This is a genomic window from Vibrio casei (assembly GCF_002218025.2).
Lineage (GTDB): Bacteria > Pseudomonadota > Gammaproteobacteria > Enterobacterales > Vibrionaceae > Vibrio > Vibrio casei.
This window is the reverse complement of the sequence record NZ_AP018680.1, coordinates 1672470-1730140: the sequence shown is the minus strand read 5'-3', so window position 1 is coordinate 1730140 and position 57671 is coordinate 1672470. Positions and strand designations below refer to the sequence as shown.

At 39.6% G+C, this 57671-nt stretch carries 51 protein-coding genes, 1 riboswitch and 1 other annotated feature (2 of these 53 cut by a window edge); of the genes, 34 read left to right on the top strand and 17 right to left on the bottom strand.

Translation table 11 applies throughout. The annotated features are described in order from the left end of the window. The 3 genes from VCASEI_RS08195 to VCASEI_RS08185 form a co-directional block, all read left to right on the top strand. Positions 1-1587, top strand: the 3' portion of a protein-coding gene (locus VCASEI_RS08195) for a PTS transporter subunit EIIC (protein WP_086960999.1). Its footprint begins 33 nt before the window's first position; the window shows 1587 of its 1620 coding nt (coding positions 34-1620); its start codon lies off the left edge, out of view; its stop codon occupies positions 1585-1587. 4 nt (positions 1588-1591) lie between these two features. Continuing rightward, on the top strand, positions 1592-2059 hold the full coding sequence (locus VCASEI_RS08190; protein ID WP_089110180.1) for an RDD family protein: 468 nt from the start codon (positions 1592-1594) through the stop codon (positions 2057-2059). A gap of 203 nt (positions 2060-2262) precedes the next feature. Further along, positions 2263-2784 carry a hypothetical protein gene (locus VCASEI_RS08185; protein WP_086961003.1) on the top strand — a complete coding sequence of 174 codons (522 nt, stop codon included), beginning with the start codon at positions 2263-2265 and terminating at the stop codon, positions 2782-2784. 126 nt (positions 2785-2910) lie between these two features. Here VCASEI_RS08185 and VCASEI_RS08180 read toward each other — a convergent pair whose 3' ends face one another. Both VCASEI_RS08180 and VCASEI_RS08175 read right to left on the bottom strand, forming a co-directional pair. Continuing rightward, the gene (locus tag VCASEI_RS08180) at positions 2911-3009 is read right to left on the bottom strand and encodes a MetS family NSS transporter small subunit (protein ID WP_086961005.1); all 99 of its coding nucleotides are present in this window, start codon (positions 3007-3009) and stop codon (positions 2911-2913) included. 4 nt (positions 3010-3013) lie between these two features. Next, the gene (locus VCASEI_RS08175; protein WP_086961007.1) at positions 3014-4486 is read right to left on the bottom strand and encodes a sodium-dependent transporter; all 1473 of its coding nucleotides are present in this window, start codon (positions 4484-4486) and stop codon (positions 3014-3016) included. A 654-nt stretch (positions 4487-5140) separates the two neighbouring features. Between VCASEI_RS08175 and VCASEI_RS08170 the strand changes: the two genes are divergently transcribed. Next, the gene (locus VCASEI_RS08170; RefSeq protein ID WP_086961009.1) at positions 5141-6322 is read left to right on the top strand and encodes a patatin-like phospholipase family protein; all 1182 of its coding nucleotides are present in this window, start codon (positions 5141-5143) and stop codon (positions 6320-6322) included. Positions 6323-6609: 287 nt separating this feature from the next. After that, on the top strand, positions 6610-7644 hold the full coding sequence (locus tag VCASEI_RS08165) for a type VI secretion system-associated FHA domain protein (protein ID WP_086961011.1): 1035 nt from the start codon (positions 6610-6612) through the stop codon (positions 7642-7644). A gap of 115 nt (positions 7645-7759) precedes the next feature. On the opposite strand, the gene pyk is transcribed toward VCASEI_RS08165, so the two are convergent. Further along, positions 7760-9205 carry a pyruvate kinase gene (gene pyk, locus VCASEI_RS08160; RefSeq protein WP_086961013.1) on the bottom strand — a complete coding sequence of 482 codons (1446 nt, stop codon included), beginning with the start codon at positions 9203-9205 and terminating at the stop codon, positions 7760-7762. 296 nt (positions 9206-9501) lie between these two features. Here pyk and mlc point away from each other — a divergent pair, with 296 nt between their 5' ends. Beyond that, entirely contained in the window at positions 9502-10716 is a 1215-nt protein-coding gene (mlc, locus tag VCASEI_RS08155) for a sugar metabolism global transcriptional regulator Mlc (protein WP_086961015.1), read from the top strand. A 113-nt stretch (positions 10717-10829) separates the two neighbouring features. Here mlc and VCASEI_RS08150 read toward each other — a convergent pair whose 3' ends face one another. Continuing rightward, complete coding sequence (locus VCASEI_RS08150) at positions 10830-11573, bottom strand: YciK family oxidoreductase (protein WP_089110179.1); 744 nt, start codon at positions 11571-11573, stop codon at positions 10830-10832. A gap of 199 nt (positions 11574-11772) precedes the next feature. Between VCASEI_RS08150 and sohB the strand changes: the two genes are divergently transcribed. Both sohB and focA read left to right on the top strand, forming a co-directional pair. Further along, positions 11773-12834, top strand: coding sequence for a protease SohB (sohB, locus tag VCASEI_RS08145; protein WP_086961018.1), 1062 nt, complete (start codon positions 11773-11775; stop codon positions 12832-12834). A gap of 287 nt (positions 12835-13121) precedes the next feature. Then, positions 13122-13964, top strand: a complete 843-nt coding sequence (focA, locus tag VCASEI_RS08140; RefSeq protein ID WP_086961019.1) for a formate transporter FocA — start codon at positions 13122-13124, stop codon at positions 13962-13964. A gap of 52 nt (positions 13965-14016) precedes the next feature. On the opposite strand, the gene VCASEI_RS08135 is transcribed toward focA, so the two are convergent. Next, positions 14017-14274, bottom strand: coding sequence for a YciN family protein (locus VCASEI_RS08135; protein ID WP_086961020.1), 258 nt, complete (start codon positions 14272-14274; stop codon positions 14017-14019). A 347-nt stretch (positions 14275-14621) separates the two neighbouring features. On the opposite strand from VCASEI_RS08135, the gene topA reads away from it, so the two are divergent. Then, positions 14622-17249, top strand: a complete 2628-nt coding sequence (gene topA, locus VCASEI_RS08130) for a type I DNA topoisomerase (protein WP_086961022.1) — start codon at positions 14622-14624, stop codon at positions 17247-17249. A gap of 103 nt (positions 17250-17352) precedes the next feature. Here topA and miaE read toward each other — a convergent pair whose 3' ends face one another. The 3 genes from miaE to VCASEI_RS08115 all read right to left on the bottom strand — a co-directional run bounded on the left by miaE (position 17353) and on the right by VCASEI_RS08115 (position 19826). Next, on the bottom strand, positions 17353-18126 hold the full coding sequence (gene miaE, locus VCASEI_RS08125) for a tRNA isopentenyl-2-thiomethyl-A-37 hydroxylase MiaE (RefSeq protein WP_226983251.1): 774 nt from the start codon (positions 18124-18126) through the stop codon (positions 17353-17355). 153 nt (positions 18127-18279) lie between these two features. Further along, entirely contained in the window at positions 18280-19503 is a 1224-nt protein-coding gene (locus VCASEI_RS08120; RefSeq protein WP_089110177.1) for an HlyD family secretion protein, read from the bottom strand. Beyond that, positions 19503-19826 carry an MFS transporter gene (locus tag VCASEI_RS08115; RefSeq protein WP_086961027.1) on the bottom strand — a complete coding sequence of 108 codons (324 nt, stop codon included), beginning with the start codon at positions 19824-19826 and terminating at the stop codon, positions 19503-19505. The genes VCASEI_RS08120 and VCASEI_RS08115 overlap by 1 nt, the downstream gene beginning before the upstream one ends. A 115-nt stretch (positions 19827-19941) precedes the next feature. On the opposite strand from VCASEI_RS08115, the gene VCASEI_RS08110 reads away from it, so the two are divergent. The 3 genes from VCASEI_RS08110 to VCASEI_RS08100 all read left to right on the top strand — a co-directional run bounded on the left by VCASEI_RS08110 (position 19942) and on the right by VCASEI_RS08100 (position 23271). Next, the gene (locus VCASEI_RS08110) at positions 19942-20949 is read left to right on the top strand and encodes an AraC family transcriptional regulator (RefSeq protein ID WP_086961028.1); all 1008 of its coding nucleotides are present in this window, start codon (positions 19942-19944) and stop codon (positions 20947-20949) included. Positions 20950-21069: 120 nt separating this feature from the next. Further along, positions 21070-22044, top strand: a complete 975-nt coding sequence (gene cysB / locus VCASEI_RS08105) for an HTH-type transcriptional regulator CysB (RefSeq protein ID WP_086961030.1) — start codon at positions 21070-21072, stop codon at positions 22042-22044. Positions 22045-22047: 3 nt separating this feature from the next. Continuing rightward, entirely contained in the window at positions 22048-23271 is a 1224-nt protein-coding gene (locus tag VCASEI_RS08100) for a methyltransferase (protein WP_089110176.1), read from the top strand. A gap of 13 nt (positions 23272-23284) precedes the next feature. Here the strand turns inward: VCASEI_RS08100 and ald are convergent, their stop codons facing one another. Then, positions 23285-24433, bottom strand: a complete 1149-nt coding sequence (gene ald, locus VCASEI_RS08095) for an alanine dehydrogenase (protein ID WP_086961033.1) — start codon at positions 24431-24433, stop codon at positions 23285-23287. 154 nt (positions 24434-24587) lie between these two features. Here ald and lrp point away from each other — a divergent pair, with 154 nt between their 5' ends. From lrp to serS, 5 genes are all read left to right on the top strand, one after another. Next, positions 24588-25082 carry a leucine-responsive transcriptional regulator Lrp gene (gene lrp, locus VCASEI_RS08090; RefSeq protein WP_086961035.1) on the top strand — a complete coding sequence of 165 codons (495 nt, stop codon included), beginning with the start codon at positions 24588-24590 and terminating at the stop codon, positions 25080-25082. 285 nt (positions 25083-25367) lie between these two features. Next, positions 25368-28535, top strand: coding sequence for a DNA translocase FtsK (locus VCASEI_RS08085; RefSeq protein ID WP_086961037.1), 3168 nt, complete (start codon positions 25368-25370; stop codon positions 28533-28535). A 77-nt stretch (positions 28536-28612) separates the two neighbouring features. Next, positions 28613-29209: an outer membrane lipoprotein chaperone LolA gene (gene lolA / locus VCASEI_RS08080; RefSeq protein ID WP_086961039.1), complete on the top strand. Its 597-nt coding sequence runs from the start codon at positions 28613-28615 to the stop codon at positions 29207-29209. A gap of 18 nt (positions 29210-29227) precedes the next feature. Next, positions 29228-30577: a replication-associated recombination protein A gene (locus VCASEI_RS08075; RefSeq protein ID WP_086961041.1), complete on the top strand. Its 1350-nt coding sequence runs from the start codon at positions 29228-29230 to the stop codon at positions 30575-30577. 92 nt (positions 30578-30669) lie between these two features. Then, on the top strand, positions 30670-31980 hold the full coding sequence (serS, locus tag VCASEI_RS08070; RefSeq protein ID WP_089110175.1) for a serine--tRNA ligase: 1311 nt from the start codon (positions 30670-30672) through the stop codon (positions 31978-31980). Positions 31981-32159: 179 nt separating this feature from the next. Here the strand turns inward: serS and VCASEI_RS08065 are convergent, their stop codons facing one another. Further along, entirely contained in the window at positions 32160-32774 is a 615-nt protein-coding gene (locus VCASEI_RS08065; protein ID WP_089110174.1) for an ATP-dependent zinc protease family protein, read from the bottom strand. Between the two features lie 138 nt (positions 32775-32912). Beyond that, positions 32913-34223 carry an adenosylmethionine--8-amino-7-oxononanoate transaminase gene (gene bioA, locus VCASEI_RS08060; protein ID WP_089110173.1) on the bottom strand — a complete coding sequence of 437 codons (1311 nt, stop codon included), beginning with the start codon at positions 34221-34223 and terminating at the stop codon, positions 32913-32915. Positions 34224-34337: 114 nt separating this feature from the next. Here bioA and bioB point away from each other — a divergent pair, with 114 nt between their 5' ends. From bioB to bioD, 4 genes are read left to right on the top strand one after another with little or no spacing between them, the layout of a single operon-like run. Then, complete coding sequence (bioB, locus tag VCASEI_RS08055) at positions 34338-35390, top strand: biotin synthase BioB (RefSeq protein WP_086961050.1); 1053 nt, start codon at positions 34338-34340, stop codon at positions 35388-35390. 34 nt (positions 35391-35424) lie between these two features. Then, a complete protein-coding gene (gene bioF, locus VCASEI_RS08050) occupies positions 35425-36594 on the top strand; it encodes an 8-amino-7-oxononanoate synthase (RefSeq protein ID WP_086961052.1) in 1170 nt (389 codons plus the stop codon). A 9-nt stretch (positions 36595-36603) separates the two neighbouring features. Continuing rightward, positions 36604-37458 carry a malonyl-ACP O-methyltransferase BioC gene (gene bioC / locus VCASEI_RS08045; protein WP_089110172.1) on the top strand — a complete coding sequence of 285 codons (855 nt, stop codon included), beginning with the start codon at positions 36604-36606 and terminating at the stop codon, positions 37456-37458. Next, positions 37455-38132 carry a dethiobiotin synthase gene (gene bioD / locus VCASEI_RS08040; RefSeq protein ID WP_089110171.1) on the top strand — a complete coding sequence of 226 codons (678 nt, stop codon included), beginning with the start codon at positions 37455-37457 and terminating at the stop codon, positions 38130-38132. The genes bioC and bioD overlap by 4 nt, the downstream gene beginning before the upstream one ends. Positions 38133-38214: 82 nt before the next feature. Here bioD and VCASEI_RS19545 read toward each other — a convergent pair whose 3' ends face one another. Further along, the gene (locus VCASEI_RS19545) at positions 38215-38367 is read right to left on the bottom strand and encodes a hypothetical protein (RefSeq protein ID WP_089110170.1); all 153 of its coding nucleotides are present in this window, start codon (positions 38365-38367) and stop codon (positions 38215-38217) included. 452 nt (positions 38368-38819) lie between these two features. Here VCASEI_RS19545 and htpX point away from each other — a divergent pair, with 452 nt between their 5' ends. Then, on the top strand, positions 38820-39683 hold the full coding sequence (htpX, locus tag VCASEI_RS08035; RefSeq protein ID WP_086961059.1) for a protease HtpX: 864 nt from the start codon (positions 38820-38822) through the stop codon (positions 39681-39683). Positions 39684-39769: 86 nt separating this feature from the next. On the opposite strand, the gene rsmS is transcribed toward htpX, so the two are convergent. The 4 genes from rsmS to dinG form a co-directional block, all read right to left on the bottom strand. Continuing rightward, positions 39770-39952, bottom strand: coding sequence for a pleiotropic regulatory protein RsmS (gene rsmS, locus VCASEI_RS08030; RefSeq protein WP_086961061.1), 183 nt, complete (start codon positions 39950-39952; stop codon positions 39770-39772). Then, entirely contained in the window at positions 39939-40505 is a 567-nt protein-coding gene (locus VCASEI_RS08025) for a primosomal replication protein (RefSeq protein WP_086961063.1), read from the bottom strand. The genes rsmS and VCASEI_RS08025 overlap by 14 nt, the downstream gene beginning before the upstream one ends. 24 nt (positions 40506-40529) lie before the next feature. Continuing rightward, the gene (locus VCASEI_RS08020; protein ID WP_086961065.1) at positions 40530-41300 is read right to left on the bottom strand and encodes a sulfite exporter TauE/SafE family protein; all 771 of its coding nucleotides are present in this window, start codon (positions 41298-41300) and stop codon (positions 40530-40532) included. 71 nt (positions 41301-41371) lie between these two features. Then, complete coding sequence (gene dinG / locus VCASEI_RS08015) at positions 41372-43459, bottom strand: ATP-dependent DNA helicase DinG (RefSeq protein WP_086961067.1); 2088 nt, start codon at positions 43457-43459, stop codon at positions 41372-41374. A 622-nt stretch (positions 43460-44081) separates the two neighbouring features. Between dinG and VCASEI_RS08010 the strand changes: the two genes are divergently transcribed. From VCASEI_RS08010 to VCASEI_RS08000, 3 genes are all read left to right on the top strand, one after another. Continuing rightward, positions 44082-45086, top strand: a complete 1005-nt coding sequence (locus VCASEI_RS08010; RefSeq protein WP_086961069.1) for a porin — start codon at positions 44082-44084, stop codon at positions 45084-45086. Between the two features lie 77 nt (positions 45087-45163). Continuing rightward, positions 45164-45802 (top strand): DUF2057 family protein, encoded by a 639-nt coding sequence (locus VCASEI_RS08005; RefSeq protein ID WP_162621037.1) that lies wholly within the window; start codon positions 45164-45166, stop codon positions 45800-45802. A gap of 176 nt (positions 45803-45978) precedes the next feature. Then, positions 45979-47283, top strand: a complete 1305-nt coding sequence (locus VCASEI_RS08000; protein WP_086961073.1) for an inosine/guanosine kinase — start codon at positions 45979-45981, stop codon at positions 47281-47283. Positions 47284-47351: 68 nt separating this feature from the next. On the opposite strand, the gene VCASEI_RS07995 is transcribed toward VCASEI_RS08000, so the two are convergent. Then, positions 47352-47768, bottom strand: coding sequence for an H-NS family histone-like protein (locus VCASEI_RS07995; protein ID WP_086961075.1), 417 nt, complete (start codon positions 47766-47768; stop codon positions 47352-47354). Positions 47769-48123: 355 nt separating this feature from the next. Next, positions 48124-48390: riboswitch (Lysine riboswitch) on the top strand. Between the two features lie 117 nt (positions 48391-48507). On the opposite strand from VCASEI_RS07995, the gene VCASEI_RS07990 reads away from it, so the two are divergent. The 9 genes from VCASEI_RS07990 to hisIE all read left to right on the top strand — a co-directional run. Then, the gene (locus tag VCASEI_RS07990; protein ID WP_086961078.1) at positions 48508-50094 is read left to right on the top strand and encodes a Na+/H+ antiporter NhaC family protein; all 1587 of its coding nucleotides are present in this window, start codon (positions 48508-48510) and stop codon (positions 50092-50094) included. 266 nt (positions 50095-50360) lie between these two features. Further along, positions 50361-50487: a sequence feature (His leader region), on the top strand. A 55-nt stretch (positions 50488-50542) separates the two neighbouring features. Further along, positions 50543-51439: an ATP phosphoribosyltransferase gene (gene hisG, locus VCASEI_RS07985; protein WP_086961080.1), complete on the top strand. Its 897-nt coding sequence runs from the start codon at positions 50543-50545 to the stop codon at positions 51437-51439. Between the two features lie 5 nt (positions 51440-51444). After that, positions 51445-52740 carry a histidinol dehydrogenase gene (gene hisD, locus VCASEI_RS07980; protein ID WP_086961082.1) on the top strand — a complete coding sequence of 432 codons (1296 nt, stop codon included), beginning with the start codon at positions 51445-51447 and terminating at the stop codon, positions 52738-52740. A 13-nt stretch (positions 52741-52753) separates the two neighbouring features. Continuing rightward, a complete protein-coding gene (gene hisC / locus VCASEI_RS07975; RefSeq protein WP_089110168.1) occupies positions 52754-53803 on the top strand; it encodes a histidinol-phosphate transaminase in 1050 nt (349 codons plus the stop codon). 65 nt (positions 53804-53868) lie between these two features. Beyond that, complete coding sequence (gene hisB / locus VCASEI_RS07970; RefSeq protein WP_086961086.1) at positions 53869-54942, top strand: bifunctional histidinol-phosphatase/imidazoleglycerol-phosphate dehydratase HisB; 1074 nt, start codon at positions 53869-53871, stop codon at positions 54940-54942. Then, positions 54942-55580 (top strand): imidazole glycerol phosphate synthase subunit HisH, encoded by a 639-nt coding sequence (gene hisH / locus VCASEI_RS07965; RefSeq protein WP_086961088.1) that lies wholly within the window; start codon positions 54942-54944, stop codon positions 55578-55580. The genes hisB and hisH overlap by 1 nt, the downstream gene beginning before the upstream one ends. A 14-nt stretch (positions 55581-55594) precedes the next feature. Continuing rightward, positions 55595-56332, top strand: a complete 738-nt coding sequence (hisA, locus tag VCASEI_RS07960) for a 1-(5-phosphoribosyl)-5-[(5-phosphoribosylamino)methylideneamino]imidazole-4-carboxamide isomerase (RefSeq protein ID WP_089110167.1) — start codon at positions 55595-55597, stop codon at positions 56330-56332. After that, entirely contained in the window at positions 56314-57087 is a 774-nt protein-coding gene (gene hisF / locus VCASEI_RS07955) for an imidazole glycerol phosphate synthase subunit HisF (RefSeq protein ID WP_089110166.1), read from the top strand. The genes hisA and hisF overlap by 19 nt, the downstream gene beginning before the upstream one ends. Further along, positions 57084-57671: the 5' portion of a bifunctional phosphoribosyl-AMP cyclohydrolase/phosphoribosyl-ATP diphosphatase HisIE gene (gene hisIE / locus VCASEI_RS07950; protein WP_089110165.1), read on the top strand. 69 nt of this gene lie beyond the right edge of the window; 588 of the gene's 657 nt are visible here — the first part of the coding sequence; the start codon lies at positions 57084-57086; its stop codon lies beyond the right edge, outside the window. Before hisF ends, hisIE begins: the two co-directional genes overlap by 4 nt.

Genomic DNA, 57671 nt, shown 5'->3' with positions numbered 1-57671 from the left:
TTGATGCTGCCGATAGCACTGCTTCCAGCTGCAGGTATTATGCTGGGTATCGGGGGGAGTTTCACAAACCAGAGTATGGTTGAAGCTTATAATATTTCAATGTTACAAGATGGCACCATGCTGAATAATTTCTTGCAAATTATGACCGCTGCTGGTGACATCGTATTTGGTAACTTACCATTAATGTTTGCAGTCGCCGTCGCTATTGGTTTTGCAAAAACAGAAAAAGGTTCAGCTGCACTCGCATCGGTTATTTCTTTCCTTATCATGAATGTGGTAATTGCAAAGTCTATGGCGGTGGCTGGCATGGTTGATGGCTCATCAATAGTGCTTATGGGAAACCATTACCAAGGTATTTTGACCGACATGTTAGGTATTCATAACACAATGAATATGGGTGTGTTCGGGGGTATGATTGCAGGTGCTTTCACTGTTATTTTGCATAATAAATACCATGATGTGAAGTTACCTGATTATTTAGGTTTCTTCGGCGGTGCACGTTTTGTTCCAATCATTAGTGCATTTGCTGCTTTATTCTACGGTATTGCTTTAGTTTTCATTTGGCCATATATAGGTGCATTCTTTGGTTCTATCGGTGCCGGCCTTGGTGAACTAAAAGATTCTGGTTATGGTTTCATCGCATCATTTGCATTTGGTATTATTGAGCGCTCTCTGATTCCTATCGGTTTACACCATGTATTTTACTTACCTTTATGGCAAACGAATATTGGCGGTACTGCCGATATCGCAGGTCAGGTTGTAGCTGGTACTCAAAATATTTTCTTTGCTTCATTAGCAAATGGTGATTACTCACAATTCTCTTCAACTAACTTTATGACGGGTAAATTCCCGTTCATGATGTTTGGTCTTCCTGCGGCTGCATACGCTATGTATACACTGGCAGATGATGAGAATAAAAAAGTAGCTGGTGGTATGTTGTTCTCTATCGCATTGACAGCATTCTTAACAGGTATTACCGAACCAATTGAATTTACTTTCTTATTCTTGGCTGCCCCACTTTATTACTTCATCCATGTGCCATTAGCTGGTATTTCATTCATGTTGATGGATTTATTAAATGTGAAAGTAGGGATGACATTCAGTGGTGGCTTCATTGATTTCAGCTTGTTTGGTATGTTACCAGGCCTAACTGGTACGCTTAATAATTGGTATTATATTCCGCTTGTTGGTGTTATCTATGCGCCAATTTATTTCTTCCTTTTCCGCTGGTATATCGTTAAATTCGATATAAAAACACCAGGTCGAAAAGGCAGTGCAGTCGTTACTGTATCGAAAAAAGATTATCAAGCTGCTAAAGCTGCGGGTAAATCTGGCGGTGATGATGCTCAAGTCGATGCTATGATCGAAGCGCTTGGTGGCGCAGAAAACTTAGTGGATGTTGATGCATGTATTACTCGTTTACGTATCACTGTTAAAGATGGTGAAAAAGTAAAAGATAATACATTCTGGACAGAAAACCTAGGTGCAAAAGGTCTTGTTAAGATTGGTAATACGGGTATTCAAGCTATTTATGGTGCTCAAGCGGCCGTCTATAAAGCTGCTATTAATGCGAAGCTTGGTCGCTAATTGAATGAATTTTAAGCATAAATATAAGCGAATTGGTTCTTTCGTAATTGATCTTGCTATCGTGCAGATGTTTGCCATGATAGTGAGGGATATCTACCTAGGGGTGCTTGCTTATGCATCCCAAGGTACAGGAGTTTCTGTTTCGTTTAATGATGCAATAGCCTTACCTGTGATTTTATTGGTTATTATCGGAGTGATGTTAATTACTATCGGTGTTTATATGGCCTATCACTGGCTTTGTTTTCGTTTGCTTGGAAATTCATTCTCTCGATATTTTTTGCGGTTATCGGTTGTGTCAGTAACGAATAAATCAATGACTGAATCACGCTATTTGAAGCGCGAATTTCAAAAAATATATTTGAGTGTTGCGACGTTAGGCTTATATGTTTTATATAGTGGTGCTCAATTTTTAGCGCATAGCAATCCACCTTGGCATGATAAAAAATTCGAAACGAATGTTGTCGAATATTAATCAGTCCAGTTGGTAGCTTTTAAAACCAGTGATAACATCACTGGTTTTTTTATATTTGAATGTTATGCATAGAATACAAACAAGGTATTTCTTATGTAAATATTTGGTTATTTTATATTGATTTTGCCGTGGGATTACACAACCCTGAAAATAAATCTTTACAGTAGGGATATTGTTATTGAAGATTGAGAACTAGAGGATTTATGAAAGTACGCCTAAGTACGATAATTGTAGCATGCTGTTTTGTAAATACAGCATTTGCAGATGAAGGAACGAAAAATAACACGACACCAGTCTCTTATACGAATCATTCCCCTTTCAAATTTGGTGTTGGTATCGATCAAGGTTTCAGTATCGTTGGTCAGTTATACGACAAAGTGAATATTGCAGTTGGTGATGATGGGATTTCAGCTGATTACATTTTCTTAACCGGTAAATTTAATCAAAACCTTCCCTTTACATGGTACGCCTCTGTTGGTGGATGGTATGAATGGGATAAGACTTGGCATGGGGGGAACTGTAATTATTACAATAATCAGGGGTTCTGTGTCGATAATAATCATGATGACCATTTTCGTGATTATGGTGTCAGAGTACCATTTGGGCTAGATTGGAATTTTGCTAGTCGCTGGGATGCTTACATACAATTGAGTCCCTCTATTAGTTTCCCTGATGATTTTGATGTGGATTTTCAGGCGGCAACCGGTGTTCGTTACGCTTTCTAATAAAACCTTAGTTTATTTATGATTCTAAATAAAAACCAGCTAGGTATTCCTAACTGGTTTTTTCATTAAAGTGTCTGTTTTAACCTATTTAATAAAGCTTATCATCATATGTTTCAGCTTCAGATTTTAGGATTTATTTGACATCGCTTTTCGGATGCAAAGAGCGGCTCCGCCCCATGTTATGCCAAGGCCGATAATCATCATAATGATTGCACCAGTCGTCATATTATTAAGCCTCTTTTGTTTTTTTTGCGTTAACGGTAATAGCGATAACGAGCATTAATGCTAGTAGTCCCCAGCCAAGTAATAAAAGATCAGACATTGCATAACCGCCATAACCTTCATTTAAAGTATCGACAATCTTATTACCTAGAATGATTGCAATCATAATCGGTGTGATAAAACGGATACAAAGCTCGAACCAAATACCTATACTAAAGTCAGAAATGTCATTAGCGTGCTGACGGATATCAGCAATTTTGAATAACCAACCGACAAGTAATAACTCAATTAAGCAGCTTGTTAATAAGGCAAGGTTGTTAATAAAGTAATCAACCAAATCCAATAGGAGTAAACCGCCGTTAGTGGCAAATGATAGGGATACTAATAGACCTACACCGCAAACAATACTTGCCGCTTTCTTACGAGACCACTTCAACTTATCCATAAAGGCTGACGTTACCGCTTCTAGGATAGATATATGTGAGCTCAAGCCTGCAACAACTAGTGCAAGAAAGAATAGTGGACCCAAAATATAAGGAGCAGGTAATAAGTTAATGGCTGCGGGAATGGTGACAAAGGCTAACCCGACACCCGCGGAGACAACATCAGTTAATGGTTTGGCTTGTTCTTGAGCCATATAACCCAGCACAGAGAAAATAAGTACCCCTGCAAGAATTGAGAAACCACAGTTAATCAATACGGTCATTAAGGCGTTATTACTAATATCCGATTTTTCAGGTAGGTAACTTGAATAAGCTAGCATGATGGCGAAACCAACTGACAGAGTGAAGAACATTTGGCCATATGCAGCTGACCAAACCGATGGGTCTGTAAGTTTACTGAAATCTGGCTGGAATAGATAATTTAAGCCATCAACAGCACCGGGTAAGAATACCATACGGCCAATAAGTGCAAGTACCATAATGAACAAGATAGGCATCATGATTTTACCCGCTCGTTCGATACCACCCTTAACACCACTGTAGATAGCACTAAAAGTGATTGCCCAAGCCGCTATCATTGGAATGGCAATATGCCACTGAATACCGCCTAGCTTACTTGGTGAATTGTCTCCACCTAGTTGTAAATACTCACCAAAGAAGTAAGCATTTGGATCGCTTCCCCATCCTTGAGTTACGGCTAAGCCAGTATAAGAAATTGCCCATCCAATGATTGCCACATAGTAGACACCTATAACCGCAGCAATCATCACTTGGAACCACCCAAGCCATTCAAATTTACTGTTAATTTTAGCGAGTGTTTTAGGTGCAGAACCACGGAACTTGTGCCCCATGGTAAATTCTAAAATCATAAAAGGGATACCAGCAGTAAGCATGGCTATAAGGTAAGGAATAAAGAATGCACCTCCACCATTTTCATACGCCATGTATGGAAAACGCCAAATATTACCTAATCCAATAGCCGATCCTACGGCTGCTAGAACAAACCCCGCACGGGAGCCCCATTGTTCTCTTTTCATGTACAAACCCTCTGTAACTGATGATGTGGATTCCTAATTCTAGAATAGAAATAGCCATGTCCTTGGCTAAATATTCTAATTACAACATTAAGATCCAGTTTATTATTCTAATTATATTAATGTGTGTTTGCATAAAGTGGTATTTCCACCTATACATGGTTTGAGATTACATAGTGAATATAAAGAACGCAATAGATGAAGGATGGGCAAGTTAATTATTAACTTAATCAATAAATCTTTCTATTGGTGGTGATTTGTAATAATTATCTGTTTATTTATTGGTGGGTGGTGATATTGCCTGCTTATTATGTGTTTTTTGTGATAATAATGTTGTTGAAATGTTTGGTCTATATGATGTTTTAATATACAAAATTATGACTTGAAGCAAAACTTTGTTCTACATTAAGGCTTCAAATTAGTCTGATAGATTAATGTCTATATCTTTTATTTGCTTCGGCTTAGGCTTGTTAAAGCTTCAAATGAAAACTCATGCTAGAATTTGATTGTTTTTACTATCTGGAGTTTTATTATGAATTACGATTTTAAAATTGCTTTATCTATTATGATTTGCGAATTAGCCTTTATTGGTGCCTATGCGTTGATAGTGGTAACTCATTAATATACTGAATGTCCCTATAAAATTAAGGAGGGTGTGTGAAAAACAGTGGTGTGATTACCGATATAGGTATTTCTGTTGATTCCACAACGCTGAGCAAATACACCAACGGTAAGCATGCTCTTGTCGCCCAAGGCGGGGGACAGAAAGGAATATTTACGGCAGGTGTTCTCGACAGTTTACTCGAAGCTGCTATGGATCCATTTGATGTGTTTTATGGTACCTCCGCAGGTGCGCTTAACCTTACATCTTTTCTTTGTCGTCAAAAAGGTTTGGGTAAGGCATTCATCAGCGAACTGACAACTCGGCCTGAATTTTTTCGTCTTTTTACTCATATTCGACGTAAACAAAGACTTGATTTAGACTGGGCGTTTGAACAACTTAGTGCACCACCTTATCTGCTTGATGTTGATGTTGGTCGTTTTGTTCTTGGCGATAGAAAAGCTTTTGCTGCGGTGACGAATGTCGAGAACCTACATGACGAGTATTTACCTATTATGGTTAATGAGTGGATCGATGTGCTTAAAGCAACTTGTGCTATTCCCGCGCTATATAGGCACGAAGTCGAGATTAACCACAAATGTTATGTTGATGGTGGCGTTTCTGCGGCCATTCCAGCGCAAGAAGCCTGGAGGCAAGGTGCAAGGTTAATTACCGTCATTCGGACCGAACCAGTTGATTTAAATGCAGAAATGGCACCTGAACCTACACCAGCTAATGAATCTTCATTTTTAAGTAGAGTAGGACTTGATCAACATTTTGAAGCTATTCAGAATAGTATTGCTAACCGTACTGCAGGCTGGAAAGTGGATTTGAACGGTTTTCTTCAAAATCGTATAGCTAAATCCCAATTGATTGAAACTGATAAGCTTAAACCACTGCTAAATGGTGGAAGATGGTTGTTTGGTAGTGGTGATGTTTATCGATTATGCCATTTGTTAGGTGACCAATTTGATGCCGGCATTATGGATATGCTCATGGTTCATCATCAAACGTTTACCTTAACGCATAATTTTATGCTTAAGCCACCGGATGACTGCTTTATTTTACAAATTGCACCAGAAGAACCATTGCGATCCTCTCCTTTGCTAAGTAAAGCGGAAGATTTAGAGTTTGATTATCAAATGGGTATTCAAGCAGGGCGTAATTTTATTGCTCAATTCTCTTCTCTGAGCTCTAAGCCAGATATTATTCATCAGAGTGCTTATACTAATATGTAATACATTGTAGCCACTTCCTTGTCATTGAGTGTGGCTACAATTATTGAGGTTAGTTAACTGTGTCGCATATTCAAAACTAGAACTTTTCCCTCCTTCGCTTTTCCCTCAACATCCAGTTTACTCAAATTATTCCTAGACTTATATTCCTTGCCATTGTGATACACCTTAAATCACGTGAGACTGATTAATTAGACACTAATCAATAATATATTGTTGACGTAATAGCCGTTGGTTGTATGGAAATATAAGTGATTTTATTGTCGTAAATTGCTGTACATGGAGTGACTATGGAAGAGCACACTTTTCTTACTTTTGTTGTGATGAACACTCGTTTGTTAAAAACGGGTGGAGCTGCGTCTCATCAATTCAAACAAGAGGGAGGCTATATAGGTAATGATGAGTCATGTCATTGGGTGTTACCTGATCCCAATAATGCCCTTATAACACCTTACTGCCAAATAAAATTTCAGAATGGTCAATACCACCTTGTTGACATTCAAGGTGGTATTGGCGTCAACGAGCAAGATCCCCAATTTGAACAGAATAAAGCCATTATCGTTCATAATGGGGATGTGTTTAGAATTGGGTCTTATCAACTTAAAGCCCACTTGAAAGTGGTGGAAGTTGAAATGGAACAATCCTACAAAAGTATGAATGAGTCTGTTGAAAAAGATTCGCCACACACCTATATACCTCAGCTCGATATAGATTTACCGCCATCAATGGATGTTTCTGTCTCGTCATCTGAGATTACAAAACCTCGCATTGAACCCGAAGCGAACAAGGAGAAAGACATGTCGCCAACGTCAGATTTATTAAGGAGTGAGCAATCTGAAGTCGAATCGTTAAAAGCTAGTATAGAAGGGTTAGTTTCTATCCATAGTCGCCAAGATAGCTATTTCCATTTATTAAATCGTAGTTTTCAACCAATACAAGATAACCCATTGCAAATGGGGCTTAGTGTTAATGAGACGGAAAAGTTGATGTTTGGTCAGAATAAAAGTTTATTTCACCTAGACCCTGCTCAAGCTATTTCAACAAGTTTGCAGTCCATTGAAAACCATAGTGAAAGAATGCATCAATCTACCACCATTGCACTGAAATATATTCTTAATGAACTGTCACCTGACGTTCTACTTAAGCGTTTTCAAACTTATAAAAAGAACGCACCAGACAACGTTGACTCTGATGCTTGGGCTTGGAAAATGTATCAATCGTACTTTTCAGAATTAACTTCGGGTCGTCAAAAAGGTTTTGAAAAACAGTTTTGGGAAGTGTTAGAGCGGTCTTACGATAGTATCCAGCGTCAGGATAAAGGTTGAACATTTTGATAGATGTTCGGATAGAGTACAAGGTGGTATTTGTCTTGATGACCTGCCAAATAAAAAGAGGAGCCAATCCAATGGGCTCCTCTTCTTTTACTTTATTCGAAGCCGTTTATTCAACTTCAATAATGCGCATACAGTTGGTTGAACCAACTAAATCCATGATGTCACCTTGGGTAATAATGACTTTGTCCCCTTTGGCTATTAAACGTTTTTCTTTTAACGTTTCAATTGCGGCAAGGGCACAAGGTAGGCCTGAACCTGCCTCATGTTCAAAGAATACCGGTGTCACACCGCGGTAGAGTGTTGCACGGTTCAACGTGCTCTCATTACGAGATAACGCAAAGATTGGTAACCCTGAACTGAGTCGAGACATCATTAGAGGTGTTCTCCCTGATTCTGTCATCGAGATCATGGCGGTAATCCCTTCCATGTGGTTTGCAGAATACATCGTTGCCATTGCGATGGTTTCTTCAGCCGAGTCAAACTTACGATCTAAACGATAGTTCGAAACATTAATAGAAGGCATTTTTTCCGCGCCTATACAGACTTCAGCCATTGATTTCACTGTTTCAATCGGGAAGTCGCCAGCCGCGGTTTCTGCTGAAAGCATAACCGCATCGGTTCCATCTAATACCGCATTAGCGACATCCATCACTTCAGCGCGTGTTGGCATAGGGCTTGTGATCATTGACTCCATCATCTGTGTTGCGGTGATGACGTTTCTATCTAAGCTACGAGCGCGGCGTATCAATTGTTTTTGTACACCAACCAATTCGGCATCTCCAATTTCGACACCTAAATCACCACGAGCGACCATCACAACATCCGAGGCTAAGATGATGTCATCCATGCTTTCTTGGCTAACTACGGTCTCTGCTCGTTCTACTTTTGCGACTAATTTTGCTTCAAGACCGGCATCACGGGCTAAGCGACGTGCATAATGCATATCTTCACCATTTCGTGGGAAAGAAATCGCAAGATAATCGGCTTTGATTTTGGCAGCAGTAAGAATGTCTTGCTTATCTTTTTCAGTTAATGCGTCAGCTGACAGACCGCCACCTTTTTTGTTAATCCCTTTATTGTTAGATAATGGCCCTGCAACAGTGACTTCGGTATGAACTTTATTTCCCTCAACTCGAGTGACTTTTAACTGCACTCGACCATCGTCTAATAAGAGTACATCACCAGCACCAACATCTTTTGGAAGTTCTTTATAATCAAGCCCAACGGCTGATTGATCACCTTGGCCTTTTTCTAAATCACTATCTAAAGTGAATTTGTCACCAATTTTTAATTGAATTTTGCCATCTTTGAAGGTAGATACACGAATCTTCGGGCCTTGTAAATCACCTAAAATGGCGACATGAATGCCTAGTTTAGCTGCGATATTACGCACTTTTTCAGCACGTAGAATATGGTCTTCTGCTGAGCCATGAGAAAAGTTCATTCTGACAACATTGGCTCCAGCTTTAATAATCTCTTCTAGGACATTCCCTTTGTCTGTTGCTGGGCCTAAGGTGGTAACAATTTTTGTACGTCTAAGTCTCTTCGACATGAAAAACTCCATCTTTGATTTGTTAAAATAATCTTATTTCAAGTTATCATCAATTGCGTTGCTATTTCATTACTTTGTTCCGCAATATTTGATTCAACGTACATTACTTTTGCTGTTTTAGGTTTTAAGTTAAATATTTATGGGCTATTTCTTTATGTCTTAAAGTTGTTAAAACAATCAGAATAGGAATAATTTACTTTTTAATCGTGACGCTTATCACGCTACTATGTTACTGAGCTTCACAATTAGTTTGCAGTGTAAAAAAATTAGCCCCTGTTTATAAAGAGGGATAAATAATGTACATGGCTCAACCTGGTCACATTGATCAAATCAAGCAAGTCAATACAGGTCGTGTATATAAACTTATCGATCAATTCGGTCCTATTTCTAGGATTGATCTATCTAAATTGAGTGGCCTTGCTCCTGCGAGTATAACGAAAATTTCTCGTGAATTAATGGAAGGGCATTTGATCCATGAAACGGTTGTCCAAGAGTCAATTACACGTGGTCGTCCAGCCGTTGGTTTACAAACAGATAATGTTGGCTGGCATTTTCTTTCTATTCGTTTAGGTAAAGGCTATTTAATCATTGCGCTTCATGAGTTGGGGGGTAATGTTATTGCTGATTATAAAGTGGATATAGAAGAAAAAGATCAAAGCGCGTTACAAGCACGAATTTTAAGTGAAATTGAATATTTCTTTGCCAATCATTCTCACTTAGTTGAAAGGATGACGAGTATTGCCGTAACACTGCCGGCTTTAGTGAATTTTGCTGAAGGCATCGTATTGCAGATGCCTTATTTTAATATTGAAAACTTAGCGCTAGGCCCCGCAATTTATGAAAAAACAGGTGTGCCAGTCTTTATCGCAAATGATACCTGTGCTTGGGCTCTAGCCGAAATGCTCTTTGGGCAATCACAAGAAGTTGAAAACTCATTATTGATCAGTAACCACCAAGGCGTTGCAGCAGGTGTTATCCTCAATGGTAGGCTAGCTTATAGTCGCAATGGCAACATTGGTGAGCTTGGGCATATACAAGTTGATCCTAATGGCGACTTATGTGAATGCGGTAAGTACGGTTGCTTAGATACAGTGGCCTCTTCTGAGGCGGTCTGCCGTAGTGTGATCAAACAATTAGAACAAGGCGTACATTCAACAATATCAATACATGATGTCTCTATGGAAAGGATCTGCTCTGCGGCCATTGGAGGTGATGTATTAGCCACACAAACGATAGAGCAGATGGGAAAAGATTTAGGCAAAGGTATTGCAATTATGACTAATATCTTCAGCCCTGAGAAAATTTTGCTTGGTGGAGCGTTAAATCATGCAAAATCGATATTGTATCCTGCTATCGAACAAGCATTACAACAGTATAGTTTGCCTATTTTCCATAAAAATGTGCCTTTAATTGAGTGTAAATTTTTCACTCAAACGACGATGCCGGGCGCGGCTTTAATCAAACAAGCGCTTTATGACGGGTCGTTACTATTAAAAGTGAGTGAAGGGTAACATTTAGGGAGAGAAAGAGAGTATTTTCTTAGTTATGCTCTAATCATAATATTTGTAAACTCAATAAAAGCCAGTATTGTACTGGCTTTTATTTCTTGAAAATTTAATTAGTATTATTTTTTTGGTTGTGCATCAATGCATTGACCATGAATTTCTTTCCCTTCTTGAGCCATTAAATACACATACAATGGCATAATATCTTCCGGTGTTTTCAATTCATCAGTGTCTTCTGCTGGGTAAGCTGATGCTCGCATTTTGGTACGGGTTGCGCCTGGATTGATAGCATTCACTCTAATCGGTGTGCCGCTTAGTTCATCTGCTAGGATTTGCATCATGCCTTCAGTGGCAAACTTAGAAATCGCATAGCTTCCCCAATATGCTCTGCCAATGTGCCCGACAGTTGATGAGGTAAATACAATGCGGCCATCGTCGGATTTTTTTACTAAAGGAAGTAATGTTTGTGTCATTAATAATTGCGCTTTGACATTAACTTGCATGACATCATCAAATGCAGTTTCTTCAATTTGCTCAAATGGTGTGATTGAGCCAAGTAGGCTGGCATTGTGTAAAATACCATCTAGTTTCCCAAATTGATCTGAAATGGTGTCTGCCATGTCTTGATAATGCTGCTTGGTTGCGCCTTTCATATCTAATGGAATAATAGCAGGTTGAGGCCCGCCATTTTTTTCTATCTCATCATAAGTTGCTTCTAGCTTGGACACCGTGCGACCTAGCAAAATAATAGTAGCACCATGTTTGGCATAGTGAATGGCGGCGCATTTACCAATGCCATCACCAGCGCCTGTTACTAAAATGGTTTTTCCAGTAAGAGCTGCAAGGGGAATAGAATAATTCACAGTATCGAATCCTTATCTAACTTTATGTCGATTATTAGTTTATATCGAAGACACTTTAAGATACTGTTTCACCAATAAATGACGCATCTTGAAGTCACTTCGGTATATGCCATAATGTACCGCTATTTTGAATAATAAGTGGTTGGCATCATTTTACGGGCTTACCATACACTAAACCGCGAGTTTTGAGGGAATGATATTGGAATTTTTGTTGGATTATGGGCTGTTTCTAGCCAAAGTCGTGACGTTCGTCGTTGCGGTAATTGCATTGTTTGTTGGCATTAAAGTATTAGGCGGAAAAGGCGGTCATGCAAAAGGTGAATTACAGATCACTGACTTGTCCGAAAAGCATACTGAAACAGTCGCACAATTAGAAGAACACTTGCATGATGAAGCGTATTTAAAAGCTCGTCATAAAGCTCAAGAAAAAGAGCAAAAAGAAAAGAACAAAAAAGAGGCAAAAGACGCGAAAAAAGCCGCAAAATCCGGTGAATTGGTTGATACCCGTAAGCCTCATTTATTTGTTTTAGATTTTAACGGTAGCATTGATGCCAAAGAAGTCTCTTCTTTACGTGAGGAAGTCACCGCGATTCTTTCTGTGGCTAAAGAAGGGGATGAAGTACTACTTCGCCTAGAGTCTGGCGGTGGGATGGTTCATGGTTACGGGCTTGCTTCTTCACAGCTTGATCGTTTAAAAAGCGCGAATATCCCTTTAACTATTTCAGTCGATAAAGTTGCGGCTAGCGGTGGTTATATGATGGCTTGTGTCGCGGATAAAATTGTGTCTGCACCTTTTGCTATTGTGGGTTCGATTGGTGTGATTGCTCAAATTCCTAATTTCAATAAATTACTGAAAAAAAATGATATTGAATTCGAGCAAATGACTGCCGGTGAATATAAGCGTACGCTGACTATGTTTGGTGAAAATACTGATAAAGCACGTGACAAATTTAAACTTGAGTTGGAAGAAACACACGTGTTGTTTAAAAACTTCATTCGTGATCATCGTCCAGATTTGGATCTTGAAAAAGTTGCGACCGGAGAACATTGGTTTGGTTCTCAAGCCCTTGAGTTAGGCTTGGTGGATGAGATTAAAACCTCAGATGATTTGATTGTCGAAGCGACAAAAGAAAAGTCTGTATTAGCGTTGCACTATGTACGTAAGAAAAAGCTGTCAGATAAAATCTCTGGCACGGCAGCAAAAACAGCCGACAGTGTACTATTGAAATTAGTTTCACGAGGTCAAAGACCCATTGTGTAATCCTACTCATTAATAGGTAGGTAATAAGAACTGATTTATATCAATCTTTGTTTAATTAAGCTCACTTCGGTGGGCTTTATTTTTATCTGAAATTTCTTGATGAATTTGAATTTTGCACCATTTTTTAGCAGTTTACAGCTTTTTCTTGTCTTTTTTTGATTATTAGCGGATTAGGTAATTATTATTGTGTGTTTTATCGGCAAGTTTGAAACTTGAATTTGATCACACTAAAGGGCAATAATCAGCCATCTTCTGTTAGTTTGTATCTAATTGTTACGAGAGTGAAAATGGACAATAATCAATTTGAATCGTTAATGCCTCCTGAAATGGCCGAAAAAGCCGCTGCCGCTGGTGTATATAAAGTAAATAAATCTTTCTTCAAAACTTTTATGCTGGCGGTGACTGCCGGTATGCAAATTGGCATTGCATTTATCTTTTATACTACGGTAACCAGTGGTACTGCTGATGTGGCGCCTGGTTTTTCACATTTTGTGGGTGGCTTAGCATTTAGCCTTGGTTTAATTCTTGTGGTTGTAACAGGAAGTGAATTATTCACAAGCTCAACATTAGTTGTTGTTGCAAAGGCAAGTGGCTTAGTGACTTGGGGGCAGTTAATTAAAAATTGGCTTCAAGTTTATTTTGGTAACTTCGTGGGTTGTATTTTGCTAGTAGGTATAATGCTCGTTGCTCAACAATATATGAGTGATGCGGGTGGTATTGGTTTGAATGCGATGCACATTGCTCAGCATAAAATGCACCACTCCTTCACATCAGCGGTTGCGTTAGGTACCATGGCTAACTTACTGGTATGTATCGCGGTTTGGATGTCTTATGCTGGTCGTACTCTAACTGATAAAATGCTAATTTTGATTTTACCTGTTGCGATGTTTGTATCATCAGGTTTTGAGCATAGCATTGCAAACATGTTCCAAATCCCATTTGCGATTGGTATTAAACACTTTGCCCCTGATGAATTTTGGGAAATGACTCACACTACAGCAAGTCAATTTGCCGATTTAAACATGGCAGACTTTGTAATAAATAATCTTATTCCAGTGACCATCGGGAATATTATTGGCGGTAGCGTGTTTGTTGGCCTTTGGTTCTGGTCTATTTATCTACGTAAATAATGGTGAGTAAAATGACATCAATGCCCTAGTCTCAACTAGGGCATTTTTATTATTAGCGAGTAGTATTTTCTAAAGTGAATTCTTTCGAAAGATGGTGTGCTAGATATTTGAACATATTAAATACCGCCGTAGTGTTTTCAGTCGGTAATCCTTGTTCATCTAAGAAATATTCACCTTTAAAAATAAGTACTTCACCTTTTTCTATCACTGATGTGGCGCGCATTCCTTCCATATAATTGTCTTGTTCTTGAATGACTTGGTTTGCAATTAGAAGGAGTTCAAATTCGGAGATGGCTTTTTTACTACTCATTGTGGCCTACTTAGAATGTCATTATTGAAAATTGTAAGGTTTGGTTGAATATCGTTAAATAAGGCGCTATTGTCCGCCTCAATTTGATGCCAAAGTTTATACCTAACTCGTTGCTTGGTATAGCGAATGGCAGTAAAAAATCCTGAATTTTGTTTTTCAAAAATCGTAGTAGGTGGTCAACCATCTTACAGGATCTTAGTTGGCTATATGTCGTTCACTCAGCATGAAAAGTGAAAAAACAGGTTGATCTTATTTAAAACTCACTCGATAGTAAAAAAAGAAGCAATTAATTAAAGCAGCGTGCGTAATCAATAAACGCGACCTGATGAGGATGTTTAGAATTAGTTATGGGCAAATCTCTTGTTATTGTAGAGTCACCAGCTAAAGCGAAGACTATCAATAAATATCTTGGAAAAGATTTTGTTGTGAAGTCGAGCGTTGGCCACGTACGTGATTTACCAACTGCTGGACAAAGCAGTGGAAAAAAAGCGACCCCTATTTCAACCAAAGGTATGAGCCCTGAAGAAAAAGCTCGTATCAAAAAAGAAAAAGACAAAGCGGCACTTATTAAAAAGATGGGTATCAACCCTTACCAAGGTTGGGAAGCGAACTATCAAATTCTTCCGGGTAAAGAAAAGGTTGTTGCTGAATTACAAAAACTCGCCAAAGACGCCGATTGCGTTTATCTCGCAACCGATTTGGACCGCGAAGGAGAAGCTATTGCGTGGCACCTTCGTGAGATTATCGGTGGTGATGATGCGCGATACAAACGAGTGGTTTTTAACGAAATTACTAAAAATGCCATTCAACAAGCATTTGAAACGCCAAGTGAATTGAATCTAGATGGCGTGAATGCTCAACAGACACGACGCTTCTTAGACCGCGTGGTGGGCTTTATGGCTTCACCTCTGCTTTGGAAAAAAGTGGCGCGTGGCTTATCTGCAGGCCGTGTTCAATCGGTTGCAGTAAAACTATTGGTTGAGCGTGAACGTGAAATCAACGCATTTATTCCAGAAGAGTTTTGGGATATCCATGCCGATACGACAACACTAAATAATACTGATTTTCGTTTATTAGTCGCTCAACAAGGTGGTTCTGCTTTCAAACCCGTCAATGAAGCGGAAACCAAAGCAGCATTATCGGTGCTTGAAAAAGCGATTTATGAAGTCTGTAAGCGCGAAGATCGCCCAACGTCAAGTAAGCCTTCTGCCCCATATATCACCTCAACATTGCAACAAGCGGCAAGTACTCGCTTAGGCTATGGGGTGAAAAAGACCATGATGCTCGCTCAGAGACTCTATGAGGCGGGTTACATCACTTATATGCGTACTGACTCAACTAACTTGAGTAAAGAGGCTGTAGAGGCTTGTCGTGAGTTTATTCAATCTGAGTTTGGTGACGCTTATTTACCTGCAAGTCCTTTAGCTTACGGTAGTAAAAAAGGCGCTCAAGAGGCGCACGAAGCGATTCGTCCATCTAGCGTCGAAGTAAAAGCCGAAGATTTGAATGGTATGGAAGCCGATGCCCACAAACTTTATGCACTGATTTGGAATCAATTTGTTGCCTGTCAAATGACACCTGCAAAATACGATTCAACAACAGTGAGTGTTAAGGCTGAGGACTTTACGCTAAAAGCCAAAGGTCGCATCTTGAAGTTTGACGGTTGGACTCGTGTTCAGCGTCCAATGGGTAAAAATGAAGATCAAATTTTACCTGAAGTGAAAGTTGGCGATACGTTGTCGCTAAAACAACTCGATCCTAAACAGCACTTTACTAAACCGCCAGCACGTTATACCGAAGCCGCGTTGGTTAAAGAGCTTGAAAAACGTGGTATTGGTCGTCCTTCTACTTATGCATCGATCATTTCAACTATTCAAGATCGTGGTTATGTAAAAGTTGACCAACGTCGTTTCTATGCAGAAAAAATGGGTGAGATTGTTACCGACCGTATGGATGGTAGCTTTAATGATCTGATGGATTATGACTTCACTGCCCGCATGGAAGAAAAACTCGATAAAATTGCCGAAGGTAGTTTAACTTGGACGCAAGTTCTTGATGAGTTTTTTGATGCGTTCACCGCTGATTTGGACAAAGCAGAATTAGACGAATCTGAAGGTGGCATGATGCCAAATAAGATCGTTGAAACGAGCATTGAATGTCCAACTTGTTCACGTCCTATGGGCATTCGTACTGCCTCGACAGGTGTGTTTCTAGGTTGTTCAGGTTATGCGCTAGCACCAAAAGAGCGTTGTAAAACCACTATTAACTTAGGTGATGAAGAAGGCGTAATTAATGTTTTAGAAGAAGATGTTGAAACCGCGGCTCTTCGTGCTAAAAAGCGTTGTCCAATTTGTGAAACTGCAATGGACGCTTACCTGATTGATGACAAGCGTAAGATGCACGTTTGTGGTAATAACCCGAACTGTGAAGGTTATGTAGTTGAATTCGGTGAGTTCAAACCAAAAGGCTACGATGGCCCATTAGTTGAGTGTGATAAGTGCGGCTCAGATATGGTTCTGAAAAATGGCCGTTTTGGTAAGTACATGGGTTGTACTAACGAGGAATGTAAAAACACTCGTAAGATCTTACGCAATGGCGAAGTTGCGCCACCGAAAGAAGATCCAGTACATTTCCCTGAACTGCCTTGTTCTAATTCTGATGCTTACTTCGTGCTACGTGATGGTGCATCCGGTTTATTTATGGCTGCGAGCAATTTCCCTAAATCTCGTGAAACACGAGCGCCATTAGTGGCAGAAATTGCTGAGTACAAAGAGCGCATTCCTGAGAAATTTCAATATTTAGCGTCTGCACCAGTGGCGGATCCGGATGGTATTCCAGCATTGGTTCGTTTTAGTCGAAAATCGAAAGAGCATTATGTTCGCTCGGAAGTTGATGGGAAACCTTCTGGCTGGACAGCGCTTTACGTCGATGGAAAGTGGGAAGTCACTGATAAACGTAAAAAACCGAAAAAGTAATTGATACGCTTTAGAGTGATAAATGATAAGAACCCCAATCACAGCAATGATTGGGGTTCTTTTTTATACGATGGTTTCAATCGTTGAGGTTTTTGGGAAGCGTTTAAATCATCTCAGTGATTAATGCCGGGGAGCCACTGTGGAAACGAAACTCAGAATCGTGCCTTTCAATTAATTGCGCTTCACGTTCCCCGATTAAACGAACCCTTTCGCTAATGTCCTCTTCTGAAATTGCCTGAGCCAACGCAAGGTAATCTTGATAATGACGAGCTTCAGAACGAAGTAAAGAAACGTAGAATTTATTCAATTCATCATCTAAAAATGGTGCTAACTTGGCAAAGCGTTCACAAGATCGCGCTTCGATATAAGCACCTATGATCAATTTATCAATTAAGGCTGCAGGCTCAAAAGTGCGAACCATCTTCATTAAACCTTTAGCGTAAGTTCCAGCCGTCATATTTTGATACGGAATGCCACGACTTTCCATGATCTCTAATACTTGTTCAAAGTGGTGAAATTCTTCTTTAATCAAACGTACCATCTTGTCAACCAGATCTTGTCCATGCACAAACCCGTCTTTTACGGTTAGGTTATTTGATTGCATGATACTCTTTTCTGGGAATTCAACATTACGTATGCATTTGTACACATAGTCTTCATAAGGCTTTGCCCATTCTATTAAGGTTTGCCCACTTTGTTGGTCAACGGCGTATTTTCGCACCATAAACATGGCGGTTTGAGCCGCTTTAAGCTCACAATTACAATGGTCGATCAATAACGTCACCAATTGCTCTGGTTGCTTGGCTTTTTCAATCCAAGCATCAGGAGTGGGGCATTTTAAGAATGAGTTGATTGGGGTTAAGAGCGTTTGATACATCGTAGTCATTTCGGTTAGTTTAAATAAATGATGAAAGTGATCTTATCATGGAAACTGCGACATTTTTGGAGCGATGCATATTAAATATTATTATTCATTATGCTGAAGTATACCTCCAATCGGTGATGGTACATCGATTGGAGGTATCCGTCATTAAATGGAGTGGAAGAAGTAAAGTTGAGATTTCATTCTAATGATAATCCCTCGTATGGCATCAAGAAATCCTAAGAATGCCATAGGTTTTTCGCCACTTATCCAAGCTAGACCTACCGCACCAACAGGCAAATTGTACTCTTCGGTTTCTATAATTTTTAAACGTACAAAGTGGTGCTTATTTTGTACGTTTTTGCCAGTTGTGGCTCTAATTGACTGATCAAGCCCCAGTAAATTACTTTGTGCCTCACCCGTTGCTTCGATAATACCTTCTACTTCGGCTGCAAACACCTTACCGGGATAAACTGAAGAGGAAAACTCTGCCGCTTGGCCAACTTTGATATTTCGGATCGCTTGGTGATTCACTCTCATCAACACATATTTTTCTTCGGTGTACATTTGTAGCCTAGAGATTCGAGATACAAGCTGACCTTCACGAAGAATAAAGTTAGTCACAAAGCCATCAGCAGGAGCTTTCACTTGTGTGCTGGCCAAATCCCACTTTGCTTTTTCAATATTTTGCTTTTTATCATTTAAATCCGCTTGTCGGCTTGCGACGGTTAATTCCGCTTGAGTTATTTGTAATTTGGCTTTATCGGCATCGACGGTTTTCTTGGCCAGTTGAAACTCTAATGTGCTGACTTTTTGTTTCGCTATTTTTACTAGGCTGATTTGTTTGTCGATTTCACTTTCCGTAATTGAGTTTTTTGCTACGCTATTTTGCTTTTGATAACGAGAAAGCATCTTTTGTTGTAATTGATAATCAGCTTTGGCGGAAGTTATCTCACTGTGTGATGTCGCAATATCATGGAGCATTGATTGATAATGAGATTGAGTGATCGAGACTTCTTGCTTTGCAGTAGAAATAGATATTTGGGCATTATCAAATGCGGCTTTAGCTTGTTCTAATGCGATTTTATAAGGCGTACTTTCAATATCATAAATAAGTTGGCCTTCTTTTATTTTTTGGTTGGGTTTTACATAAATATGTTCCACTTTACCTGTGATATTCGGCATGTTTGGGCGTAATTGAATGTGTGGTGATTGCACCACAGACCCGCCAGATAAGTCCATTGGTGCATAGTTGATTAAACCAACCCAAACAAACATTAACCACCCGGTACCACCAAGATAAGCAAAACTTTTTGTGCCTTTATTCCAAGGCATGCCCACGAGGCGTAATAAATAAATAAATAGAGCCCAAACGGCTAAACCTTCTAACATTATGCTTCCTCTTTTTCTTGAGCAGCTTGTGGAGTGCCTTTCCAAGTGTCGCGTAAGCTAATAATTGCTTTTTCCATATCAACAAAGGCAAGAATAACGGCAAGAACCCAAACCCAGTGCCAAATGAAGCCAATCCAAGTGAGAACTGTGATTAAGCCTATTTGATGATGACCTTTGCTATGTGCTTTATTGATTGGGAGTTCATGGAACTTCCAAAAGCCAAATAATGCCGCACCAATGGTGGCAACTAATACAACCGTCGCGACAACATATAAAACAGTGTCAACGTTGGTATCGACAAATGGCATACTGATTAAACTCATCTCAAAACCTTGCTATTTAAGTTGACGGTATTGTGCTTATTCATTTGAGGTTTTAATCGAAATATGACAAATTACTTTAAATTATCACCATTATTGACTTTATTTGTAGGATGATATGAAGGGAATACATTTTATTCGAGCCATCGCTTTTGTGAACTTGTATCGGCACGTTTGCCAGAAATATCACATTAAGGCTGAACAATTAAGCCTACCTGAGTCGGTATTTATTAATCCGATGGCGTTAATTCCATTGTCGGAGTTGAATATTTTCTTTAAAGAATTAGAACAATTAACCAATGATCCCGATTTTATAGTGAAAGTTATGGTCGGGACTAATGCAAATGAGTTAGGAGCGATTGGGCGGTGGATTTTTTCTGGTCATGATCTCGCAACTACCATTCGCCGAATCAACTATGGTTCAAATTGTTTGCAATCTGGTGCATTTATGACAGGTTCACAAACAGGTTCAATTATCAAATGGACCTACCATAATCCGTTTATTACCAATGATGTAAAAGTTCATGATAGCGTACGGATAGCGTCATTTATGTTGAAGGTTATTCGTCGTTATGTTGGTGAAACGTTTTCTCCCATGCGAGTAATGCTCTCAGGTTCACGGGTTAACCAGCAAATTTATAAAGATTATTTTGGTTGTGATATTGGCTGGAATTATAGTCAAACGGAGTTATGGTTTCATTCTGATACGCGTTTGGCCACCATACAAACTGAAGTCAAACCAAAGCAAAAATTGGCGATGAGCTCTCATGATTTGGACGAATTTTTGAATATGCCTCAATCGGATGATGAAATGAAGGTGATTTATGAAATCGTCAATTATAGTTGTCACTATGGCTTGCCGACATTGAATAGAGTTGCAACGTTACTGGGGTTGTCGGATCAACAGTTTCAAAGGAAGTTACATAAAATCAACCTGAATTTTACGATAATTTGTGGTTATGTTCTGAGCAATAGTGCGGTGAATTTAATAGCGAAATCAGTGCCTGTTGAAGAAATAGCCGGGCGATTAGGCTATCGTAATATTGACAGTTTTAATCGTATGTTTAAAAAGCACCGTGGTGTGACACCAGCTCAATATGTTGATTACTTTCAAGAGTATTTTTAGAGTGCTTATTTATTTCCACTATGAAAAAACTTCTATAAGCGTTATAACTGATACTTATAAGCCGCAATCACATACCTTGGGTGATTTGGGGGTTGTTGTGTCTATCGAGAGGGAACGAGCATGAAGTTACAACAATTAAGATATATCGTTGAAGTGGTTAATAATAATTTAAATGTTTCTGCAACGGCAGAAAATTTATACACATCTCAACCGGGTATCAGTAAACAAGTGCGCTTGTTAGAAGATGAACTTGGTATTCAAATTTTTGAACGCAGTGGTAAGCACTTAACCACGGTGACGCCCGCTGGGCAAGAAATTGTCAGAATTTCACAACAAATTCTTTCAAGAGTGAGCAGCATTAAAGCCGTGGCGGGAGAGCATACTAATCCTGAAGTCGGCACTTTGAATATTTCGACCACACATACTCAAGCACGATATGCTTTACCCGATGTTATTAAAGGCTTTACTGCTCGTTACCCAAAAGTCTCTCTGCATATGCACCAAGGTACTCCAAGCCAGATGTCGGAAGCGGTATCAAAAGGCACGGCTAACTTTGCTATTGCAACAGAAGCTCTCCACCTGTATCAAGATGCTATTATGTTGCCTTGTTATCATTGGAATCGTTCGATTGTAGTTCGCAAAGATCATCCTTTGGCACAATTAGGAAAAGTGACAATTGAAGAGTTATCCAAGTACTCACTTGTGACGTATGTCTTTGGCTTTACTGGGCGCTCTGAGCTTGATACCGCATTTAATGAGGCAGGTCTGAAACCTAAGATTGTATTTACCGCAACGGATGCCGATGTCATTAAAACTTACGTACGCCTTGGTATTGGTGTTGGCGTCTTTGCGAGTATGGCGATTGATCAAGAGCAGGATAAAGATTTGGTCGCGATCGATGCCAGTCATATCTTTGGTGCGAGTACCACCAGTATTGGATTTAAACGAGGTACGTTCTTGCGTACTTATATGTTCGATTTTATGGAAAGGTTTGCCCCTCACTTAACACGTCCAGTTGTTGAGAAGGCAATCGGCTTAAAAAATAATCAAGAAATTGAAGCGATGTTTAAAGATATTCAGCTTCCTGTTCGTTAAATCATGTTGTTACTTAATCAACGTTTTGACCTTCTGGATCAACTGCTAGTCGATACCCAACTTTTGTGGCGGATTGATCCTTTTCAATTAAGCATTAATCCGCATTTTCCTTGGCAAGAAAATGCTCCAGAACTATGTGTTTTTTTGGAACAATTAACTGATAATCAAGTTTTTGTATTTAAGCAAGATACACCTCGTTTGATCGCTGCTTTGCAATCTTTTATCCCTCAATTAGATGATTTATGGAAAGCTTGCGAACTTGATCGTTTGAATGACAGCTCTCTCAATAATGTCGAACAACTCAACGTAGGTATTCCTGGACGTAAGTGGCAACAAATTTGTGCGATGGGAGCAGCTGCGCTAGAAGTGAGTGAAGGGACTCAATGGCTTGAATGGTGCTCTGGTAAGGGGTACTTAGGGCAAGTATTAGCTCAACAGTCAGGCTATCCCGTGACGAGCTTCGAATGGCAACAGAGCTTATGCGATTCAGGCCAATATTTAGCCGATAAACACAAGCTTGCCATGACGTTTGTGCAAGGTGATGCATTGTCTGAAAGTGTTCAATCCATTTTTAATTCACAACAACATGCTGTCGCGTTACATGCGTGTGGTGATTTACACGCTCAGCTCATTAAACATACTTGCCGTGAATTTTTACCAGCATTGACGCTTTCCCCATGTTGTTATCATCTAATTGAAGGTGAGCAGTACCAAGCGTTATCTCTTAAAGGTCAGCAATCAGAGCTTAAGCTCAATAAAAGAGAATTGAGGATTCCCTTGCAAGAGACGGTGACAGGAGGGAGACGTGTTAGACAGCATCGTGAACTTGAAATGACTTATCGACTTGGCTTGGACTTGTTACTGCGCGAAAAAATGGAACACACTGAATATACATCGTTACCAAGTATCAAAAAATCCCAATTAGGCTCCGGTTTTTTTCATTTTTGCCAATGGGCTCAACAACAAAAAGAATTGAACTTACCTATTGATGAGTTTTGTGATTTGTCCATATGGGAAGAAAAAGGGCACCGTCGCTTTGTTCATATGGAAAGAATTAGTCTTGTCCAACAAGTGTTTCGTCGCCCATTAGAGATGTGGTTGGTATGCGATAAAGCACTGCGTTTACAGCAACAAGGCTATACGGTTTCGTTGAAAACGTTTTGTTCTAGACATGTCACGCCACGTAATTTGATTATTCAAGCTGTTTCACCTCATCAACAAATTTAATCCATGGTTTCGTTTATTCATACTTGAACGCGTTGCCTTCATACGCTGATTTTAAAGCTTCTTCTGGAGAAACGTATGGAAGGCTAAGGCTCTCTGCAACTTCTTTTAGAGTGATTTTTCCATCGATTATATTGAGACCTTTTAATAAGCCAGAATCTTCCAATAACGCTTGTTGGTAGCCCTTGTTAGCCAGTTTGATAATGTAGGGAAGAGTGGCATTATTTAAGGCAAAAGTTGATGTTCTCGCAACTGCGCCTGGCATATTTGCAACACAATAGTGAACAATGTCATCGACAATGTATGTTGGTTCAGCATGAGTGGTTGGTGCTGAGGTTTCGAAACATCCACCTTGATCGATGGCAACATCAACTATTGCTGATCCGGCTTTCATATTTTTTAAATGTTGTCTGGAAATGAGCTTGGGTGCTGCCGCTCCAGGAATAAGAACTGCACCAATAATCAGATCTGCTTGTGTGGTCAGTTGATCTAAGGCTTCCTTGGTTGAATATACGACTTGAGCTTTACCTTGAAATTCTTCATCTAGTTTGCGAAGTGTGTCGATATTTTTGTCTAAAATTGTCACGTTGGCTCGTAATCCAATCGCCATTCGTGCGGCATTCGAACCGACGACACCGCCACCTAGAATTAAGACATTGGCAGGTGCAACACCCGGAACACCAGATAAAAGCAAACCACTGCCGCCGTGAGATTTTTCTAATGTTTGCGCTCCAGCTTGGATGGACATTCTACCTGCGACCTCAGACATTGGCGCTAATAGTGGCAGACGACCCATATTATCTGTTACAGTCTCATAGGCTATACAGACGGCTTTGCTCTTGATTAGTGCTTCGGTTTGTGGAAGATCGGGTGCTAAGTGCAAATAAGTGAATAATATTTGCCCTTTTTTGAGCAGGGTTCGTTCAATGGATTGAGGTTCTTTGACCTTAACAATCATGTCCGCGACAGCATATACGTCTGCTGCGGAGGGTAGAATGGATGCGCCAGCTGCCATGTAATCATCATCATTAAAACCGATGCCGATTCCTGCGTGAGTTTCGACGTAAACATGGTGACCATGAGCGTAGAGTTCTCGGACACTAGCAGGAGTCATTCCAACACGGTATTCGTGATTTTTGATCTCTTTTGGTACGCCAATTTTCATTCCAACCTCTCTTTACTTAATGGTTGTTATGCCTATTTTTAGGCTTATCCACTGGGCTAATGTAAAGTGTAGTCGTGTTTTGGTAATATTTGATTCTAAATACAAAGAGAATGTAGAATATATTTTTGCAGGGAAGTAAATAAGGTGAAAATGAATGACAGATAATTATAAAAAACCGTCAAAGGACTTAGACAGGATTGACCGTAACATTCTTAATGAATTACAAAAAGATGGTCGTATTTCAAATGTGGAGCTTTCAAAGCGAGTTGGTTTATCTCCGACACCATGTTTAGAGCGTGTTCGCCGTCTTGAACGTCAAGGCTACATTACCGGTTATACCGCGTTATTAAATCCTCAATATTTGGATGCATCATTGTTGGTTTTTGTTGAGATCACATTGAACCGTGGTGCGCCAGATGTATTTGAACAATTTAATACCGCAGTACAGAAGCTAGATGATATTCAAGAATGCCACTTAGTTTCTGGTGACTTCGATTACCTATTAAAAACTCGTGTGTCTGACATGGGGGCTTATCGTAAATTATTAGGCGATACATTATTACGTTTGCCGGGTGTTAATGACACTCGAACTTACGTTGTTATGGAAGAAGTTAAACAATCAAATCAACTAGTGATTCAAACCCGATAAACAAAAACTGTCCAGATGATGTCAAGATGTGTTCAAATCTGCCTCTTGACGCCTTTTGGGTATAGGATTTTTTACCTGTTTCGGTTATTGTTATCGAGTGTTGTCTACCGAGCGGCTTAGGCCGCTCGTCGTATTTTAGGACTACCGAGCTAATCTTTTCTTATTTTTTATCAACTGACTATTATTAATGCAGTCAAGCGGATAAGACGACATGTCTTCAAATAAGAAATCACTCTGTTTAATAGCTCGGAATAGGGGAAAATTTTGTTTACGTCCAGCAAAAACATGTTCAAGCAAAACAAAGCGAAAACCATTACCGTGATCAAAGCGAAAGACACTAAATTGAGGCCTCGTCTTAATGGTTCTCAACGTTTGAAAGAATGCGGGCTTATTCTTGGCTTGTTGGTTGCTATCTTAATGATGGTTGCTTTATTTTCATTTAATCCAGCTGATCCGTCTTGGTCGCAAACCTCGTGGGGCGGTACCGTCCATAATGCTGGTGGATATCTAGGTTCTTGGCTTGCTGATACCCTATTTTTTACCTTTGGTGTTTTTGCTTATCCGCTGCCTTTTATTATCCTTGGGGCGAGCTGGGCATTTTTCCGTTCAAGAGATGATGAGGATAGAATTGATTTTCTCTTGTGGGCGACTCGCCTTTTAGGCTTAACCATTATGTTATTAACGAGTTGTGGTTTGGCCGATATTAACTTTGATGATATCTGGTATTTTTCATCGGGTGGTGTTTTAGGGGATGTTATTACTTCGTTTGCAACACCAGCATTAAATATTTTGGGTTCGACGTTAGTCTTTATGTTTCTTTGGGGCGCCGGTTTTACTCTGTTAACTGGGATTTCATGGCTGACCATTGTTGAGAATCTAGGACAAGCCGCATTACGTTTTATGCAGCGTTTATTTAATCGCACGAGACAATCAGAAAACGTTACGCTTTCAGCAACTCAATATAATCACACAGAATTAAATAATCTTGATATTCAAGGTATCGATCATCAAGAGCTTTCTTTGAAGTCTCATTCTGAACGTATGAATGTGGATGAAGAGCCTATTGAATCAATCGATGACCACCCTAATGACAGCCATAAGAAAAAGTCTCCACGTTTTAATATTCACTTTCCTCGAAAAGGTGAAAGAAAAACAGGTGACAATAAAACTGCACCACAAATGTCAATATCGGATGATGAAGTCATTGTTCCTTCTATTGCAACAATGGATGATGACATTGAAGATCCGCTGTTTTCTGCGCCTTCGGCATCAAGACCCAGCCTTCATCGTAATAGCCAAGTTCAATCAACCTCGTCAAATTCAACGGCCTCACATTCTGATGTCGCGGCACCTTCAGAGTTTACTGAAACTCAAGACCGATATCAGAATCCAAATGCGACGATTGCAGAGCTTGATCAAAAAGCGGAATCAATGGGTGACTTTGTTGAACAAGATGCATCGGTTAATACTCAAGCGAGTACTAAAACGGCTGGTGAGCAGACCGCCCATACAACTAATCAATATGCGTCTGGCTCTTATATAGAGGAAGAGGTTCACCCTAACTTACCTTCATCGGATAAAACGAAGGTTGATGGGGATGATGAATTGAAAGCATCGTTTACTCATCGTGAGTATCCTCCAGAAATCGCGAGCACTCAGCCTTCAAGCGCTGCGTTAGATGAAACGTCAGCGGTAGCTGATTCAGCTGTGGATCCAATGCCAAACGAGGCATTGCAAGCTGAAGAAGATAGTCTATCAATTGATGCACCGTGGGCGAAGCCAGCAAATGCTGATCATGTTCAAGTCAATATTCACACCGAAGAGGATACGGATTCGGAATTATCCGATCCTGATACAACAGCATTTCAAAATATGGTGACGGCTGCACAAACGAATGCCTTAGCATTACAAAACCCGTTTTTGATTCAAAATGATGCTAATTTACCGGTTCCTACGTCGCCAATGCCGACGTTAGAGCTGTTGTACCACCCCGAAAAACGAGAAAGCCATATTGATCGTGATGCTTTAGAGCAAATCGCTCGATTGGTTGAATCAAAATTAGCAGATTATAAAATTGAAGCTCGCGTAGTGGATATTTTCCCTGGCCCTGTTATCACTCGTTTTGAGCTTGATCTGGCACCTGGAGTAAAAGTCAGCCGTATTTCAGGGCTTTCTATGGATTTGGCTCGTTCATTGTCAGCGATGGCGGTTCGTGTTGTAGAAGTAATTCCTGGCAAACCTTATGTTGGGTTAGAGCTGCCGAATATGAGCAGAGAAACGGTGTATCTTTCTGATGTGATCAGTTCTGATCAGTTTCAAAATAATAAATCGCCAACGGCCGTTGTATTAGGTCAAGATATTGCTGGTGAAGCTGTCGTTGCTGATTTAGCCAAAATGCCTCATGTGTTAGTCGCGGGTACCACAGGTTCTGGTAAATCGGTTGGCGTTAACGTCATGATTCTAAGTATTTTGTATAAAGCCACGCCAGAAGATGTTCGCTTTATCATGATCGATCCAAAGATGTTGGAACTTTCCATCTACGAAGGTATCCCACACTTATTGTCTGAAGTTGTTACTGATATGAAAGATGCTTCTAATGCGCTTCGTTGGTGTGTTGGAGAAATGGAACGTCGTTATAAACTATTGTCAGCCGTAGGCGTCCGTAACCTTAAGGGATACAACGAAAAATTAAAAATGGCAGCAGAGGCAGGCCATCCTATTCATGATCCATTGTGGCAACCCGGTGATAGCATGGATGAAATGCCACCGCTGTTAGAAAAGCTGCCATCGATCGTTGTTATTGTGGATGAATTTGCTGACTTGATCATGGTGGTCGGCAAGAAAGTCGAGGAGTTGATAGCTCGTTTGGCTCAAAAAGCACGGGCTGCAGGTATTCACTTGGTATTAGCCACTCAGAGACCATCGGTCGATGTTATTACGGGCTTAATTAAAGCAAATATACCAACTCGCGTAGCATTTACGGTATCAACTAAAACGGATTCACGCACCATTCTTGACCAAGGTGGAGCGGAATCGTTACTTGGTATGGGGGATATGCTTTACTTACCTCCAGGCTCTAATCATACCGTTCGTGTTCATGGCGCTTTTGCTTCTGATGATGATGTACATGCGGTTGTAAATGACTGGAAAGCACGTGGTAAGCCAGTTTATATTGATGAAATTGTTCATGGTGAGCCTACCGCTGAAAGCTTGCTTCCTGGTGAGCAGTTAGAAGGGGAAGAAGATGCGGATCCTCTTTATGATCAAGTTGTCGAATTTGTGACTGAATCTCGACGAGGTTCGGTGTCTGGCGTTCAGCGCCGATTTAAAATTGGTTATAACCGAGCCGCGCGTATTGTTGAGCAGTTGGAAGCTCAAGGTGTTGTGAGTTCTCCTGGTCATAATGGTAATCGAGAAGTTATTGCACCACCGCCGATTAAGCAGTTCGATTAGTCTGTTAATGGTAAGTAATACAGTTTAAATATTCTGTATTTATCGATTCAATAAAAATAGATAAGAGTACTAAAATAATGAATAAATGGTTGCTTGTTTTACTCTTCACCAGCGTTGGTGTATTCGCTGGACCGAAAGAAGAACTGAATGCTCGTTTAAGCAATAATGATGGCTTTAGTGCAGACTTCACTCAAGTTGTGACTAGTCCAGAAGGAGAAGTACTATTGGATGGAAAAGGCTCAGCACACATATCTCGTCCAAGTTTATTCCGTTGGAAAACATCTGCACCAGACGAAACCTTGTTGGTGTCTGATGGGAAAAGTGTGTGGTATTACAGCCCATTTGTAGAACAAGTGACGATTCTTAACCAAGATCAAGCTACCGCTCAAACGCCATTCGTATTACTGACACGTAATCGTGAAAGTGATTGGGCTAACTACAATGTGACCCAGTCTAAAGATACATTTACGTTGAAGCCGACAGCTTCAGGTACAACGGTCGGTACTTTCCAAATTCAAATCAACGCTAAAGGTGTTATTCAAGCTTTTAATGTGATCGAACAAGATGGTCAACAGAGTCGTTTTGCATTTACTCATTTTAAAATGCAAAAACCAGATGCATCTCTGTTTACATTCAAAGTGCCAAAAGGTGTTGAGGTTGATGACCAACGCTAATAATCAGGTGAGATAAAGATGAGCAATTTCAGCTTAGATTTTTCTTCAGATGAAGATTTCCGACCACTGGCCGCTCGTATGCGGCCAGTGTCTATTGAGCACTATTGCGGTCAACAACATATTCTTGGCCCTAATAAACCACTACGCCGTGCTTTAGAAGCTGGTCATTTACATTCCATGATTTTGTGGGGGCCACCAGGGACCGGTAAGACAACGTTAGCTGAAGTTGCTGCTAATTATGCCAATGCAGAGGTAGAACGTATTTCAGCGGTTACATCTGGTGTAAAAGATATTCGGCTTGCCATTGATAAGGCCCGAGAACATAAACTGTCTGGCAGAAAAACCATTTTATTTGTCGATGAGGTACATCGTTTTAATAAAAGCCAGCAGGATGCTTTTTTGCCTCATATTGAAGATGGTACGGTGACCTTTATTGGCGCAACGACTGAAAATCCTTCATTTGAGCTGAATAACGCTTTGCTATCCCGTGCTCGTGTCTACAAACTAACTTCGCTTGGTCATCAAGATATTATGGATGTACTTGAGCAAGCGATTCATGATACTGAACGTGGATTAGGTAAAATACCAGCTGAGTTTGAAGAAGATGTACTGGCTAGGTTGATAGATTTAGTGAATGGCGATGCAAGAATGTCGCTTAATTATCTCGAATTACTTTATGATTTGGCGGAAGAGAGTGCTCAAGGACGTAAAGTAATGACTTTGGCATTACTTGCTGAGGTCGCTGGTGAAAAAGTGGCGCGTTTTGATAATAAAGGTGACATGTGGTACGACTTAATTTCAGCGGTTCATAAATCGATCCGAGGTTCTGATCCTGATGCGGCTTTGTATTGGTCTGCCCGAATGATAGTTGCTGGTTGTGACCCACTTTATATTGTTCGTCGATTATTGGCTATTGCCTCTGAAGATATCGGTAATGCTGATCCTAGGGCGATGCAAGTCGCTGTTTCAGCTTGGGATTGTTTTACTCGAATTGGTCCTGCAGAAGGGGAAAGAGCGATTGCACAGGCGATAGTTTATTTAGCGTGTGCACCGAAAAGTAATGCTGTGTACACTGCTTGGAAGCAAGCCTTGTCTGATGCGCATAACCAACCTGAGTATGATGTGCCATTGCATTTACGTAATGCCCCAACCGGGTTGATGAAAGATCTTGGTTATGGGGAGGAATATCGATACGCCCATGATGAGCCAGGGGCTTACGCTGCAGGAGAGAATTATTTCCCTCCTGAAATGGCACAAACTCGGTATTATCAGCCAAGCAATCGTGGTTTAGAGAGTAAAATCCATGAAAAGCTAAAATATTTGGCTGAATTAGATGTAAAAAGCACACAAAAGCGCTATCAAAAGTAGTGCTTTTTGGGTATCGTTTTAGTGATAAAAATAATTTTCTTTAAAAGCAGCAATTCACTGCTTTAATCACTCTTAGACCAACAGGATTAGCAATGCTTGATTCTAAACTATTTCGTACTGAGCTGGATGAAACAGCTACAAAATTAGCCCGCCGTGGATTTACTTTGGATGTTGAAACCATCCGTAGCCTTGAAGAACAGCGTAAGTCTTTGCAAGTAAAGACTGAAGAATTACAGGCATTGCGTAATTCCCGCTCGAAATCCATTGGTCAGGCTAAAGCGAAAGGGGATCATGAGGAAGCAGAGCGAATCATGGCAGAAGTAGGGATTTTAGGTCAGGATCTTGATGCAGCAAAAGTGGCATTAACTGATCTACAAATTCAATTAGATGGGATTACATCGTCAATTCCAAATCTACCAGATGATTCTGTACCAAATGGTAAAGATGAAGGTGACAATGTAGAAGTAGCTCGTTGGGGTGAACCAAAGAAATATAATTTTGAATTAAAAGATCATGTTGATTTGGGTGAAATGGGCGATGGCCTTGATTTTGCTAGCGCGGTTAAAGTGACGGGTTCTCGTTTTATCGTCATGAAAGGCCAATTTGCTCGTCTGCATCGTGCTATCGCACAATTTATGTTAGATCTTCATACTGAACAACATGGCTATACAGAAATGTACGTGCCTTACTTAGTGAACTCCGACAGTTTATATGGCACAGGTCAACTGCCTAAATTTAGTGAAGATTTATTCCATACTAGCCCTTTAACTGAACAAGTTAGTGATGAGCCGTTAAAGACATTGTCATTAATTCCAACAGCCGAAGTCCCGGTTACGAACTTAATGCGTGATACCATCACGGATGAGGCAGATTTACCAATTAAGATGACAGCACATACACCGTGTTTTCGTTCAGAGGCAGGTTCATACGGTCGTGATACTCGTGGTTTGATCCGTATGCATCAGTTTGACAAAGTTGAACTAGTACAAATTGTTAAGCCAGAAGATTCAATGGATGCGTTAGAAGAACTCACCGGTCATGCTGAAAAGGTACTTCAACTTCTTGAGCTTCCATATCGAAAAGTGATTCTGTGTACCGGTGATATGGGGTTCGGGGCAGCAAAAACTTATGACTTAGAAGTTTGGGTTCCTGCTCAAGAAACCTATCGCGAAATTTCTTCTTGTTCAAATTGTTGGGATTTCCAAGCACGCCGTATGCAAGCTCGCTTCCGCCGCAAAGGTGAGAAGAAACCCGAGTTACTGCATACATTGAATGGTTCTGGTTTAGCTGTGGGGCGGACAATGGTTGCGATTCTAGAGAACTATCAGCAAGCGGATGGCCGTATTGAAATCCCAGAAGTATTACGCCCTTATATGAAAGGTCTGACTCATATTGGTGGTTAATAATGATCTAAAATAGCCCAACTGAATAAGTTAGGCCATGTGGTTTTATTTTATTTTAACTAGCTTAACCAACAAAAAAACACCCTATTTTAATTAAAGAATAGGGTGTTTCTGTTTTTTAGCGGCTACATTAATTACGCCGATATGTCGCAGGAAAAGGAATGTGTTGCTATTACCTATTATTTTTCATTTTCTGCTTTTACCGGTGTTTCTGTGTCAGATGTTTTTTTAGCAATAGGATTTTGTTTTACTTTGACGCGTGGTTGAATATATTTGTGTGAAACATCAACCACAGCTACGTTATCGATAAAAGTACGGCCAAGTAAAACTGGATACTCAAGGTGAGAGCGGTCTACCAAAGTAAAGTCTGTGGTTGTTTTTAGATCGCCAATTTGAATCGAAAGCACCACAACAGGGCGAGAATCAGAAGGCTCGTCAGTGGAAGATTGTACAACTTCGACCCAACGTTTAACGGGTAAGGTAAACGTTTTTGTTTCCCATTTCTTATGAGCGAGTCTGAAATCAACAAAAGATTTTCCCTCTTTCTTATAAGTATGGATATCTTTGGCACTAATTGATGAAGTGGTTGCTCCTGTATCAACGCGAGCAAGAATATTACGATTTAAGTTATCAATATAAATCCATTCTTTTTCACCTAAGATTAGATCACCACTTTTTGTGTGGGTCGCGATATCGATCTGCTGAGGTTTTACTTTACTGACAGGTTGTGCTTCATCGGTAGCGAATACTGAAAATGAGCAAGAGAGTAAAGCGACAATTAACCATTTAAACATATTGAATAAACCTTTAAATTCATCGGGTAGAATATCGTTTTAGATTCTAACACAAACAGATTCCTATCGTGCAGCCAAAGTCATCAATTTGACTTAGCCTTTATATAATCATTGTATTTATCTTGATTTATATATCTACTACATAAAACATTCTGATGAGTTAACTGCAGATTCTATTGCCACAATCAGTTTTTCAATTTCGATAGGTTGAGATATATAAGGTGGCATTAAATAAATAAGTTTACCAAAAGGCCGAATCCACACGCCGTGGTCAACAAAATGTTGTTGAATTATTGCCATGTTGACAGGCTTAAAGGTTTCTATCACGCCTATTGCACCTAGCCAGCGAACCTCCTTCACTTGTGGATATTTTTGTAGTTTAGGCAGTTTTTCTTCAAATATAGTTTCAATAGTGCTGATCTGATGTTTCCAATTATTTTGTTTAATTAGGTTTAGGCTCGCTGTCGCAACTGCGCAAGCGAGCGGGTTTGCCATAAAGGTTGGACCATGCATGAAGCAACTTGCTTCGCTACTGCAGACGGTATCGGCGACGGTTTTACTAGTAATGGTTGCGGCGAGAGTCATATAACCACTGGTGAGCGCTTTACCTATACATAGAATGTCAGGTTGGATATTGGCATGTTCACAAGCAAACAATTTACCGGTTCGGCCAAACCCTGTGGCAATTTCATCAAGGATTAACAATATTCCAAATCGGTCACAGAGTTGACGTACTTTAACTAGAAATTCTGGATGATAGAAACGCATTCCACCTGCACCTTGAACGATAGGCTCTAAGATCACGGCGGCAATTTCATTATGCTGTTGAACTATTTTCGTTTCAAAATCTACAATATCTTGCGAATTAAATGCAGGCCATTGTCCTTTCTTTATCTGATAACAAGCGGGTGATTGAGCAAAAATATGTTCAGGTAAAAACCCTTTATACATTTTATGCATAGAATTATTTGGATCAGTGACTGACATTGCGGCAAAAGTATCGCCATGATAACCATGTTCTAATGTTAAAAATTTAGAACGCATCGGTATTGTTGGATCTTGTTCGTGTTTCGCGTACCAGTATTGAAGGGCCATTTTTAAGCTCACCTCGACTGCAACCGAGCCAGAATCTGCTAAGAAAACGTGCTCAAGGTTACGGGGGACGAGTTCTAAAATATTTTTACATAATGCAATGGCCGGTTCATGGGTTAAGCCTCCAAACATGACGTGTGACATTTCATTAATTTGAGCATGCGCTGCTTTATTTAAATCAGGGTGGTTATAACCGTGAATCGCAGACCACCACGAAGACATACCATCAATTAATTTTTCCCCCGTTTCAAGTTGTATGCAGACACCATGTGCGCTTTGGACAGGAAAACAAGGTAATGGGTTAATGGTTGATGTGTAGGGGTGCCAGATGTGTTTCTTATCAAATTGTAAATCCATAAACTAAAGTGCTCTTATAATGTTCAGTTGTAAACTTTTATTTAATATCTTAATTGACAGCTTATCGTCTGTGAGTAGACTAGCCAAGCTAAAATCATATAAAAAGGATTAACAGTGGAACTACGTCATAACTGGACTGTGCAGCAAGTACATGAATTATTAGATAAACCATTTATGGATTTGCTGTTCGATGCACAAGTTGTCCATCGCCAATTTCAGAAACAAAATTATGTTCAAGTCAGTACTTTACTTTCAATTAAAACAGGTGCTTGTCCTGAAGATTGCAAATATTGTCCTCAAAGTGCTCATTACCGTACAGATGTAGAGAAAGAACGCTTGATGGAAGTAGAACGAGTACTTGATGCTGCAAGTAAAGCTAAAAATTCAGGTTCAACTCGATTTTGCATGGGAGCAGCATGGAAAAATCCCAAACAACGAGATATGCCTTATTTGATGGAAATGATTAAAGGGGTAAAAGATCTAGGGTTAGAAACATGCATGACATTGGGTATGTTAACGCCAGATCAAGCTCTGCAATTATCGAATGCTGGTCTTGATTACTACAACCATAATCTTGATACATCACCTGAGTTTTACGGTCAAATTATTACTACACGAACCTACCAAGACCGTTTAGATACACTTTCCCATGTGCGGGATGCAGGTATGAAAATTTGTTCAGGTGGCATTATAGGAATGGGCGAAAGCGTTAGCGACCGTGCTGGATTATTAGTTGAGCTTGCGAATTTACCCACACAGCCAGAAAGTGTGCCTATTAATATGTTAGTCAAAGTGAAAGGTACGCCGATGGAAAACGTCGATGATGTTGAACCATTTGACTTCATTCGTTTGATCGCGATTGCTAGGATTATGATGCCATATTCCGCCGTGCGACTATCGGCGGGTCGAGAAAATATGAATGAACAAATGCAAGCGTTGTGTTTTATGGCAGGAGCCAATTCGATTTTTTATGGTTGCAAGTTACTTACTACACCCAATCCAGATGAAGATACTGATCTCCAACTGTTCAAAAAACTTGGTATAAATTGTCAAGAAGTGCACCAGAAACCAGATGATATTCAAGAAAATGATTTATTGGATCAAGTGATTGAAAGAGTCGCATCGAGACCAGAAAAAGATGATTTATTTTATGAAGCAAGACTCTAATTTTGTATCAAAGTATGGTCAATAGGTGTCAAGGATGTTTCAACAGAGAATTCATAGAGCGCTTGAGCAAAGACGAAATTTAGGTTTAGAGCGCAATGTGACTATTTTTGAACGTAGACATGGTGCGAATGTCGGTCAGTCAAATGCACAAAATTTCATTAATTTTTCAAGTAATGATTATTTAGGATTAGCTCAAGAACCTGAGTTGATCAAAGCATGGCAATTCGGGCTTGAAAAATATGGTTGTGGCAGTGGAGCGTCACCTTTGGTGACTGGTTATAGCTCGGCACATATCAATTTAGAAAAGCAGCTTTGTGAATGGCTTGGTTATTCGAGTGCGGTTTTATTTAATTCCGGCTTCAGTGCGAATCAAGCTTTGTTGTTTAGTCTGTTAGAAAAAGATGACTGGTTGATTCAAGATAAGCTTAACCATGCATCATTGATAGAAGCGGGTATGCTGTCTTGTGCTCAAATGACTCGTTTCTCTCATAATGATTTAGATGATTTATCTTTGAAGCTGAAAAAGGTTGGAAGGCATCAATCGACATTGGTTGTAACGGAAGGGGTGTTTAGTATGGATGGTGATCGCCCTGATCTTAAAACCATGTCGAATATATGCCAGCAGAGCAATGCTTGGTTAGCAATTGATGATGCCCATGGAATTGGTGTATTAGGCGAGTCTGGTAAAGGCAGTTGTCATTATTTTGGTATTAAACCACAGATATTGATAGTGACTTTTGGTAAAGCTGCAGGGATTTCTGGTGCCGCGATATTATGCGATCAAGAAACCAGCCATTACTTGACACAATTTGCTCGTCATTTTGTTTATTCAACCGCAATGCCTCCGGCACAAGCGGTGGCGTTAACGCACGCTATTTCGATGATGCAAACGCAGTCATGGCGTCGAGAAAAGTTAACTGAACTCTATTCAGAGTACGATACTGCTTTACAACATTGTCAAGGGTATGTGGAGACACAAACACCGATTAAGCCTTTTATTTGTGGGGATAGTCAGTGCGCAGTTAAATTGTCGAATGCTTTGAAAAATGAAGGTTTTTGGGTTGGTGCTATTCGTCCACCGACGGTTCCTAAAAACAAAGCGAGGCTGAGAATAACATTAAGTGCTTCACATTCATTATCTCAAGTTAAATCACTCACCAGCGCAATTGTCTCTCAACATGACTCTATATTCAGTGGGTATTAAGGAAAAAGTATGTCGTTGATTTATCAGTATGAAGCGGAAAGTCAGAGTGTGTACGTACCTAGTAATTCTTCTGATCTTAATTCGCCTAATGTTGTTGGAAATAAACGTGCGATTGCACAAGCGTTTGGTAAAGCTGCAAAAACGTATGATGAGCATGCCGCTTTTCAAAGGAACGTTGGGCATTGTTTATTGAAGCTTTTACCACATGATCTTTCTGGATTAAGTATTTTAGATCTTGGCTGTGGTACGGGGTATTTTAGTCAACAACTTGCGCTGCGTGGCGCACAAGTGACCGCATTTGATCTTTCTGATGCAATGCTAGAGCAGTGCCGGCTACGTTGCAGACAACTCTCGGTTGAATATATTCAAGGTGATGCAGAAACTTTATCTTTTGAATCAGAGCAATTTAATATTATTTTTTCTAGCTTAGCGATTCAATGGTGTGATGATCTTGATGCTTTGGTTAAATCACTTATCAACATTATTCAACCTTCGGGGAAAGTCATTTTTTCTACGTTACTCGAAGGATCGTTATTTGAATTGCAACAGTCGTGGAAGAATGTAGATGAAAACCAGCATGTTAATCAATTTCATCACCTTTCTTCTATTCAGAGAGCGGTAGATCTTTCTGACGCTATTTCGCATCATATCGAGTGCGTTGAAATGATTTCATGGTATGACTCCTCTTTAGGTTTAATGAGAGATTTAAAAGGTATTGGAGCGACGCATGTTACTGGCCGTTCTAACCGAGTGACTAAGAAAAGTGACTTGTCATTAGTTGAAGAGGCGTACCAAGTTTTTTGTAATCCAATGGGTCAGTTACCCGCAACTTATCAAGTTTGTTTAGGATGTATATCGAAATGATAAATTCAGTATTTATTACCGGAACCGATACTGATGTAGGTAAAACAGTGGTTTCTCAAGCGATCTTAATCGCGCTTACAAAACAAGGTGTTAAAACTTCTGGTTTAAAACCTGTAGCAGCAGGATGTGAAATCACGGAGCAGGGGATGACAAATAATGATGCGTTGTATTTGCAAAATGCATCTTCAGTGAAACTTGGTTATGCTTTAGTTAACCCATATACACTGGAATTGCCTGCTTCTCCTCATATTGCGGCTGAAAAAGAAAGAGTAAATATTGATTTTAATATTTTATCATCAGTTTTATTTCAGCACCGCCAACAGGCCGAATTTGTGGTTGTCGAAGGTGCTGGAGGGTGGCGAGTCCCCATTTCTAAAGAAGACGGTTTATCAAGTTGGGTTCAGCAAGAGCAACTACCGGTTGTGTTAGTTGTTGGAGTAAAATTGGGCTGTTTAAATCATACGATGCTTACGGTAGAGACGATCCAAAAGGATGGGCTAGTAATTGTTGGTTGGGTTGCGAATATGATTGATCCTGATGTTAAGTATTACAGTGAAATGATTCAGTTGCTTGAAGAAAAAATACCGGCGCCAAAACTAGGAGAAATTCCTTATCTATCTGAAGAAAACCTGCCGCTAGCTTACCAATGTCTCGACATATCATTATTATTTTAAATATAATTATTTCAATGTGTGGAAGTTATATTCAAAATAAAAGCTGCCATTGGGCAGCTTTTTTGTATTTGTTGCAATTGAGTTAGTGATTTGAGCGAGCTTCATGGGTTAGATTTGAAGTTTGGTCTGATTTTTTCTCTATCAGCCCTAAGCGCTCTTTTGCCTCTTCTTCTGATAAACCAAGATGACACGATAATAAATCTATCGCCATTTGATAATTCTCTTTATCCGCCATGCTTATATCCTTATTGGTTCCTTCATGAGTATTAAACTAATCGTTTGTTGATAAATGAGCAATAAGACTAAAGTATAAGTAGGATGGATTAAATGGTGGATTAATACATAAAAAACAATAAAATCATGCGATTGAAAATAAAACTAATGGCCTAATATTTAAGGAGGTAAAACACATTTTTTTATTTATGTTCAGATTGCTATAATTTTTTAAGAGATGAACTGTAGTGGATATGGTGATAAAACAGCCACGAAAGATTCGTGGGGGAGATGGTAGACATTAAATGTTTCAATTTATACCTTAACCTTAAGCTTAAAATCACAGACTATATATCTAAATGAATGTATTTGACCTAACTAGAGAGAGTAGTGGCTCAAAAACGTTGGAAAGCAAAGATACAAGCATAATTAATGAGATTATGTTGGGTTATAGCTTCTATGGAGAAAGAAATAATGAAGCGAGTGATGTTATTTTTAGCGACAAACTTAGCAGTAGTATTAGTCCTAAGTGTTGTTTTAAATATTGTATATGCCGTAACAGGTATGCAACCAGGTAGCCTTTCTGGATTACTTGTGATGGCAGCGTTGTTCGGGTTTGGTGGTTCATTTATTTCTTTGTTGTTATCGAAAAAGATGGCATTACGTTCAGTCGGTGGACAGATTATAGAAAATCCGCGTAACGAGACGGAACATTGGTTAATTCAAACGGTGAGTCGCCAAGCTCAACAAGTGGGCATTGGCATGCCAACCGTCGCGATTTATGATTCTCCTGACATTAATGCATTTGCAACGGGAGCTAAGCGTGATGATTCGCTGGTCGCTGTTTCAACGGGTTTATTGCATAATATGACACGTGATGAGGCTGAAGCGGTACTAGCGCATGAAGTTAGCCATATTTCTAATGGTGACATGGTTACAATGACATTGATGCAAGGCGTTGTGAATACATTTGTTATTTTCATATCCCGGGCTATAGCGAATGTTGTTAGCTCAAATAATAGTGATGAAGGCCGTGGTGGAAGTATGATGAGTTACTTCTTAATATCTATGGTATTAGAGTTAGTATTTGGTTTCTTAGCGAGCTTTATTACGATGTGGTACAGCCGTCATCGTGAATTTCATGCTGACTCTGGTGCAGCACAGCTTGTTGGTAAGCATAAAATGATCGCCGCTCTTGAGCGTCTTAAAATGAGTCATGAACCTCAGTTAGAAGGTTCTATGATGGCTTTTGGGATTAACGGTAAGCGTACAATGATGGAACTTCTAATGAGTCATCCGCCATTGGATAAGCGTATTGAAGCATTACGTAACCAATAATGGCACCATGGATATAAATTGATTGGTTATAGAGGAAAGGCTTGATGACTTCATCAAGCCTTTTTTTTGTTCTTTACTTTTCTAAGTTATGGTAATTCACGGTCTGTTATTTTCCGATTTAAATCTTGTTGAACAATAATTAATGCTTTTAAGGCTATTTGGGGATCAATATCGTTGTTTTCTAAAAGGTAAATAAGATCAACGGCTAGCTGTACTTCTGCTGGAGCTGAATCTAAATTAGAGTCACTGGTATTGTTAGCTGTAGTCATTACTTGGATTCTGCCTTTCTCGATAAGTAATTTGTTTTTCAATTTTTAATTTTGCAGCTTGGCAGCGTTCTAATCGTTGCTCCACTACTAAGAGTTCTTTTTGTGTTTGAGCTCGCTCAAAACTACTGCAAGAATTGACTTGATTATTCTTTTGTAAAACCAGATCACGCAATCTCATTTCCCACTCTTGATGTTGTGATAAATCCTGATAAAGCTCGCTGATAGGTTTACGGTAATAGCTGCGGTGTTTTATTTCGTTATGACGGATATTCTGCGTGGCTAATTCCCTTTGTATGGCTTCTAACTGAGCGAGTAACAGCTGTGTTAAATGCTCGGCCCTTAACTGTGTTAAACGTTTCGCCTGTTGTTCCCGCATAATACTTTGGTAGGTCGATTTTGTCTCTGTTACGCAAGGTACCAGTAAGCGTGCACGGCATTTAAATAGATGCTCATCAAATAAAGCTTGGTGGTGTTCACCTTTTATACGGTCACGCTGAGCCGCTTGTTTTGATAATCCATCAAGTTTATCTGCAATGTCGTTAAATGTGCTCATGGCTATTTCCTACTTGTAGATAAATTAAAACCAAGCTTGGTAAGCCAGTTTTATCGCCATAACACTTACGACGATAATAAACACGGGTCGAATAAAAGCTGCACCAAAACGTATCGCTGAATGGGCCCCCACATAAGCACCTGCCATTAAGCATAGCCCCATAGTGAGCCCTAATGCCCAGTTAATTTGTCCTAGAATTGCGAATGTAATTAATGAGGTAAAATTGCTCGTAAAATTCATGGCTTTGGATACACCAGAGGCCAATAAGATATTCATTCGGTAAAGTGCCATATTACTTACAGTCCAAAAAGCTCCAGTACCAGGGCCAACTGCACCATCATAAAAGCCTAAACTGAGTCCCTGTAGAACTTGCTTTTTGTGGATGTTTTTACTTGCTGGTGGCAAAGCATTGTGAGTATCTTTCGGTGTTTTATTAAATATCGTATAAATAGCGGTCGCTAAAATAATGAGTGGTAAAATTTTCTCTAACCATGCGGTACTGATGATGTTAATGATAAGCGTACCACTGATCGCACCAATTAAGGTGGCAATGAATGAGCGATACCAAAAATCAGGTGTAAATAATCGCTTTTTATAATAAGTAAAAGCCGCGGTTGATGAAGCAAATGTAGCGGATAGTTTGTTTGTTCCTAAGGCCAAGTGCGGTGGTAAACCAATGGAAAGTAGGGCGGGCACTGTTAACATACCACCACCGCCAGCAACGGCATCAATAAATCCCGCTGCAAATGCAACAATACCTAAGATGAGCAGCATTGTTGGGTCAAGCATTTCCATATTGATTCTTCTTAGTTATTACTACAAATTTTTGCATCAATACTGAGCAAAATCAGATGAGTAGAAGTGCATTAATATTCCACTTTACGAGTAAAAGGAGGCAAAGCATCAAGTAATGACTTACCGTAGCGTTTGGTCACAATTCTGCGATCAAGGATCACAACTCTACCAGAATCTTGTTCTTTGCGCAGTAACCGCCCAACTGACTGAATCAGTTTTTTACTGGCTTCTGGTACGGAAATCTGCATAAATGGATTTCCTCCACGTTCAACAATGTATTCTGAATGAGCTTGTTCAACTGGAGAGGTTGGTACTCCAAAGGGTATTTTAGTGATAATTAAGTTTTCTAATAACTTACCAGGTAGATCTAAGCCCTCAGAAAAGCTGCCAGTTCCGAAGATCACACTCGTTTGTCCAAATTGACAATAAGCTCGATGTTTATTGAGTATTTCACCTCTTGCTTGCTTTCCTTGAACTTGTAAATTCCACTTTTTTTTCAAAGCATTAGATTCTAAGGCTTGTGCTACTTGATTCATTTGCCAATAAGAAGAAAATAACACTAAATTGGCTTTTTTTTCTTGAATGTAAGTGGGTAAAATTTCGCTCAAATATTTTGTGAAATCAGGGTGTTGTGGCTCATGTTTTAATTTAGGTACCACTAACTCTGCATTATTTGAATAATCAAATGGTGATGCAAGTGCTAAAAACTGAGTTGCATCTGCTTCTTTTTGACTAATGCCGGCTTGAATCGCAAAGAACTGAAATGAATTTAAAGCTCTCATTGTCGCTGAAACTAAAACGGCACCAGCACATCGACTCCAAAGTTGTTTATCTAATTGCCAACCAACTTCCAACGGAGAGACATTGACAAAGAAGTCATCTTCACGTTCTGTGCTTACTTCGATCCAACGCGCCAAAGGTGCGCCTTTATCATGATTCGGTTCTGCCATTAAATGCCAGACTTTGGCTAAATTTTCTAGTCGTTGTAAATAAAAACCTGATTCAGCTAATGCAGGCTCGGCAAGGCGAGAAGATAATTCGCCATCTTTGACTTTTTCACTGATTAAGTCAGTTATTTTTGCCATCGACTGGTGGGCTTTCTTACTTAAAATTTTGAGTGATTTAGATTCTTCATCGAGCCATGAGGGTAATTCGCCATGTTCGAATCGGTAAACATTTTCTTTAAATTCACTTGGGTTAAATTGTTTACTTAGGTGAGTCAACGTTGGAATTAACTGCTGGATGGAATCTTGTAATTCATTACGAAATCGAGCGCTGCGTTTCACATCTGTTAAGTTGGCTATTTTTACGATGGTTTTATTTAGGTTTTCAAGCCATGTTGTTGCACCTTTTAAACTGGCAGCTGCAGAAGCATGTTCCCTTGCGACATTTGGAAGATGGTGAGCTTCATCAAAAACATAAATACTTTGCTCTGGTTCTGGCAAAATAACGCCCCCACCAAGGTCAGCATCGGCCATGACCAAACTATGGTTTGCAATAATGACATCAGCTTTATCGAGATCAGCTCGCGCTTTTTGAAAGGGACAATCACGGTGCATTGGCATCGAATTATTACAACTGTGCTTATCACTAACGATAACCTTCCAGATTTCATCAGGAATAGTTTCGGGCCAACTGTCCCTGTCACCATCCCATTTATTGTCGGAGAAAGCATTATATAAAGATTGAAGCTGAGCGATATCCTGAGTTTTGGGTTTAGAATCAAACATAGCAAGCTGTTGTTCACTTTGTTCAGTCTGCTTTCCACAGGCTAGCGATAATTTTTCTAAGCAACAATAACGCTGTCTGCCTTTTGCCAATATAAAGGTAAATGGTGTTTCAACTAGCCGTCGGTACAAAGGCATATCTTTATGTATTAACTGCTCTTGCAGCGCAACGGTTGCCGTCGAAATAATGAGTTTCTTTTGAGAGAATTGAGCAAAAGGAACACATGCCATTAGATAAGCCAGTGATTTACCTATTCCTGTTCCTGCTTCCGCTACGATGATGCGATTAGATTGATGATAAGTGCCAGAAAGCGTTTTAGCTATTTCCGCGACTAAATAATTTTGCGCTCTACGGGGAATAAATTCATCCAACTGGGATGACAGATTTTGATAACTTTGCTTGATGGCTTTTTGGATGTTGGTAGAAAGCATGTGTTTATCTCATAAAATAACAACTGGATATTATCACAGTGCTCACTATATTCCTTATCTATTTTCGCTCTCCTTATATGAATATTATGAAAATGAATAAAGGAGAAATACGGCTTTTTATTTGAATGGAAGATGGTGTTTTTTTACCTGTTTCATGAATATTTTAGACTGAAGTCATTTTCAAACCTCTTTAAATTAGATGGTAATCACATAATCGCTTTGAATTTGTAAAAAAGATAACCGTTATCCGGATATGACGGATATTTGTTTTTTTTTGCTATTTTTATATTTATTTTTAGTTTATTGGTGTTGTTTTTTTGTTTTTTTTGGGCTTATATTCTGATTTATTTTGGGTTTATGGGTTCCGATTAATGGTTTAAATGTAATCTATTTGTGTTTTAAATTTATCCTTTATATTTTAATTTGTTGTTTTTAAATGATTTTTATATTTTTTTTCTTTTGATTATTTTTTTTTATTAAATTTGACACTTTAAGGGAACTTATTGCAATCTTTGAGTGCGAATCAGATGTACAGCTCTGAAGAAATGAACTTCTGAGCAAAAAATAATAAAGAAAGGAATCCCAAAGGGAATTTCAAGTTAATTAAAGGCAGTGGATTATTATGAAAAAAACGCTTTTAGCGCTTGCTGTATCAGCAGCAGCATTTACAGGTGCAGCCAATGCAGCTGAGATCTATAAAACAGATGATGCTTCAGTAGACTTCTATGGACAACTTCGTACTGAACTGAAATTTTTAGATGGCGAAGATGCGAAATTAGGTACGGGTTCTTCACGTACTGGTGTCGATGCAAAATATCAAGTTAATGATTCTCTGGGCGTATACGGTTCAGTTGAATTAGGTATTCAAGACAATAAAGATGTATTTGTTCGTAAACATATTTTTGGCCTTGATACAAATTATGGTGCAGTTGAATTTGGTAAAGCTCTGACTCTATCGGATGATGTTTATGGTGCTGAGTATTCCTATTTCTTCGGTGGTACTGGCTTATTCTACGGAACATTGAACGGTGCTTTTCATGACTCACAAATTCGTTATAAATTAGATACGGATTCTTTTTGGTTAAAAGCGGCGTATGGTTTGAGTGAAGATGATTCAAACGATGAATTAGCTGAACTATTTGTCGGTACTTCATTTGGTGATTTAGCGTTACATGCGGGTGGTGGTATTGATAAAGATACTAATTACATGCCTGGTGATGAGATTACTAATACATACGCTGAAGCGACAGCTGAGTATAGCTATGGTAAAGGTATTGTTGGCTTCACATATTATTACCAAAATCTGGACAGTAAAGTATTAGATACTTCTATCGATGGTAATGCATTTAACTTTTCTGGCACATACAAATGGCTAGATAATGCGACAGCATATGCAGGTGTGGAATACGTAATTTACTCTGCTGATAATCATGACGATGAAGATGGTACAAACATTTATGTTGGTACAGATTATTTCTTAACTAGTTGGGCTCGTGTCTATGTTGAAGGCGCATATCAAGATGGATCAACATTGGGTTACGCATCAGATCAAACAGGTGTGAGTGTTGGACCGACAACGGTTGATTCTGAATTTAACTTTGGTATCGGTGCTCGCGTTTACTGGTAATAAAGTTATAACGACATGTTAATATCAAAGCTCGGTATTTACCGGGCTTTTTTATTGATTGAAAAAAAGGGATGTATATGAATAAAAATTTTATTTCTACAATGGGTTGTATCGTATTGTTAGTTAGCCATTTAGTTCAGGCTGAGGTAAAAATAAAAGTGCCAGATAGAATTAATTTATTGGTTGTTAACTCACTTAAACCAGAGATTAAAAAAGGTGATTTATTTGGTTCGGATATCTTAGTTCTGCCTGATGGTGAAAATCAGATTGTGTTCAAATTCCAACCTAGCATTGAAGATGGAGATACAATAAGAAAAGTTTATAGTGATATTATTGTGGCTAAATTCAATGAGTCGAATAAAGAGCTTCAATTCCAATTACCAACTTATAGAAGCTTGAATCAAGCTCGTGATGAAATTGAATTTTTTGACTGGGCATTACTTGATAGTCATGAAGTACAAATTGACATGCAAAAGGATGCTCTTGGTGTGAAAGGCCTTCAGTTAGGTCGTAACTTCATTGAAGATGTGATGGACTATAATATGCGTGGCGGTGTTGCGGCAATAATGGTAGGTACAGTAGCTGCTCAAAGCTTACCGGTAAAAAGATCGGTTAAATCGGATAGTGAAAATATCGCGCAGCTTAAAGCTTGGTATTTGAAAGCAAATAAACAAGAAAGAAAAGATTTTCAGGTTTGGTTAATCGACCAGAAATGAGGTGATTAATTCGGCTTGAAGAGAAGCACGATAACTGTGTCGCTTATTTTTTTGAGCCGATAATCCGCCTAATGTTTTTATTTACGAGAGCAAACGGTTCCTATGTCTTGTTATATTGCTGCAACTTAAATTGATGGCTACAATTCAATTCTCTACTCATAACTTACATAACTTCTATGAAATTCCCTGGCCAACGCAAATCTAAACACTACTTTCCAGTTGATGCTCGTGATCCTCTTGTCAGTCAAGCACAAGAAAGTAAGCAAATGTCTAGCACTCACATTATTGGTATCGATCAAACTTTAGTGGATATTGAAGCAAAAGTGAGTGATGACTTCATCGAAAAGTATCAATTAAGTAAAGGGCATTCATTAGTTATCGATGATGATAAAGCAGAAGCTTTGTACAATGAACTCAAACAATTTGATCTCGTTTCTGATGAGTTTGCAGGTGGGACAATAGGGAATACACTTCATAACTATTCTGTATTAGCCGATGATACATCGACACTTTTAGGTGTAATGAGCAGTAATATTAAAATAGGTAGTTATGGTTACCGTTACGTTTGTAAAACGTCTAGCCGAATGAATTTAGATTATTTACAAGCTGTTGATGGCCCGATAGGGCGTTGCTTTGCATTAATCAGTGAAAATGGTGAACGTACCTTTGCTATCAGTGAAGGAAAAATGAATCAATTACTCCCAAGTAGTATTCCTGAGCATATTTTTTCAGATGCATCGGCGCTAGTCTTAACTGCCTATTTAGTCCGTTGCAAGCCTGGAGATCCTATGCCTGAAGCAACGATGAAAGCGATTGAGTTTGCCAAAAAATATGATGTGCCGGTTGTGCTAACCTTGGGGACAAAATATGTTGTTCAAGAAGACCCTCAATATTGGCGTACCTTTATTCAGGATAATGTTTCTGTGCTTGCCATGAATGAAGAGGAGGCGGAAGCGTTGACTGGTGAACATGATCCTTTACTTGCTTCTGATAAAGCTTTGGATTGGGTTGATATGGTTCTTTGTACTGCGGGTCCGGTTGGCTTATATATGGCAGGTTATACTGAAAATGAAGCCAAACGACAAACCTCACTTCCTTTACTTCCCGGATCGATTGCTGAATTTAACCGTTATGAATTTAGTCGCCCGACTATCCGATCATTGTGTATTGATCCTATAAAAGTATATTCACACATTGCTCCATATATGGGGGGGCCTGAAAAAATTAAAAATACTAACGGTGCTGGAGATGCGGCATTATCCGCTATTTTGCATGATATGGCGGCTAATAAGTATCACAAAGAGAATATCCCAAATTCTAGTAAACATGAATTTCCGTTTTTAACTTATTCTTCTTTTTCACAAGTTTGTAAGTATGCAAATCGTGCGAGTTATGAAGTGTTAGCACAACACTCACCAAGGCTTTCTCGTGGGCTGCCTGAAAAAGAAGATAGTTTAGAAGAGGCTTATTGGGAACGTTAAGGTTAATTAGTATAGATAATAAAAAGGGAGCAATGAATGCTCCCTTTCCTATATTAAAAATAGAAAATTTATTTGATTAAAAATTCATCGATAGATTTGCCAGAATCAAGGGCATCTTGGATAGCTGAAGGTGTACGACCTTGGCCTGTCCATGTTTTCAGCTCACCATCTAACATGTATTCATATTTAGCTGGTCGAGGTTGGCGTTTCTTACGAGATTTTGTTTTTGCTTCGCTACCATTCATCGCTGCAATTAAATCTTCGAGGTCAATACCATCTTTCGCAATCATTTTCGCATATTCAGCAAGTTTTGCTTCACGTTCAGCTTGTTCTGCAAGTTCTTGTTCTTCAAGTTCTTTTCTTTCTGAAACAACAGTCGTTAATTTTTCTAATAATTCTTCAAGCTCTTGAAGAGTGAATTCTTCACGAGTGAATGCACGAAGACTACGAATATTTAACAAGGCTGATTTTTTTATCTCTGGCATGATTAATCCTATTGAAACGATAAGTTTTTAATAACGTTTAAATCTATTATCTATACTATCAATAAAGTAGAGAATAGTTAACTCTATTTTATAAGTGATAATTTATTTAGTCAAAATTAAATAGATAATAGTTAGTGCATAATAAATTAAATTAGTTCATTAATAATGAAATAATATCCTGTTAATTGTGTACTTATCTTATTCATATTGTTCAAGTTTGATTGGCATAGATAGGGGTTTTTAATTTAGATTTTTATCTTGCCATTTTTCTTTCGATCATTACAATAACGCGTATCTTGTCTAAGCCACCTTGTGAATGAGTTGTAAATAAACCATTGGTAAGGTGAATGTTTTAGTAAGATGTAGAGGCGCAATATTTATGAGTAGTTCAAAAGAGGGTGATGCCTATGACAATGAATGAAAGGAAATATTGCCGAAGCAAGGCGTTAACTGTTCGGTGCTATACGTCAGTTATGATTCATCAAGTCACTTGCTGGGGTTACATTAAATAAGTGTAACACTGCCATAGTTTACATTTTGATTTATCTTGTTGTTTATTGGTTTAAATTATCATTGATAAATAGAATGTTATTTTTTTATACTATGGAGCGCTACTGTAGACTATGAAAGTAAAAACTTTCAGTGTTTATGACTAGATGTTTTATTGTTTTACGACTGTGTTTCTTCAACAATATCCCTTCTGCAGTAGATCTCTAACCAAATTTGGTTTTATTAGATCATGAATTTAATTGATTTTACTACTTCCCCTGAATCATTATTACCGCCTGTTATAGCCTTAACATTGGCTATTTTAACTCGTCGTGTTTTGCTTTCCCTTGGTGTTGGTATTTTATTCGGTGCACTTTTATTAACAGATTTTTCATTTCGAAATACAGTTAGTTATATTACCAATACAGTTGTTGGCGTATTTGTAAGTGATGGTAGTTTAAACTGGGATAGTATTTTTATTTTACTTTTCCTAGTGTTACTTGGAATGACAACGGCATTATTAACTTTATCTGGTGGTACATACGCATTTGCTGAATGGGCGCAAAAACGAATTAAAACTAAGCGTGGTGCCAAATTACTTGCAGCGTGGTTGGGGGTATTTATTTTTATTGATGATTACTTCAACAGTCTTGCGGTTGGAGCAATAGCAAGACCAGTTACTGATCGCTATTATGTATCACGTTCAAAACTTGCTTATATTTTAGACTCAACAGCTGCTCCCATGTGTGTAATTATGCCGGCTTCCAGTTGGGGGGCATATATTATGACCGTGGTTAGCGGTATTTTAATATCACACGGTATTACTGAATATTCTGCATTAGGTGCCTATATCCGTCTGATTCCAATGAATTATTATGCAATTTTTGCATTGTTGATGGTGTTTGCTGTTGTTTGGTTCGATCTTAATGTCGGTCCAATGCGTAAGCATGAAATTGCAGCTACTCAAGGTAAAAATGACGACAAAGATGAAAATGCACTCGATCTAACAGAAGAGTCTGAAATAAATGAAAGCCAAACAGGTAAGGTTTCTAACCTAATCTTACCTATTGTGGCATTAATTATTTCTACTGTTTATTTCATGATTAGTTCTGGTGCGGATGCGTTATATGATGATGGACAAACTTTTAGTCTATTAAAAGCATTTGAAAATACCAATGTCGGTCAATCTTTATGTTTTGGTGCGATTATTGGACTAGTGGCTGCTTTAGGGACCATTATTAGACAAAAAATTCCAATGAAAGAGGTGACATCCACGTTGTGGATTGGTGCTAAGTCGATGTTTGGGGCTATCCTTATTCTTGCTTTTGCTTGGACTATTGGTGCGGTTATAAAAGACATGGGGACAGGGGCTTACCTTTCTACTTTAGTTGAAGGTAATATTGATGATCATTGGTTACCAGTATTATTATTTTTACTGTCTGGTGCCATGGCATTTTCAACAGGCACTTCTTGGGGGACTTTTGGCATTATGTTACCGATAGCTGGCGATCTTGCTGGAGCGACGGATTTGGCCTTAATGTTACCCATGTTGAGTGCTGTGTTAGCGGGTTCCGTTTTTGGTGATCATTGTTCACCGATTTCAGATACGACTATTTTGTCTTCAACGGGTGCACGCTGTAACCATATCGATCACGTTGCTACTCAGTTACCCTATGCTTTGTCTACAGCATTGGTTTCGGCTGTTGGCTTTGTTGTACTTGGCTTAACGGATTCTTCTTTAATGGGGTTTGCTGCGGCATCAATAGCCTTCATTATCTGTTGTTTTATTATGTCGATTGTTTCTAAGGCAAGAATGACAAAGAACTTAGCCTTATAAATAAAGGTACAAAAATACAGCGATATACTAAGCCCCGTGAATTGAATATTTTTAGTGAACGGAGGAGTGAATACAGTTACGAGAGCGATAGGTTGAAGTAATCGAGTGATATTTACTTATGGAATGAGTGTTTTTTTCATGCTGTGTAAATTTATCAATGAAAATTGATATTTAATAGTTGAAAAAATTATCACAGTTGGTTAGTGTGAAGCTATCAAAGCAGAGAACATAAAGCGAATAAACATGCGTACATTAGATATGAACATTCATCATCACCATCATCCTGTATTATCTTGCGGGTGAGTGTATGCATCCGGAAGATATCTCTTCCGGCGCTGAATCAGCTATAGATTCAAACCCTCGGAAGAGTTTTCTCTCCGGGGGTTTTTTATTTTATGGACTTAAAAATATAATTTTACCTAGAACTTATTTTTACAAGGATTGAGTAATGCAAAATACGCGATTAAGAATAGCGATTCAAAAGAAAGGCCGATTGAGTAAAGAGTGCCAACTATTATTGAAAAAATGCGGCGTTAAATTCAATATAGCTGGCGAGCGTTTGGTGGTTCATAGTGAAAATATGCCAATTGATCTTTTGCTAGTTCGTGATGACGATATTCCAGGTTTAATCATGGATGGTGTGGTTGATTTAGGTTTTATCGGTGAAAATGAATTAGAAGAGGTGCGTTTGGATCGTAAGGTGTCTGGTGAGCCTTGTGTGTTTAATGCTTTACGCCGTTTAGACTTTGGTGGATGCCGACTTTCTATCGCGATAGATAAAGACAGAACTTATAACGGCCCGCAAGATTTATCTGGAATGCGCATTGCGAGCTCTTATCCTCATTTATTGAAAAGTTATATGGACGAGCAAGGCATCAATTTTAGTACTTGCATGTTAACGGGTTCTGTCGAAGTGGCACCTCGCGCAGGTTTAGCTGATGCGATTGCTGATCTCGTTTCAACAGGCGCAACGCTTGAAGCTAATGGTTTAAAAGAAGTTGAAGTTATTTTCCGTTCTAAAGCCACTTTGATTCAGCGTACGGGAGATTTTTCTTCAGAACAAAATTCACTGATTGAAAAGTTATTGACTCGTATGCAAGGTGTTATCCAAGCGAAAGAATCAAAATATATCATGCTGCATGCACCGTCAGATAAGCTAGAAGAGATTAAGAAGTTGTTGCCGGGTGCCGAAGATCCGACGGTATTACCGCTTTCTCAAGAAAAAAATCGTGTGGCGGTTCACTTGGTGAGTACCGAAAATCTGTTTTGGGAAACGATGGAAGGTCTAAAAGCATTAGGGGCGAGCTCAATTCTTGTCCTCCCAATTGAGAAAATGATGGAGTAGGCCGTATGAAAACTGTGGTTTGGCAATCATTAAGTGCAGATCAACAAAATGCAGTTTTAGAGCGACCAGCAATCAGTGATGGTGCCAATATTACTAGCATTGTAAGAGGTGTTCTTGAACAAGTTCAACAAAACGGTGATGAAGCATTAAAAGCATTAACGGCTAAGTTTGATAAAGTTGAGTCAGCATCCATTAGAGTTTCTGATAAAGAAATAGAAGCAGCATCGTTGCGTTTATCAGACAAGATGAAGCAAGCCTTACAGCAGGCTCATAAGAATATTTCTGCGTTTCACAAAGCCCAAAAAGCCCAACCGTTAAAGGTTGAAACACAGCCTGGAGTGGTATGTGAGTTAGTAACTCGTGCTATTAATAAAGTGGGTCTTTATATTCCCGGTGGTAGTGCACCATTACCTTCAACGGTTTTAATGCTAGGCGTTCCTTCCCAGATCGCTGGGTGTCGTAAGGTAGTATTATGTTCACCGCCTCCCATTGCCGATGAAATATTGTATGTTGCTAAGCTGTGCAATATCGATGAAGTGTATAATGTTGGTGGTGCCCAAGCGATCGCAGCAATGGCTTATGGAACGGAAACAGTTTCTAAAGTGGATAAGATTTTTGGTCCAGGTAATGCCTTTGTTACTGAAGCCAAGCGCCAAGTGAGTAATGATTTCCGTGGTGCCGCGATTGATATGCCAGCAGGACCTTCAGAAGTTCTCGTTATCGCTGATGAAACGGCTGACGCTGATTTTGTTGCCGCTGATTTATTATCTCAAGCGGAACATGGCCCAGATTCACAGGTAGTGTTATTAACTCCGTCACCAATGATTGCTGATCAAGTTGCGGATGCAGTACAACGACAATTGAAATTATTGTCGCGTAGTAATATTGCTGAAAAAGCATTGGGTTCAAGTGTGATTGTGGTGACAGAGTCACTGACAGAGTGTATTGCCATTTCAAACTCTTATGGCCCAGAACACTTAATCGTGCAAACGAAAAATCCACGAGAGCTTCTACCGCTTCTGGATAATGCAGGTTCAATATTTCTTGGTCACTGGTCACCTGAATCGGTTGGGGATTATGCGTCTGGAACCAATCACGTTCTTCCAACGTATGGTTACACAAGAACGTATTCCAGTCTTGGATTAGCAGATTTTTCGAAACGAATGACGGTTCAAGAATTATCGAAAGAAGGCTTACAGGGTCTAGCGGATACCGTGGTGACGATGGCTGAAGCAGAAGGTTTAGATGCACATAAACGTGCGGTGACCATTCGTATCGATAAATTAAATCAACAAGGTTGATGACGGAGTCAAGATGGAAAAGTTAGCACGTAAACAAATTCAAGCCTTAACGCCTTATTTGTCTGCCCGCCGTATCGGTGGTTGTGGTGATGTGTGGCTAAATGCTAATGAATCACCGTTTGATAATGAATATAAAACGAATTTTACTCGTTTAAATCGTTATAGTGAATGCCAACCTAAATTATTGATTGATTCTTATGCTGCTTATGCTGGTGTTAGAAGTGAGCAAGTGTTGACATCCCGTGGTGCCGATGAAGGCATCGAACTATTAATTCGTGCTTTTTGTGAGCCGAATGAAGATGCGATTTTATATTGCCCTCCGACTTATGGCATGTATGCGATTAGCGCCGAGACGATTGGGGTTGAGCGTAAAGTTGTCCCGTTAACTCAAGAGTGGCAATTAGATTTAGCAAGCATTAAATCTAATCTGGAAAATGTAAAACTTGTCTTTGTATGCAGCCCTAATAACCCAACCGGTAATTTGGTAAAACGTGAGGATATTATCGAGTTACTCGAAATGACCCAAGATAAAGCGATTGTGGTAATGGATGAAGCCTATATTGATTTTTGTCCAGAAGCTTCAACGGTTGAGTTATTAGCGCAGTATCCTAATCTTGCTATTTTACGTACCTTGTCAAAAGCCTTTGCATTAGCGGGTTTACGTTGTGGGTTTACTTTGGCGAATGAAGAACTAATCAATATTCTCTTAAAAGTTATCGCACCTTATCCGGTGCCTATTCCTGTTGCTGACATCGCTTCACAAGCCTTATCACCAGCAGGCCTGGCTCGAATGCGATATCAAGTTTTGGATCTCAGTGCCAATCGGGCCTATTTGCAAGCAGGCTTATCCATGCTGAATGGCGTGACGGTTTATGATGGTTGGGGTAATTATTTATTAGTGAAATTTTCAGATGGTGACGCCATGTTTAAAGCAGCGTGGGATACCGGAATTATTTTGCGAAATTCACCTATCAAGGATTGTGTTCGTATTAGTATTGGTAATCGGGATGAATGCGAAAAAACGCTTAGCTTTATCCGTAATCGCATTGCTGAAATTGCATAAAATAACTATTAAATATAAGCCATCAATACTTATGGGTTGATGGCAGCTCAGAGAAGGAAATCGAAGTGAGCCAAGCCAATAAAATTCTTTTCATTGACCGTGATGGCACCTTAATCGTTGAGCCGCCGGTGGATTTTCAAGTAGATCGTTTAGACAAACTTAAGTTTGAACCTAATGTAATTCCTGCATTATTAAAACTGCAAGATGCTGGTTATCGCTTAGTGATGGTCACCAACCAAGATGGCCTAGGCACAGACAGTTACCCTCAAGCAGATTTTGATGCCCCACATGACTTGATGATGGATATTTTTACTTCTCAAGGCGTTAAGTTTGATGATGTGTTAATTTGCCCACACTTTGATGCAGATAACTGTTCTTGCCGTAAACCGAAACTGGGTTTAGTCAAAGAGTATTTGCAACAAGGTAAAGTCGATTTTAAAACATCAGCGGTGATTGGTGACCGAGAAACGGATCTGCAATTAGCAGAGAATATGGCCATTCGCGGTATTCAATACAATCCTGAAAGTATGAATTGGTTGGATATTTTAAAAAATCTGACCGTTAATGCTCGTACCGCTACAGTGGTTCGAACTACCAAAGAAACAGACATCAAGATTTCGGTTAATCTCGATGAGCAGGGCGGCAATAAAATTTCAACCGGAATGGGCTTTTTCGATCACATGTTGGATCAAATTGCAACGCACGGCGGCTTTCAAATGTTGGCTGAAGTGAAAGGTGATTTACATATTGATGATCATCACACTATTGAAGATACAGCATTGGCTTTAGGTCAAGCGTTGAAAGAAGCTTTAGGTGACAAACGCGGAATAGGTCGTTTTGGTTTTAGTCTACCAATGGATGAATGTTTAGCTCAGTGTGGACTCGATTTATCGGGCCGACCATATTTGAAGTTTGATGCTAAGTTTAACCGTGAACAAGTTGGTGACTTATCCACCGAAATGGTGGTGCACTTTTTCCGCTCTTTAACTGATACTTTAGCCTGTACTCTGCACTTATCTTCAACCGGCAATAATGACCACCACATCATTGAAAGTTTATTTAAAGCTTTTGGTCGTACCTTGCGCCAAGCGATCAAAGTCGAAGGCAATGAGCTACCAAGTAGTAAAGGGGTTCTATAATGTCCGACACGCTAACGTCTCAACAGCAGAACGTCGTTATTATCGATACAGGGTGCGCGAATGTGTCTTCAGTCCGATTTGCGATTGAACGCCTTGGTTATGCGGTCACGATTTCGAAAGATCCTGCCGTTGTGCTTGCTGCCGATAAATTGTTTTTACCAGGTGTAGGTACCGCATCGGAAGCGATGAAAAATTTAGAAGAACGCGACTTAATTACGTTGGTTAAGCAGGTTGAAAAACCACTATTAGGCATCTGTTTAGGGATGCAACTGCTCGGTAGATTATCGGAAGAAAAAGGTCAACAAGGTAAATCTGAAGTCAATTGCCTTGGACTATGTGATGGTGAAGTGCGCTTAATGGATACCGGTGATTTACCTTTGCCCCATATGGGATGGAACACGGTGCAACCACAAGATGGCCATCCATTATTTAAAGACATTCCAGCCGACAGTTATTTCTACTTTGTACACAGTTATGCCATGCCAGTGGGTGATTACACTATTGCAAGTTGTGACTATGGCAAACCATTTACCGCAGCGGTACAAAGTGGCAACTATTACGGCGTGCAATTTCACCCAGAGCGCTCTTCAAAAGTGGGCGCAAAATTGATTCAAAACTTTCTTGAGCTAAACGTATAAAAGGGAAATATAGGATGATAATTCCTGCATTAGATTTAATTGATGGACAAGTCGTACGTTTATTTCAAGGCGACTATGGACAAAAAACCGAATACAAAGTCGATCCAGTTGAACAATTTAACCTCTATCACCAAGCCGGTGCCAATTGGCTGCACTTGGTCGATTTAACTGGCGCAAAAGATACTTCAGCACGTCAACTTGATTTGATTGCTAAACTGCTTGCAGGTACACCGGCGAATATCCAAATTGGTGGCGGTGTACGCACAGAGCAAGATGTGATTGATCTGCTTGAAGCGGGCGCACAGCGTGTTGTGGTTGGCTCTACTGCGGTAAAACAACCTGAGCTGGTCAAAGGCTGGATGGAAAAATACGGCGCAGAAAAAATTGTATTGGCTTTAGATATCAACATTGATGAGCAAGGCGTGCGTCGTGTGGCGATTTCTGGCTGGCAAGAAGACTCTGGCGTGACCATTGAAGTCCTTATTGATGATTACCTTACGGTTGGCTTGAAACACGTGCTGTGTACTGATATTTCGCGTGATGGCACCTTAGCGGGCTCGAATGTTGAACTGTATGTTGATTTATGCAAACAGTACCCACAAGTGCAATTTCAGTCTTCTGGTGGCATTGGTAGTTTAGATGATATTGCCGCGCTTAAAGGCACTGGTGTTGCGGGCGTGATCGTTGGTCGTGCATTACTTGATGGCAAGTTTACCGCAGAGGAGGCATTCTCATGTTGGCAAAGCGAATAATTCCGTGTCTTGATGTTCGAGACGGTCAAGTCGTCAAAGGTGTGCAATTTCGTAACCATGAAATCATTGGTGATATCGTACCGCTAGCGCAACGTTATGCGGAAGAAGGCGCAGATGAGTTGGTGTTTTATGATATTACCGCATCGAGTGATGGCCGCGTAGTGGATAAAAGCTGGGTGGCTCGCGTGGCTGAAGTGATTGATATTCCTTTCTGTGTGGCAGGTGGTATTAAGTCAGCAGAAGATGCCGCGCGCATTCTTGAATTTGGCGCGGATAAAGTGTCAATCAACTCACCAGCTTTAGCAAACCCACAATTGATCACCCAATTGGCAGACAAATTTGGCGTGCAATGTATCGTGGTGGGCATTGATTCCTACTACGACAAAGAAACTGGCAAATACCAAGTTTACCAATTTACCGGTGATGAAGAGCGCACTAAAGCCACCAAATGGGAAACCCGTGATTGGGTGCAAGAAGTGCAAAAGCGTGGCGCAGGGGAGATCGTACTCAATATGATGAACCAAGATGGCGTGCGTAATGGTTACGATATCGATCAATTAAACATGGTACGTGAAGTGTGTCAGGTGCCTTTGATTGCCTCTGGTGGCGCGGGTGCAATGGAGCACTTTGCCGAAGCCTATCAAAAAACCAATGTTGATGGTGCATTAGCAGCGTCCGTATTTCACAAGCAAGTGATCAACATTGGCGAACTGAAACAATACTTAAAACAACAAGGCGTGGAGATACGTTTATGAGTGAAGCATTAACAACACAATCAAAGTTTCGAGCGTCTGACGTTGTTGCTTTGAATGAACGTATTAATTGGAAAAAAGTCGATGGTTTAGTGCCTGTGATTGTACAAGATTACATTTCTAGCCAAGTACTAATGATGGGTTACATGAATGCTGATGCGCTACAAAAAACCGCAGATACCGGCTTAGTGACTTTCTATTCTCGTACCAAACAGCGCCTTTGGACTAAAGGTGAAGAATCAGGAAATAGCCTTGGTTTAGTAAACCTTGCGCTGGATTGTGACAACGATACTCTGCTGGCCAAAGTCAACCCGATTGGCCCAACGTGTCACACTGGTACCACAACCTGCTTTGATGCGGATAAACAAGACGAAAGTCAATTGGTGTGGCTTCATCAACTTGAGCAGTTATTGGCTACCCGCAAGGACGCCGACCCAGAATCTTCTTATACTGCCAGTCTTTATGCTCGTGGCACGAAACGCATTTCGCAGAAAGTCGGCGAAGAAGGCGTTGAAGTCGCGCTTGCGGCAACGTCGGGCGATAAGGCGGAATTGATCTGTGAATCGGCTGATTTGATTTATCATTTA

What these genes read in the sequence shown, in the direction of transcription:
- VCASEI_RS08075 (WP_086961041.1), top strand. Translation starts at nt 29,228, where the DNA reads ATGAGCAATTTCAGCTTAGATTTTTCTTCAGATGAAGATTTCCGACCA.
- hisH (WP_086961088.1), top strand. Translation starts at nt 54,942, where the DNA reads ATGTCCGACACGCTAACGTCTCAACAGCAGAACGTCGTTATTATCGAT.
- ald (WP_086961033.1), bottom strand. Translation starts at nt 24,433, where the DNA reads ATGAAAATTGGCGTACCAAAAGAGATCAAAAATCACGAATACCGTGTT.
- focA (WP_086961019.1), top strand. Translation starts at nt 13,122, where the DNA reads ATGGACAATAATCAATTTGAATCGTTAATGCCTCCTGAAATGGCCGAA.
- hisG (WP_086961080.1), top strand. Translation starts at nt 50,543, where the DNA reads ATGCAAAATACGCGATTAAGAATAGCGATTCAAAAGAAAGGCCGATTG.
- bioD (WP_089110171.1), top strand. Translation starts at nt 37,455, where the DNA reads ATGATAAATTCAGTATTTATTACCGGAACCGATACTGATGTAGGTAAA.
- mlc (WP_086961015.1), top strand. Translation starts at nt 9,502, where the DNA reads ATGTACATGGCTCAACCTGGTCACATTGATCAAATCAAGCAAGTCAAT.
- VCASEI_RS07995 (WP_086961075.1), bottom strand. Translation starts at nt 47,768, where the DNA reads ATGCCAGAGATAAAAAAATCAGCCTTGTTAAATATTCGTAGTCTTCGT.
- bioC (WP_089110172.1), top strand. Translation starts at nt 36,604, where the DNA reads ATGTCGTTGATTTATCAGTATGAAGCGGAAAGTCAGAGTGTGTACGTA.
- VCASEI_RS08010 (WP_086961069.1), top strand. Translation starts at nt 44,082, where the DNA reads ATGAAAAAAACGCTTTTAGCGCTTGCTGTATCAGCAGCAGCATTTACA.
- topA (WP_086961022.1), top strand. Translation starts at nt 14,622, where the DNA reads ATGGGCAAATCTCTTGTTATTGTAGAGTCACCAGCTAAAGCGAAGACT.
- cysB (WP_086961030.1), top strand. Translation starts at nt 21,070, where the DNA reads ATGAAGTTACAACAATTAAGATATATCGTTGAAGTGGTTAATAATAAT.
- VCASEI_RS19545 (WP_089110170.1), bottom strand. Translation starts at nt 38,367, where the DNA reads ATGGCGGATAAAGAGAATTATCAAATGGCGATAGATTTATTATCGTGT.
- htpX (WP_086961059.1), top strand. Translation starts at nt 38,820, where the DNA reads ATGAAGCGAGTGATGTTATTTTTAGCGACAAACTTAGCAGTAGTATTA.
- VCASEI_RS08120 (WP_089110177.1), bottom strand. Translation starts at nt 19,503, where the DNA reads ATGTTAGAAGGTTTAGCCGTTTGGGCTCTATTTATTTATTTATTACGC.
- VCASEI_RS08065 (WP_089110174.1), bottom strand. Translation starts at nt 32,774, where the DNA reads ATGTTTAAATGGTTAATTGTCGCTTTACTCTCTTGCTCATTTTCAGTA.
- lrp (WP_086961035.1), top strand. Translation starts at nt 24,588, where the DNA reads ATGACAGATAATTATAAAAAACCGTCAAAGGACTTAGACAGGATTGAC.
- hisA (WP_089110167.1), top strand. Translation starts at nt 55,595, where the DNA reads ATGATAATTCCTGCATTAGATTTAATTGATGGACAAGTCGTACGTTTA.
- VCASEI_RS08190 (WP_089110180.1), top strand. Translation starts at nt 1,592, where the DNA reads ATGAATTTTAAGCATAAATATAAGCGAATTGGTTCTTTCGTAATTGAT.
- rsmS (WP_086961061.1), bottom strand. Translation starts at nt 39,952, where the DNA reads ATGACTACAGCTAACAATACCAGTGACTCTAATTTAGATTCAGCTCCA.
- dinG (WP_086961067.1), bottom strand. Translation starts at nt 43,459, where the DNA reads ATGCTTTCTACCAACATCCAAAAAGCCATCAAGCAAAGTTATCAAAAT.
- pyk (WP_086961013.1), bottom strand. Translation starts at nt 9,205, where the DNA reads ATGTCGAAGAGACTTAGACGTACAAAAATTGTTACCACCTTAGGCCCA.
- VCASEI_RS08085 (WP_086961037.1), top strand. Translation starts at nt 25,368, where the DNA reads ATGTTCAAGCAAAACAAAGCGAAAACCATTACCGTGATCAAAGCGAAA.
- VCASEI_RS08025 (WP_086961063.1), bottom strand. Translation starts at nt 40,505, where the DNA reads ATGAGCACATTTAACGACATTGCAGATAAACTTGATGGATTATCAAAA.
- hisD (WP_086961082.1), top strand. Translation starts at nt 51,445, where the DNA reads ATGAAAACTGTGGTTTGGCAATCATTAAGTGCAGATCAACAAAATGCA.
- serS (WP_089110175.1), top strand. Translation starts at nt 30,670, where the DNA reads ATGCTTGATTCTAAACTATTTCGTACTGAGCTGGATGAAACAGCTACA.
- VCASEI_RS08020 (WP_086961065.1), bottom strand. Translation starts at nt 41,300, where the DNA reads ATGGAAATGCTTGACCCAACAATGCTGCTCATCTTAGGTATTGTTGCA.
- VCASEI_RS08000 (WP_086961073.1), top strand. Translation starts at nt 45,979, where the DNA reads ATGAAATTCCCTGGCCAACGCAAATCTAAACACTACTTTCCAGTTGAT.
- miaE (WP_226983251.1), bottom strand. Translation starts at nt 18,126, where the DNA reads ATGTATCAAACGCTCTTAACCCCAATCAACTCATTCTTAAAATGCCCC.
- VCASEI_RS08175 (WP_086961007.1), bottom strand. Translation starts at nt 4,486, where the DNA reads ATGAAAAGAGAACAATGGGGCTCCCGTGCGGGGTTTGTTCTAGCAGCC.
- VCASEI_RS08110 (WP_086961028.1), top strand. Translation starts at nt 19,942, where the DNA reads ATGAAGGGAATACATTTTATTCGAGCCATCGCTTTTGTGAACTTGTAT.
- VCASEI_RS07990 (WP_086961078.1), top strand. Translation starts at nt 48,508, where the DNA reads ATGAATTTAATTGATTTTACTACTTCCCCTGAATCATTATTACCGCCT.
- lolA (WP_086961039.1), top strand. Translation starts at nt 28,613, where the DNA reads ATGAATAAATGGTTGCTTGTTTTACTCTTCACCAGCGTTGGTGTATTC.
- hisC (WP_089110168.1), top strand. Translation starts at nt 52,754, where the DNA reads ATGGAAAAGTTAGCACGTAAACAAATTCAAGCCTTAACGCCTTATTTG.
- VCASEI_RS08115 (WP_086961027.1), bottom strand. Translation starts at nt 19,826, where the DNA reads ATGAGTTTAATCAGTATGCCATTTGTCGATACCAACGTTGACACTGTT.
- VCASEI_RS08185 (WP_086961003.1), top strand. Translation starts at nt 2,263, where the DNA reads ATGAAAGTACGCCTAAGTACGATAATTGTAGCATGCTGTTTTGTAAAT.
- VCASEI_RS08165 (WP_086961011.1), top strand. Translation starts at nt 6,610, where the DNA reads ATGGAAGAGCACACTTTTCTTACTTTTGTTGTGATGAACACTCGTTTG.
- VCASEI_RS08005 (WP_162621037.1), top strand. Translation starts at nt 45,164, where the DNA reads ATGAATAAAAATTTTATTTCTACAATGGGTTGTATCGTATTGTTAGTT.
- VCASEI_RS08180 (WP_086961005.1), bottom strand. Translation starts at nt 3,009, where the DNA reads ATGACGACTGGTGCAATCATTATGATGATTATCGGCCTTGGCATAACA.
- hisF (WP_089110166.1), top strand. Translation starts at nt 56,314, where the DNA reads ATGTTGGCAAAGCGAATAATTCCGTGTCTTGATGTTCGAGACGGTCAA.
- bioA (WP_089110173.1), bottom strand. Translation starts at nt 34,223, where the DNA reads ATGGATTTACAATTTGATAAGAAACACATCTGGCACCCCTACACATCA.
- VCASEI_RS08100 (WP_089110176.1), top strand. Translation starts at nt 22,048, where the DNA reads ATGTTGTTACTTAATCAACGTTTTGACCTTCTGGATCAACTGCTAGTC.
- bioF (WP_086961052.1), top strand. Translation starts at nt 35,425, where the DNA reads ATGTTTCAACAGAGAATTCATAGAGCGCTTGAGCAAAGACGAAATTTA.
- VCASEI_RS08135 (WP_086961020.1), bottom strand. Translation starts at nt 14,274, where the DNA reads ATGAGTAGTAAAAAAGCCATCTCCGAATTTGAACTCCTTCTAATTGCA.